This window comes from Micromonospora sp. NBC_00389, from assembly GCF_036059255.1.
Classification (GTDB): Bacteria; Actinomycetota; Actinomycetes; order Mycobacteriales; family Micromonosporaceae; genus Micromonospora.
Genome location: NZ_CP107947.1, coordinates 226,220 through 283,890 on the forward strand (window position 1 = coordinate 226,220; position 57,671 = coordinate 283,890).

General features: G+C 72.3%; 48 protein-coding genes, 1 tRNA gene and 1 pseudogene (2 of these 50 running past the window's edge). 20 read left to right on the forward strand and 30 right to left on the reverse strand.

Annotated elements, in window-relative coordinates:
• From OG470_RS01105 to prmC, 4 genes are all read right to left on the reverse strand, one after another.
• Positions 1-1,225, reverse strand: the 5' portion of a protein-coding gene (locus OG470_RS01105) for a transglycosylase domain-containing protein (protein WP_328419855.1). Its footprint begins 890 nt before the window's first position; the window shows 1,225 of its 2,115 coding nt (coding positions 1-1,225); it begins with the start codon at positions 1,223-1,225; its stop codon lies off the left edge, out of view.
• A 106-nt stretch (positions 1,226-1,331) separates the two neighbouring features.
• Positions 1,332-1,943, reverse strand: a complete 612-nt coding sequence (locus tag OG470_RS01110; protein ID WP_328419857.1) for an arsenate reductase/protein-tyrosine-phosphatase family protein — start codon at positions 1,941-1,943, stop codon at positions 1,332-1,334.
• A complete protein-coding gene (locus OG470_RS01115) occupies positions 1,944-2,591 on the reverse strand; it encodes an L-threonylcarbamoyladenylate synthase (protein ID WP_328426063.1) in 648 nt (215 codons plus the stop codon).
• Positions 2,591-3,538 (reverse strand): peptide chain release factor N(5)-glutamine methyltransferase, encoded by a 948-nt coding sequence (prmC, locus tag OG470_RS01120; RefSeq protein ID WP_328419859.1) that lies wholly within the window; start codon positions 3,536-3,538, stop codon positions 2,591-2,593. Before prmC ends, OG470_RS01115 begins: the two co-directional genes overlap by 1 nt.
• A gap of 72 nt (positions 3,539-3,610) precedes the next feature.
• Between prmC and OG470_RS01125 the strand changes: the two genes are divergently transcribed.
• The gene (locus OG470_RS01125) at positions 3,611-5,158 is read left to right on the forward strand and encodes a GGDEF domain-containing protein (RefSeq protein ID WP_328419861.1); all 1,548 of its coding nucleotides are present in this window, start codon (positions 3,611-3,613) and stop codon (positions 5,156-5,158) included.
• 45 nt (positions 5,159-5,203) lie between these two features.
• Here OG470_RS01125 and prfA read toward each other — a convergent pair whose 3' ends face one another.
• Complete coding sequence (gene prfA, locus OG470_RS01130) at positions 5,204-6,292, reverse strand: peptide chain release factor 1 (protein WP_328419863.1); 1,089 nt, start codon at positions 6,290-6,292, stop codon at positions 5,204-5,206.
• 132 nt (positions 6,293-6,424) lie between these two features.
• Positions 6,425-6,649 carry a 50S ribosomal protein L31 gene (gene rpmE / locus OG470_RS01135; protein ID WP_007464546.1) on the reverse strand — a complete coding sequence of 75 codons (225 nt, stop codon included), beginning with the start codon at positions 6,647-6,649 and terminating at the stop codon, positions 6,425-6,427.
• Positions 6,650-6,924: 275 nt separating this feature from the next.
• Between rpmE and OG470_RS01140 the strand changes: the two genes are divergently transcribed.
• Positions 6,925-7,821 carry a phosphatase domain-containing protein gene (locus tag OG470_RS01140; protein WP_328419866.1) on the forward strand — a complete coding sequence of 299 codons (897 nt, stop codon included), beginning with the start codon at positions 6,925-6,927 and terminating at the stop codon, positions 7,819-7,821.
• 51 nt (positions 7,822-7,872) lie between these two features.
• Here the strand turns inward: OG470_RS01140 and OG470_RS01145 are convergent, their stop codons facing one another.
• The 9 genes from OG470_RS01145 to argS all read right to left on the reverse strand — a co-directional run bounded on the left by OG470_RS01145 (position 7,873) and on the right by argS (position 25,290).
• Positions 7,873-11,289 (reverse strand): phosphodiester glycosidase family protein, encoded by a 3,417-nt coding sequence (locus tag OG470_RS01145; RefSeq protein ID WP_328419868.1) that lies wholly within the window; start codon positions 11,287-11,289, stop codon positions 7,873-7,875.
• 154 nt (positions 11,290-11,443) lie between these two features.
• Positions 11,444-13,573 (reverse strand): transcription termination factor Rho, encoded by a 2,130-nt coding sequence (gene rho, locus OG470_RS01150; RefSeq protein ID WP_328419870.1) that lies wholly within the window; start codon positions 13,571-13,573, stop codon positions 11,444-11,446.
• 298 nt (positions 13,574-13,871) lie between these two features.
• A complete protein-coding gene (gene thrB / locus OG470_RS01155; protein WP_328419872.1) occupies positions 13,872-14,816 on the reverse strand; it encodes a homoserine kinase in 945 nt (314 codons plus the stop codon).
• A gap of 64 nt (positions 14,817-14,880) precedes the next feature.
• Positions 14,881-16,122, reverse strand: a complete 1,242-nt coding sequence (locus OG470_RS01160; protein WP_328419874.1) for an MFS transporter — start codon at positions 16,120-16,122, stop codon at positions 14,881-14,883.
• A 151-nt stretch (positions 16,123-16,273) separates the two neighbouring features.
• Complete coding sequence (locus tag OG470_RS01165; RefSeq protein ID WP_328419876.1) at positions 16,274-19,561, reverse strand: efflux RND transporter permease subunit; 3,288 nt, start codon at positions 19,559-19,561, stop codon at positions 16,274-16,276.
• Positions 19,562-19,713: 152 nt separating this feature from the next.
• A complete protein-coding gene (gene thrC / locus OG470_RS01170; RefSeq protein WP_328419878.1) occupies positions 19,714-20,763 on the reverse strand; it encodes a threonine synthase in 1,050 nt (349 codons plus the stop codon).
• Between the two features lie 153 nt (positions 20,764-20,916).
• Positions 20,917-22,227 (reverse strand): homoserine dehydrogenase, encoded by a 1,311-nt coding sequence (locus tag OG470_RS01175; RefSeq protein WP_328426065.1) that lies wholly within the window; start codon positions 22,225-22,227, stop codon positions 20,917-20,919.
• Positions 22,228-22,235: 8 nt separating this feature from the next.
• Complete coding sequence (gene lysA / locus OG470_RS01180) at positions 22,236-23,621, reverse strand: diaminopimelate decarboxylase (protein WP_328419880.1); 1,386 nt, start codon at positions 23,619-23,621, stop codon at positions 22,236-22,238.
• A gap of 1 nt (position 23,622) precedes the next feature.
• Positions 23,623-25,290, reverse strand: a complete 1,668-nt coding sequence (gene argS, locus OG470_RS01185; protein WP_328419882.1) for an arginine--tRNA ligase — start codon at positions 25,288-25,290, stop codon at positions 23,623-23,625.
• Positions 25,291-25,388: 98 nt separating this feature from the next.
• On the opposite strand from argS, the gene OG470_RS01190 reads away from it, so the two are divergent.
• The 4 genes from OG470_RS01190 (at position 25,389) to OG470_RS01205 (ending at position 27,969) form a co-directional block, all read left to right on the forward strand.
• Positions 25,389-26,201, forward strand: a complete 813-nt coding sequence (locus tag OG470_RS01190) for a DUF3105 domain-containing protein (RefSeq protein WP_328419884.1) — start codon at positions 25,389-25,391, stop codon at positions 26,199-26,201.
• A gap of 8 nt (positions 26,202-26,209) precedes the next feature.
• The gene (locus tag OG470_RS01195) at positions 26,210-26,878 is read left to right on the forward strand and encodes a DUF305 domain-containing protein (RefSeq protein ID WP_328419886.1); all 669 of its coding nucleotides are present in this window, start codon (positions 26,210-26,212) and stop codon (positions 26,876-26,878) included.
• A 199-nt stretch (positions 26,879-27,077) separates the two neighbouring features.
• Positions 27,078-27,773, forward strand: coding sequence for a winged helix-turn-helix domain-containing protein (locus OG470_RS01200; RefSeq protein ID WP_328426067.1), 696 nt, complete (start codon positions 27,078-27,080; stop codon positions 27,771-27,773).
• A 121-nt stretch (positions 27,774-27,894) separates the two neighbouring features.
• Positions 27,895-27,969, forward strand: a tRNA-Arg gene (locus OG470_RS01205).
• Positions 27,970-28,020: 51 nt separating this feature from the next.
• On the opposite strand, the gene OG470_RS01210 is transcribed toward OG470_RS01205, so the two are convergent.
• Positions 28,021-28,950, reverse strand: coding sequence for an NADP-dependent oxidoreductase (locus OG470_RS01210; RefSeq protein WP_328419888.1), 930 nt, complete (start codon positions 28,948-28,950; stop codon positions 28,021-28,023).
• A gap of 122 nt (positions 28,951-29,072) precedes the next feature.
• On the opposite strand from OG470_RS01210, the gene OG470_RS01215 reads away from it, so the two are divergent.
• Positions 29,073-29,516 (forward strand): winged helix-turn-helix transcriptional regulator, encoded by a 444-nt coding sequence (locus OG470_RS01215; RefSeq protein WP_328419890.1) that lies wholly within the window; start codon positions 29,073-29,075, stop codon positions 29,514-29,516.
• A 60-nt stretch (positions 29,517-29,576) separates the two neighbouring features.
• Positions 29,577-30,416 (forward strand): aldo/keto reductase, encoded by an 840-nt coding sequence (locus OG470_RS01220; protein ID WP_328419892.1) that lies wholly within the window; start codon positions 29,577-29,579, stop codon positions 30,414-30,416.
• A gap of 45 nt (positions 30,417-30,461) precedes the next feature.
• Here the strand turns inward: OG470_RS01220 and OG470_RS01225 are convergent, their stop codons facing one another.
• Entirely contained in the window at positions 30,462-31,667 is a 1,206-nt protein-coding gene (locus OG470_RS01225; protein WP_328419894.1) for a DUF418 domain-containing protein, read from the reverse strand.
• Between the two features lie 298 nt (positions 31,668-31,965).
• Between OG470_RS01225 and OG470_RS01230 the strand changes: the two genes are divergently transcribed.
• Entirely contained in the window at positions 31,966-33,306 is a 1,341-nt protein-coding gene (locus tag OG470_RS01230) for a carbohydrate-binding protein (RefSeq protein WP_328419896.1), read from the forward strand.
• An 82-nt stretch (positions 33,307-33,388) separates the two neighbouring features.
• On the opposite strand, the gene OG470_RS01235 is transcribed toward OG470_RS01230, so the two are convergent.
• Both OG470_RS01235 and OG470_RS01240 read right to left on the reverse strand, forming a co-directional pair.
• Positions 33,389-34,348: a DNA polymerase domain-containing protein gene (locus tag OG470_RS01235; RefSeq protein WP_328419898.1), complete on the reverse strand. Its 960-nt coding sequence runs from the start codon at positions 34,346-34,348 to the stop codon at positions 33,389-33,391.
• A 31-nt stretch (positions 34,349-34,379) separates the two neighbouring features.
• Positions 34,380-35,831: an MFS transporter gene (locus OG470_RS01240; RefSeq protein ID WP_328419900.1), complete on the reverse strand. Its 1,452-nt coding sequence runs from the start codon at positions 35,829-35,831 to the stop codon at positions 34,380-34,382.
• 79 nt (positions 35,832-35,910) lie between these two features.
• On the opposite strand from OG470_RS01240, the gene OG470_RS01245 reads away from it, so the two are divergent.
• From OG470_RS01245 to OG470_RS01255, 3 genes are all read left to right on the forward strand, one after another.
• Positions 35,911-36,342, forward strand: a complete 432-nt coding sequence (locus OG470_RS01245; protein WP_328419902.1) for a winged helix-turn-helix transcriptional regulator — start codon at positions 35,911-35,913, stop codon at positions 36,340-36,342.
• 100 nt (positions 36,343-36,442) lie between these two features.
• A complete protein-coding gene (locus OG470_RS01250; protein WP_328419904.1) occupies positions 36,443-37,033 on the forward strand; it encodes a TetR/AcrR family transcriptional regulator in 591 nt (196 codons plus the stop codon).
• On the forward strand, positions 37,033-39,270 hold the full coding sequence (locus OG470_RS01255) for an MMPL family transporter (RefSeq protein WP_328419906.1): 2,238 nt from the start codon (positions 37,033-37,035) through the stop codon (positions 39,268-39,270). Before OG470_RS01250 ends, OG470_RS01255 begins: the two co-directional genes overlap by 1 nt.
• A 62-nt stretch (positions 39,271-39,332) precedes the next feature.
• Here the strand turns inward: OG470_RS01255 and OG470_RS01260 are convergent, their stop codons facing one another.
• A complete protein-coding gene (locus tag OG470_RS01260) occupies positions 39,333-40,589 on the reverse strand; it encodes an erythromycin esterase family protein (protein WP_328419908.1) in 1,257 nt (418 codons plus the stop codon).
• A 117-nt stretch (positions 40,590-40,706) separates the two neighbouring features.
• Here OG470_RS01260 and OG470_RS01265 point away from each other — a divergent pair, with 117 nt between their 5' ends.
• Positions 40,707-40,898: a DUF2795 domain-containing protein gene (locus OG470_RS01265; protein ID WP_328419910.1), complete on the forward strand. Its 192-nt coding sequence runs from the start codon at positions 40,707-40,709 to the stop codon at positions 40,896-40,898.
• Positions 40,899-40,912: 14 nt separating this feature from the next.
• Here the strand turns inward: OG470_RS01265 and erm are convergent, their stop codons facing one another.
• Together erm and OG470_RS01275 are read right to left on the reverse strand one after the other, a co-directional pair.
• Positions 40,913-41,683, reverse strand: a complete 771-nt coding sequence (erm, locus tag OG470_RS01270) for an ErmE/ErmH/ErmO/ErmR family 23S rRNA (adenine(2058)-N(6))-methyltransferase (RefSeq protein ID WP_442931170.1) — start codon at positions 41,681-41,683, stop codon at positions 40,913-40,915.
• Between the two features lie 499 nt (positions 41,684-42,182).
• A complete protein-coding gene (locus OG470_RS01275) occupies positions 42,183-43,085 on the reverse strand; it encodes a Gfo/Idh/MocA family protein (protein WP_328419914.1) in 903 nt (300 codons plus the stop codon).
• A gap of 327 nt (positions 43,086-43,412) precedes the next feature.
• Here OG470_RS01275 and OG470_RS01280 point away from each other — a divergent pair, with 327 nt between their 5' ends.
• Positions 43,413-43,805, forward strand: a complete 393-nt coding sequence (locus OG470_RS01280; protein ID WP_442931028.1) for a hypothetical protein — start codon at positions 43,413-43,415, stop codon at positions 43,803-43,805.
• Positions 43,798-44,214 (forward strand): hypothetical protein, encoded by a 417-nt coding sequence (locus OG470_RS01285; RefSeq protein WP_328419916.1) that lies wholly within the window; start codon positions 43,798-43,800, stop codon positions 44,212-44,214. Before OG470_RS01280 ends, OG470_RS01285 begins: the two co-directional genes overlap by 8 nt.
• Before the next feature lie 96 nt (positions 44,215-44,310).
• Here OG470_RS01285 and fabG read toward each other — a convergent pair whose 3' ends face one another.
• Positions 44,311-45,069, reverse strand: a complete 759-nt coding sequence (gene fabG / locus OG470_RS01290) for a 3-oxoacyl-ACP reductase FabG (protein ID WP_328419918.1) — start codon at positions 45,067-45,069, stop codon at positions 44,311-44,313.
• A gap of 43 nt (positions 45,070-45,112) precedes the next feature.
• Positions 45,113-46,765 (reverse strand): alpha-amylase family protein, encoded by a 1,653-nt coding sequence (locus OG470_RS01295; RefSeq protein WP_328419920.1) that lies wholly within the window; start codon positions 46,763-46,765, stop codon positions 45,113-45,115.
• Positions 46,766-46,859: 94 nt separating this feature from the next.
• On the opposite strand from OG470_RS01295, the gene OG470_RS01300 reads away from it, so the two are divergent.
• Together OG470_RS01300 and OG470_RS01305 are read left to right on the forward strand one after the other, a co-directional pair.
• Positions 46,860-47,474 carry a DUF1349 domain-containing protein gene (locus tag OG470_RS01300; RefSeq protein ID WP_328419922.1) on the forward strand — a complete coding sequence of 205 codons (615 nt, stop codon included), beginning with the start codon at positions 46,860-46,862 and terminating at the stop codon, positions 47,472-47,474.
• Positions 47,475-47,571: 97 nt separating this feature from the next.
• Positions 47,572-48,243, forward strand: coding sequence for a DedA family protein (locus OG470_RS01305; protein WP_328419924.1), 672 nt, complete (start codon positions 47,572-47,574; stop codon positions 48,241-48,243).
• A 43-nt stretch (positions 48,244-48,286) separates the two neighbouring features.
• On the opposite strand, the gene OG470_RS01310 is transcribed toward OG470_RS01305, so the two are convergent.
• From OG470_RS01310 to OG470_RS01325, 4 genes and pseudogenes are all read right to left on the reverse strand, one after another.
• Positions 48,287-49,675: a chitinase gene (locus tag OG470_RS01310; protein ID WP_328419926.1), complete on the reverse strand. Its 1,389-nt coding sequence runs from the start codon at positions 49,673-49,675 to the stop codon at positions 48,287-48,289.
• Positions 49,676-49,822: 147 nt separating this feature from the next.
• A complete protein-coding gene (locus OG470_RS01315; RefSeq protein ID WP_328426069.1) occupies positions 49,823-51,232 on the reverse strand; it encodes a carbohydrate-binding protein in 1,410 nt (469 codons plus the stop codon).
• 396 nt (positions 51,233-51,628) lie between these two features.
• Positions 51,629-52,063: pseudogene (locus OG470_RS01320) on the reverse strand (YidC/Oxa1 family membrane protein insertase); the annotation flags it as partial.
• Between the two features lie 100 nt (positions 52,064-52,163).
• Positions 52,164-52,457, reverse strand: a complete 294-nt coding sequence (locus OG470_RS01325) for a DUF6412 domain-containing protein (RefSeq protein ID WP_328419928.1) — start codon at positions 52,455-52,457, stop codon at positions 52,164-52,166.
• Positions 52,458-52,670: 213 nt separating this feature from the next.
• On the opposite strand from OG470_RS01325, the gene OG470_RS01330 reads away from it, so the two are divergent.
• The 3 genes from OG470_RS01330 (at position 52,671) to OG470_RS01340 (ending at position 56,263) form a co-directional block, all read left to right on the forward strand.
• The gene (locus OG470_RS01330; RefSeq protein ID WP_328419930.1) at positions 52,671-53,807 is read left to right on the forward strand and encodes a carboxylate-amine ligase; all 1,137 of its coding nucleotides are present in this window, start codon (positions 52,671-52,673) and stop codon (positions 53,805-53,807) included.
• Between the two features lie 23 nt (positions 53,808-53,830).
• Positions 53,831-55,210, forward strand: coding sequence for an FAD-dependent oxidoreductase (locus OG470_RS01335; RefSeq protein ID WP_328419932.1), 1,380 nt, complete (start codon positions 53,831-53,833; stop codon positions 55,208-55,210).
• A gap of 72 nt (positions 55,211-55,282) precedes the next feature.
• The gene (locus OG470_RS01340) at positions 55,283-56,263 is read left to right on the forward strand and encodes a LacI family DNA-binding transcriptional regulator (protein ID WP_328426071.1); all 981 of its coding nucleotides are present in this window, start codon (positions 55,283-55,285) and stop codon (positions 56,261-56,263) included.
• A 102-nt stretch (positions 56,264-56,365) separates the two neighbouring features.
• On the opposite strand, the gene OG470_RS01345 is transcribed toward OG470_RS01340, so the two are convergent.
• Positions 56,366-57,313 carry a carbohydrate kinase family protein gene (locus OG470_RS01345; RefSeq protein ID WP_328419934.1) on the reverse strand — a complete coding sequence of 316 codons (948 nt, stop codon included), beginning with the start codon at positions 57,311-57,313 and terminating at the stop codon, positions 56,366-56,368.
• Positions 57,310-57,671 carry the 3' end of an AGE family epimerase/isomerase gene (locus tag OG470_RS01350; RefSeq protein WP_328419936.1) on the reverse strand. 904 nt of this gene lie beyond the right edge of the window, so only the last 362 of its 1,266 coding nucleotides appear in the window; the start codon falls outside the window, past its right edge; the stop codon is at positions 57,310-57,312. The genes OG470_RS01345 and OG470_RS01350 overlap by 4 nt, the downstream gene beginning before the upstream one ends.

Below are 57,671 nucleotides of genomic sequence, written 5' to 3' on the forward strand. Positions count from 1 at the left end.
ACCCCTCGATCGCCCCGCCGCCGGCCACCAGCTGGTTCACCGTGTTCGGGTGGTTCTTCTGCCCGACCGGGTTGTCCGCCACGCCGTAGCTGCGATTCACCGACATCGCCAGCACCCGGCCCGTGCCGGGCTGCACCACGGCGGTCGGCATGGCCCGGGCATTGGTCGGCTTGTAGATTTTCAGCACCTGCTCGGTGGTGGCCCGCTGGATCCCCGGGTCCAGCGAGGAGACGATGGAGAATCCGCCCCGGCGCAGCGTGCGCTGCCGCTCGTCGGCGCTCGACCCGAACGCCGACTGACTGCTCCACCATTTGGTGAACCAGTCGCAGAAGAAGCCCCAGTCGTTGTGCCCGTTGGGCACCGCGGTGCAGTCGTTCGGGGTCTCGCTGGGCCGCAGCTCCAGCGCCTCGGCCCGGGCCGCCGCCGCCGCCTCCACCGACACCTGGCTCGACTCCACCAGTTGGTCCAGCACGTACCCCCGTCGCTGCAGCGCACTGTCGGCGTCGCCGTTGATCGGGTCGTCGCTGTCCGGCGACCGGACCAGACCGGCCAGCATCGCGGCCTGGGCCAGGGTCAGCTCGGCCGGGGACCGCGAGAAGTAGCGCTTGCTGGCTGCCGCGATGCCGTACGCCCCGGCGCCGAAGTAGGCGATGTTGAGGTAGCGGGCGAGGATCTCCTCCTTGTTCAGCTCGCGCTCCAGCGCCAGCGCGTACCGCATCTCCTGGACCTTGCGGGCGGTGGTGACCTCGGTGGCCGCGTCGCGCTGCCGCTCGGTCAGCCGCGGGTCGCTGCGGAGCACGTTGCGGACGTACTGCATGGTCAGCGTGGAGGCGCCCTGCCGGGTGTGGCCGTCACGCTTGTTCACCGTGAACGCGCGCACCACGCCTCGCAGGTCCACCCCGCTGTGCTGGTAGAACCGGACGTCCTCGGCGGCCACGATCGCCTGGCGCATCACCGGGGCGACCTCGTGCAGCGGCACGTCCACCCGGTCCTCCTGGTAGAAGGAGGTGATCAGGGTGGTGCCGTCGTTGGCGTAGAGGTTGGAGCGCTGGGCGGTGGGCGGAGTGCGCAGCGTGTTCGGCAGCTCCGAGTAGGGCGTGGAGAGGGCGCTGAAGCCGATCCCGAAGACCAGGGCCGCGGGCAGTGCGGCCGCTGCCAGCACCAGCCCGGCCAGCACACCGGCAATCAACACGGTCAGCAGTTTGTCGAGTCGGGCCCGGATCATCAGCTCTCCCCGCAGGAGCCGGTCACGCTAGGACCCGTTCAGAATGACCCGGAACGCCCCTTTCGCCCCGGGTTTTCCCCAAACCCGGAGGAAATTCGCACGACGCTCAGGGCAGCAGCGCGCCGGCCAGCGGGTGGACCGTCTCCTCGATCTCGTCGGCAACCCGGCTGAAGCACTGGTCGCCACGACCCCACGGGTCGTCCAGATCATCGGTGGGCAGCGACGAGGCGCCCAACCGGGCGCTGTGGGCCGCCGCTACCAGGGCCATGCCCCGGGCGTACACCGCCTCCGGGGTCGCCTCGGCCGGCGGCAACGCGGCGGCGTCCACCGCGGCCAGCAGCCGACCGAACTCACCCAGCACGAACGTGCGGGCCGCCGCGTCCGGACGCAGCGCCACCACGTACTCCTGCTGGTCGGCGGTCGCGGTCAGGACCAGGTCGGCGGCGTCGATGTGGTCCGAGCGCAGCTTGCGCGCGGCGAACCCCTCGACGTCCCCACCCCGGCCGGTCACCTGCCGCGCCGCCGGCGGGTTCATCTCCTCGCCGGCGTGCCAGCCGCCGGTGCCCGCGCTGTGGCTGTGCATTAGCTCCTCGGCCCGGGCCGGGTCCTGCTCGCGCCGGGCCAACCGCTCCCGCACCGCGAGGGCCAGCAACCGCTCCGCCATCGGCGAGCGGCAGATGTTGCCCATGCAGACGTGCAGAACGGTGAAGGGGGGCACTCAGACCCCCTGGCCGTCAATGAGGTCCGGCACCACGTCGCGCAGCTTCTCCAGCGGGATCGCACCGGCCCGCAGCAACTGCGGCACCTCGCCGGTCAGGTCCACGATCGTGCTCGGCACCGGGTCCGGGCAGGGCCCGGCCTCCAGGTACGCACGCACCGAGTAGCCGAGCTGGTCGCGGGCCTCCTCGGCGGTGACCGCGGCGGGCTGGCCTGTCTTGTTGGCCGAGGAGACCGCCATCGGGCCGGTCTCCCGCAGCACCTCCAGCGCCACCGGGTGCAGCGGCATCCGCACCGCCACCGTGCCCGACTTGTCGCCGAGGTCCCACTGCAGGCTCGGCGAGTGCTCGACCACGATCGTCAGCGCACCCGGCCAGAACGCCTCCACCAGGTCTCGCGCTGCGCTGGGCAGCGAGAAGACCAACCCGTCCAGGGTGTGCCGCGAGCCGATCAGGACCGGCGGCGGCATCTGCCGGCCCCGGCCCTTCGCGTCCAGCAGCGCCTTGACCGCGTACGGGGTGAACGCGTCCGCGCCGATGCCGTAGACAGTGTCCGTTGGCAGGACGACCAGCTCGCCGTTCTTGACCGCCTCGATGGCCGCAGCGATGCCGCGGTCCCGATCGGCGGGCGATCGGCAGTCGTAGAGCATCACGAGGAGTCAGTCTGCCACGCCGGGCCGGCCGTGGCGTGCTGGCCGTCCGCCCGTCGGGACGCGGTCGCGTACCGGGGGCGGCCGGTGAGGTCCAGATGCTCCGTGACGTCGGCGAACCGGCCGTCCGCGGCGAGCAGCCCGGGCACCGCCGCGCCGTGCGTGTCGTCGTGCTCGACCGCGAACCCGCCGCCGGGACGCAGCAGCGCCGCCGCCCTGGTGATGACCGGCCGGATCACCGCCAGACCGTCCGCGCCGCCGAAGACCGCCTCCGCCGGGTCATGCCCGGCCACCTCCGGAGGCACGACCACGTCGGCCGGTACGTACGGCGGGTTGCAGAGCAGCACGTCCACCCGGCCGACCAGGTCGGCCAGCAGGTCCGGTGCGGTGACGTCGGCCTCGACCACCTCGATCGGGCGGTCCCCCGCCGCGGCCCGCTCCGCCGCGTTGCGGCGCAGCCAGCTCAGCGCCGCCGGGGACCGCTCCACCGCGACCACCCGCGCCCCCGGCAGCTCCTGGGCTACCGCCAGTGCGATCGCGCCGGAGCCGCTGCACAGGTCCACCACCAGCGGGTCCGGCAGACCCCGGGCCTGCTCGACGCCCCAACCGGCCAGCAGCTCGGTCTCCGGCCGGGGCACGAAGACGCCCGGGCCGACCACCAGCTCCAGGTGCCGGAAGCCGGCGAGCCCGGTCAGATGCTGCAACGGCTCCCGGGTGGCGCGGCGGCGCACCAGCTCGTCGAGCCGGTCCGCCTGGTCGTCGGTTAGGTCGTCGGCGAGGGCCAGCCGGCCCCGGGGCACCCCCAGCACGTACGCCGCCAACAGTTCGGCCTCCGCGCGGGCCGGACCCACCCCGGCGGCGGCGAGCACCCGGGCCGCCCGGGCCACCGCGGCGGACGGACGGAGCCGGCCTGTCCCTTCGGGGGGGTGTTGCGGCAGAGTGGTCACGTCATAATCATGAAGCGTCGCGGGGGACGCCATGAACGGGTGCGACCATGCGCACACGACGGGAGGTTGCGAGTGGGCTGGCTCGACCGGGTCGATGACCAGGTTGACGCCCTCACGCGCGCTCGGGCGTTGCAGGAGGCCAGTCGCTCCGCGGAGGCGTACGCCCTGCTGGAGCGGGTGATCCGCAGCACCACGGACCCGGCGGCGCGAGCGGACGCCCTGGTGCAGCGCCTCTCCGCGTTGATCAATCTTGGTCGGACGGCGGAGTTCACCCGGGCCATCGAGGAGGCCTCGGCGGCCGTCCGCGACCTCGCCGAGCCCTACCTGCACGGCCACCTCAACGCGCTGGCCGCGCTCGCCGCACACCACCAGGGAGCACTGGACCGCTGCGTCACCCACCTGGTCAAGGCCGCCCGGGCGCTGGGCGCCGTGGAGGACCCGGACCGGGACACCGCCTGGGGCTGGCACGACCTCGCCATGGCCTACAGCTATCTCAGCTTCCACGGGTACGCCCTGGGTGCGATCGAACGTGCCCGGCAGCTCGGGCTGACCTCCGGGATCCCGGAGGAGACGTTCGCCGCGCCGGGGATCCGGCTGCGCAACGCCGTGGCGCTGGACCACAACGGCGACAGCGACGGCTGCCTGCGGGTGCTCCGGGACGTGGCCGCCGACCTGGCCCGGTTCGTCCGCACCGGGCGGGCCGGCCGGCTGCGCCCGAGCAGCCTCGCCGCGTACGGGTACGCGGCGGCCCGACAGGCCGCGCTCGGCGACCGGGTGGAGTCCGCCCCGGACACCGAGCCGTCCCGGCTGCTCGGCCACGGCGGGGACAGCGCCCGGGCCCGCGACATGCGGCAACTCGGGCTGGTCTGCCTGGCCGTGGCCGACGGACGGCCGATCGAGGCGGTCACCCGGCTGGACACCATCCGGGTGTCCACCGAGACGCTGGGCGCCGCCGAGCCGGCCCGGCTGCGCAGCATCGCGCTGACCCGTGCCGGGGACCACCTGGCGGCGCACCGGGCCGACCGGCTGGCGTTCCGGCTCGCCGCACAGCGCAACGACCGGCTGCGCGACGTCTACATCGACGGCATCGCCGCCCGGATCGACCACGAGGAGATGCGCCGGGAGGCGGCGCGGTTCGAGGGCGAAGCCCTGACCGACCCGCTCACCGGGCTGCCCAACCGGCGACGGTTGGAGCGGTACATCACCGCCGTGGTCACCCGCGGCGAGCGGGTGGTGATCGGCGTCTGCGACCTGGACGGCTTCAAGGCGGTCAACACCCGGCACGGGCACCACTCGGGCGACCTGGTGCTCCAACGCATTGCCGGGGTGATCAACAGGGTGATGCGCCGGGGTGACTTCGTGGCCCGCTACGGCGGTGACGAGTTCGTGGTGGTGCTGCCCGACACCGGCATGGCCGAGGCCTCCGAGGTGGCCCGCCGGATCGAAGCGGCGGTCAGCGCGGAGGACTGGGAGTCGCTGGTGCCCGGCACCCCGGTCGGGGTGAGCATCGGCTTCGCCGAGGTCTCCGGCGGCGGCGGGCTACGCGACGCGCTCAGCGTCGCCTTCGAACAGGCCGACCGGGAGATGCTGCGCGCGAAGTCCCGTCCGCGCGCGAGCTGACCGCCGGCCGGTCGGCCGTCGCCGGAGGCCGCCGGTGGCGATCCGTCAGCGGCGGGTCAGCTCGGTGTCGCCGGCCAGCCGGGCGGCGCGGTCGGCTTCGCTCAGGGCGTCCAGCACCCCGTCCAGATCCCCGGCGAGCGCCAGGTCCAGGTTGTACGCGGTGTAGCCGATCCGGTGATCGGTGATCCGGTTCTGCGGGAAGTTGTAGGTCCGGATCCGCTCCGAGCGGTCCACCGTGCGCACCTGCGCCTTGCGGGCGTCCGAGGCGGCGGCGTCGGCCTGCTCCTGGGCGGCGGCGAGCAGCCGGGCCCGCATGATCCGCATCGCCTGCTCCCGGTTCTGCAGCTGGGACTTCTCGTTCTGGCAGGAGACGACGATGCCGGTCGGCAGGTGGGTGATCCGCACCGCCGAGTCGGTGGTGTTGACCGACTGGCCACCCGGGCCAGACGAGCGGAACACGTCGATGCGCAGGTCGTTCTGGTCGATGGTGACGTCGACGTCCTCGGCCTCCGGCAGCACCAGCACCCCGGCGGCGGAGGTGTGGATCCGACCCTGCGACTCGGTGACCGGGACACGCTGCACGCGGTGCACGCCGCCCTCCCACTTGAGCCGCGACCAGACGCCGTTGCCGCCCTCCGGGACGCCCTTGGTCTTGATCGACAGCGAGACGTCCTTGACCCCGCCGAGGTCCGAGTCCTGTGCGTCGATCACCTCGGTGATCCAGCCGTGGCGCTCGGCGTACCGGGTGTACATCCGCAGCAGGTCACCGGCGAAGAGCGCGGACTCCTCACCGCCCTCACCGGCCTTGATCTCGACGATCACGTCCTTGGCGTCGTGCGGGTCACGCGGAATGAGCAGCTCGGCGAGGCGCTCCTCCAGGGCCGGCAGGGACGCCGCGATCGCCTCGGTCTCGGCGGCGAAGGAGGGGTCCTCGGCGGCCAGCTCGCGGGCTGCGGCCAGGTCGGCGCGCGCCTGCTCCAGCTCGCCGGCAGCCTTGCGCAACGGCACCAGCTCGGCGTACCGACGGCCGACCCGACGCGCGGTGGCCTGGTCGGCGTGGATGGCCGGATCGGCCAACCGCTTCTCCAGCTCCGCGTACTCGTCGAGGAGACCGGCCAGACGCTCGCTGCTCATGCTGCGGGTGCTCCTTCGAGGGTTGCGGCGCCGGCCGGGCCGGCCGGAGGGCCGGGCGCCAGGCGAAACAGGGCGGAATGCGGACGGCGCCCGCGTCCGGTGGAAAACCGGACGCGGGCGCCGAACGAGAAGTTACTTGGCCTTCTTGGCCTGAACCTTGGCGTACTTCTGCTGGAACTTCGCGACCCGGCCGGCGGTGTCGAGAACGCGCTGCTTACCGGTGTAGAACGGGTGGCAGGCGCTGCAGGTCTCGACGTGGATCGCCCCGCCCTTGGCGGTGCTGCGGGTCGTGAACGTGTTGCCACAGGAGCAGCTGACCTCGGTGGTCACGTACTCCGGGTGGATGTTTGCCTTCATCTTGCCTCGGTCCTCTCGTTGGTGGTCGCCGGGTCGCCGTCACCGCCCGTCGCGCCGTGCACGACGGGCTCGGGCGTGAACCGGAACCGGTGGCCGATTGACCAGTGTGCCATGGGCCTGAGCCGACCCGGCAATCGGGCCGCACACCTCGTCCGGCATCGTCAACACGTGCCTCCCCGTCCGCATTCCCGCCGCTCGGCCGGGCATTCACCCGCCCGGCGGGCCGCGGTCGAGTGCCCCGCCGGGGGTACGCCCGCCGAGCCGAAGAGGAGCCGATGAGCCGCCTGATCGCCACCCGGGGCCTACCCGCGTCCGGCAAGACGACCTTTGCCCGGACCCTTCAGCCGTCCGTGGTCCGGGTCAACCGCGACGACCTGCGCCGGATGCTGCACGGCGAGCGGCTCTTCACCCAGTGGGCGGAGGCGCAGGTGACCGTCGTCCAGCGAGCCCAGGTCGAGGCGCTGCTGCGGGCCCGGGCGGACGTCTGCGTGGACGACACCAACCTGCGCTCGCGGTCGCTGCGGGACTGGGCCGAGCTGGCCGCCCGGTACGGCGCGGAGTTCGAGGTGCACGACTTCACCGACGTGCCGTTGGCCGAGTGCCTGCGCCGGGACGCCGCCCGCCCGGAGGCCGACCGGGTCGGTGCGGACGTGATCTCCCGGCTGCACGAGCGGTACCTGGCGGGGCGGACGCTGCCGTTGCCGGTGCCGCAGGCCCGCCCCGGACGACCCGCCAGCGTCCACCCGCCGTCGACCGAACCGCCGGAGATCGTGCTCGTGGACATCGACGGCACCGTCGCGCTCGCCGTCTCCCGAAGCCCGTACGACATGACCCGGGTTGGCGAGGACCAGCCGAACCCGGCGGTGATCGCGGCGGTCCGGGCGATGCACGCCGCCGGGTACGGGGTGGTCTTCTGCTCCGGGCGGGACGCCTCGGCCCGGGCGGCCACCGAGGCGTGGCTGGCCCGGCACGTCCGGGTCCCCTACCTCGGCCTGCACCTGCGTGCCGTCGGCGACTCGCGCAAGGACGCGATCGTCAAACGGGAGATCTACGACCGGGAGATCCGGGACCGGTACCGGGTGGTCGGTGTCTTCGACGACCGCGTCCAGGTGGTGCAGATGTGGCGGGCCCTCGGTCTCACCGTCTTCCAGGTGGCCGACGGCGACTTCTGACCCGGCGCCGCCCCGCCCCGTGCGGCTCGACGGGGCGGGGCGGCGGCGGGGTCAGGCCGCGGGCGCGGCGGCCCGGGCGGTGAGGGTGATCGCGGTTTCGGCGCGGACGCCGTTGACGGTGACCGCCAGAACCACCGACCCGGGGCGCAGCGCCGTGAGGGTGCCGCTCGCCGGGTCGAAGCGGGCCCTGTGCCACGGGCGTACCCCGGCCGCCGAGCCGATGTGCACGCCCGGCGAGGCCGACCAGTCCGCACTGACCGGTGCGGCCACCGGAACGGTCCGGCCGCCGGGCTGGGTCAGCGTGGCGGTGACCGGTGCCGGGGTGCCGACCGCGACGCTGGCCGGTGCGGTCAGCGCGAGCTGGTCCACGTGCGCGTGGAACTCCACGTCCACCCAGCGGGGTCCCTCGGCGCGCGCGTCGCGCCGGGCCTGGTCCGCCTCGGCCGGGGTGACCGGGTCCACGCCGAACTCCGTCCAGCCGGTGAAGCCGCCCTGGTCCGCCGGCGTGGACGGCGTCTTGCCCGCGTTGCCGTTGATCACGTACGGCACCCCGTCCACCCGCTCGGCGTGGAAGGTGCCGACGTGGCCGCCGACGAAGAGCGCGCCCTTGCCGGTGCGGTGCTGGAAGTCGGCCAGCCACTGCTCCAGCAGCGCCGCCTCCTTGCGGTCGCCGAGCTGGCTGGCCTGCGCCGGGCTGGGGTCGCGCGGCGGGTGGTGGTGCAGCACGACGACCGAGCCGACACGCTTGTCGGTGGCCGCCGCATCCAGCGTCTCGCGCAGCATCCGGACCTGGTCGAAGCCACCGCCCCGCAGCGTCCCGGTGGACGAGTTCAGCGTGACGAACCGGGTGCCGGCGTGGTCGAAGACCCGCGAGGTGGCGCCGAACGCCGCCTGGAAGTTGCTGATCGGGGCGCCCATGATCTCGTGGTTGCCGGGCACGTAGTACCAGGGCAGCGCGTCACCCAACTCCTCGTCGAGGATGCGCTTGGCCAGCGTGAAGTCGGCCGGGTAGGCGGTGTCGACGAAGTCACCGTTGATCAGCAGGAAGTCCGGCCGGGCCGCCTTCACCTCGCGCAGCGTCCGCCGGGCCTGGGCGACCAGGTCGCTGTCCGGGTTCGCGGCGACGAACTGGGCGTCGGAGAGCACGGCGAACCGCCAGGGTGCGCCGTCCACGGTGCCGTCGCGGATCACCACCCGGTCGGTACGCGGCGCCTCCACCGGCACGTCCACCGAGGGCGGCACCTTCGCCACCAGGTCGTCGATGATCACCTCGCTGCGGTACTGCGCGGTGGCGATGGTCTCGGCCACGTAGAACCGGCGCACCCGGACCGGGTACTGCACGCCGGCAGGGACCGCGAACTCCACGTACCGCCAACCGGTCCAGGTGATCAGCGGGCCGCGCAGCACGTGCTGGGTGTCCTGGGCGTCGTGCAGGTGCAGGCTGGGCCACTCCCCGGTGCCGTTGCCGTGGATCCACATGCCGAACGCCTGCGGCTGGCCGGGCACCTCGATCCAGGCCGGCGGGTCGGCGTACGCGGCCCGGGTGCCGGTGGACTGGCTGAAGTCGTACGTCATCCGCAGACCGGTGCCGGTGTGGCCGGGCGCCGGCGCGACCGATCCGCTGGCCCGGGCCTGACTGAACCGCCAGGACGCGGCGTCGTCGAAGTCGGCAACCGGCACGTCGGTCAACCCGACGGTGACCGGCACGACGGTGCTGTTCCGTCCGACGTGGACAGTGATCAGGCCGGAGCCGGTGTCCCGCAGCGCGGTGACGGCGAGGTTGCCGTCCTCGGTGGGGGTGACCCGCAGCAGGTCCCGGTCGTAGTCGAGGGTCAGGTCGGCCGGCTCGATCGGCGCGGTGTTGCCCTCGGCGTCGTAGCCGACCACCCCGACCACGGCGTTGCCGTCCCGGCCGGTGAGCCCGACCCGCTCCACCGTGAGGCCGATCCGTTCCAGCGAGCCGAGCACGGTGAGGCCCAGTGAGCCGGTGGCCCGGCCGCGTGCGGCGGTGACCGTGCTGGTCCCCGACGCGCCAGCGTGGAACACACCGTGCTGGTCGACGCGGCCGCGCGCCGCCGGGGTGGCCCGCCAGGTCGGCGTGCCGGCCGCCGGGCCGTACGTCTCGTCGTAGCCGGCCGCGGTGAGGGTGCGGGTCAGACCGGGAAAGACCCGGTCCGGCCGGCCACCGCGCACCGGTGAGACGCCCGGGGCTGCGGTGGGGTCGCTGGCGGTCTCCACCCAGTAGCCGGTGAGCCGACCGCTGCCCTTCGGCGCGTAGATGGCCAGGCCGTTGGGCACGGGTCGCTCGCTGCCGTCGGAGGGGCTGTTCTCCACCTGCACGGCGGGCGCGCCCGGCTCTCGGGCCAGCAACGTGGACGATCCGCCGCCGTCCAGGTTGAGCGCGTGGTGGGCACCCAGCTCGGCCATCATCCGACCCATCTCGGTCTGAGTCACGCCACGGCTGTCGACCTGCCGACCATCCACCGTCAACATGATCATTTTGCGACCGTCGGCGGTGAAGCCGACCGCGGTGCGTGGGGCCAGCGCAGGGTCGGCGATGCTCTGCACGACGCCGTCGCGGACCAGGACGTTGCCGCCGCCGACCGCCGCGTGCAGGGAGCTGCCGTCGGACGACTTCGGCTGCCAGGCCACCGTCACCGGGTCACCGGGGCGGAGCCCGGCCAGCGCGTCCGCGCCGGCGTCGCGGCCGAGCAGCACGGTGCTGCCGGCGACGATCGGGCCGCTGCCGGCCGCGCCGGCCACCGCGGCCACCCGGCCGCCGGCCACGGTGACCTCGACGACCCGGGCCGCGCCCGCGACCGCCCGCTCCCGGGAGTACGTCCCCCAGAGCTCGGTGAACGCGCCGATGCCGTTGGCCTGCACGATGTTGTTGAACTGGGTCAGCGGCACCGGCCCGCTGGGCAGGGTGGCGGTGCCGTCGAAGTTCACCTCGATCACGCGGCCGAGCCCGTCGGCGGTGACCGCCACCGCGTTGCGGTGACCGCTGACCGCCGACTGGATCAGCTCGCCGTCGCGGATGCCGACGCCCTGGGCGGCCCCGGAGTTGTTGATGTCGAAGAAGTCGCCGTTGACCGCGGCGACCGCGCGCGAGCCGTCCACCGCAGTGCGCAGCGGCTCGGCCCGGCTGACCGCTCCGGAGTTGACGTAGTCGACAGTGGCGCCGCCGGTGAGATCGGTGGTGAGCGCGTCGGCACGCAGCCAGCCATCGGCGTCGTACCGGTCGAAGGAGGTGAGCTGCACGCCCGGCGCGACCGGCCGGGTGGCCTTCGTGGTCTCCAGACCGCCGGCCGGCTCCAGGCCGGCGGCGACGGTCGGGGCGGCGATCGGGGCGGAGACGGCGGTCGGGGCCGGCGGGGCGGCGGTCGCCGGCACCGGAACGGCCAGGGTGAGCAGCGGTGTCAGCAGCAGGACGCCGGTGCGACGGGCGGAACGTCTGCGGGTACGCATGGACGACAGTCAACCCGATAGTGAATAGAAGTTTCAAGATGTACCGACTGAACCGAAGGAAAACTCCACCCCTCGCCACCGGGCGGGGTGGACACGACGAAGGGGCACGGCCGGGTTGGCCGTGCCCCTTCGTCGTCTTGTCACCCGGGGATGGTTACTCCCCCGGCGTCGACTTCGCGATCTGCATCAGGAACTCGATGTTGGTGCGGGACTGCTTGAGCCGGTCCAGCAGCAGGTCCAGCGCCGCCTGCGAGTCCAGCGAGTGCAGCACCTTGCGGAGCTTGTGGATGATGGCCAGCTCCTCCGGCGCGAGCAGGACCTCTTCCTTACGCGTACCGGACGGGTTGATGTCGATGGCCGGGAAGGTTCGCTTGTCGGCGATCTTCCGGTCCAGCTTCAGCTCCGCGTTACCGGTGCCCTTGAACTCCTCGAAGATGACCGTGTCCGCCATGGACCCGGTCTCCACCAGCGCGGTGGCGAGGATGGTCAGCGACCCGCCGTTCTCGATGTTGCGGGCCGCGCCGAGGAAACGCTTCGGCGGGTAGAGCGCGGTGGAGTCGATACCACCCGACATGATCCGGCCGCTGGCCGGCGCCGCCAGGTTGTACGACCGACCGAGCCGGGTCACCGAGTCCAGCAGCACGACCACGTCGTGCCCCAGCTCGACCAGGCGCTTCGCCCGCTCGATCGCCAGCTCAGCGACCGTGGTGTGGTCCTGCGGCGGCCGGTCGAACGTGGCCGCGATGACCTCGCCCTTCACCGAACGCTGCATGTCGGTGACCTCTTCGGGCCGTTCGTCCACCAGCACCACCATCAGGTGGCACTCCGGGTTGTTGCGGGTGATCGCGTTCGCGATCGCCTGCAGCACCATCGTCTTACCCGCCTTCGGCGGCGACACGATGAGCGCCCGCTGGCCCTTGCCGATCGGCATGACCAGGTCGATGACCCGGGTGGTCAGGATGTGCGGCTCGGTCTCCAACCGCAGGCGCTCCTGCGGGTACAGCGGCGTGAGCTTGTAGAACTCCGGCCGGCGCCGCGCCTCCTCCGGCTCCATGCCGTTGATGGTGTCCAGCCGCATCAGCGGGTTGTACTTGTCCCGCCGCTGGTCGCCACTGTTGCCGCCCTCGCGGGCCGCACGCACCGCACCGGTGATCGCGTCACCGCGGCGCAGGCCGTACTTCTTGATCTGGGACATCGAGACGTACACGTCGTTCGGGCCGGCCAGGTAACCGGTCGTCCGCACGAAGGCGTAGTTGTCGAGCACGTCGATGATGCCGGCCACCGGGACGAGCACGTCGTCCTCGCCGACCTGCGGCTCGCGCCCACCGGTGTCGGCACCGGTCTCGGTGCGCTCGCCACGGCCGCGGCGACGGTCCCGGAAGCGGCTGCGCCGGCCACGCCGGCCGCCGCCCTCGCCGTCATCGTCGTCGTTGTCGCGCTCGGCGCGCTGACCACGGTCGTTGCGGTCGCCCCGGTCGTTGCGCTCGGGACGGTCACCACGCTCGTTGCGCTCGGCACGCTCGCCTCGCTCGGCACGGTCACCACGCTCGTTGCGCTCGCCCCGCTCGGCACGCTCGCCCCGGTCGTTGCGCTCGGCACGCTCGCCCCGCTCGGCACGCTCGCCCCGCTCGGGACGCTCTGCCCGGTCGGCACGCTCCACCCGGTCGTTGCGCTCGCCCCGCTCGGCACGCTCTGCCCGCTCGGCACGCTCCGGACGCTCGGCACGCTCTGCGCGCTCCGGACGCTCGGCACGCTCCGCGCGCTCCGGACGCTCGGCACGCTCTGCGCGCTCCGGACGCTCGGCCCGGTCCCGGCGGTTCTCACCCCGGTCGGTCCGCTCGCCGGCCTCCGCCTCGTCGGTGCGTGCCTCAGTGGGACGCGCCTCCGCCGCGGTGGTCCGGCTCCGCCGGGTACGACCCCGGCCCTCGGTCTCGGCGGCCGGCTCGGCCGGCGCCTGGTCGGTGCTGCGTCCCTCGGCCGCCGGACGGTCCACGGTCTCCCGCACCTCCTCACGAGCCGGAGCGGCCGCAGCCGCGACCTCAGCCCGCGGTCGAGGGGTCCCGGCGGCGTTGCCGCCCTGCCGCTCGGAGATCGCGGCGATCAGCTCGCCTTTGCGCATGCGAGCCGTGCCGGAGATGCCGAGCGACGCGGCCAGGCTCTGCAGCTCTGGCAGCAGCATCGCCGACAGACCGGTGCCGCTACGCCGCCGACGGGCGGGAGCGGCGGTGGTGGCATCGCCAGCGACGTTGGAAACATCCGACGTCACGTCGGTGGTGTCGCTCAATGGATTCCTTCCCTCGATAAAGGCCGGGACTGCCCGGAGTCAGAACTCAGGTGGCCGGGCGGCCTCGGTGCACCCGCCTCGCAAGGACGCGTCGCGGGAGTCTGTGACACAGCAGCCGGTCGGTATCCCGACTCACCAAAGGTCGGTGAGCAGGTCTCGCCGTCTGCGGCGACCTGTGGAAACTGCGGTGCGGCGTGAGCCTTGGGCAGGGGTGACGGGCTGACCGCCGAGAGCTTCGGGGGTGCGCCGCCCCGCAGGAGATCGCGTGCTTCGCGGCTGTGCTAGGTCTAGAGCGTAATCAACTCTTCCGACCTGCGGCAACAGGGTCCCGCTCGGCGTGTCCAAGTCTACCCCGGGCAACCCTTGCACCGCTGACGTCTATCGGTAACTGCCAGATCTGCCAATCTGTTCCCATCGGGAAGGCGGCCGGTGGGTCACTGAGCGCCAGGACAGTCGGCCCCGCACCACTGATCACAGCCGCCACACCGGCCGCTCGCAACTCGCTGACCAGGGCGGACGTCCCCGGCATCGCGGGTGCGCGGTAATCCTGGTGGAGCCGGTCGACGGTGGCCGGCAGCAGCAGTGTCGGGTCGGCGGTCAGCGCGTGCACCAGCAGCGCGGCCCGCCCGGCGGTCAACGCGGCGTCGCCGTGCGGCACGGTGGCCGGCAACGCCGCCCTCGCGGTCGCGGTCAGCCCGCGCTCCGCCGGAACGAAAACAGTGGGCCGGACCCCGTCAGCGACCGGCAGGGACACCGCGCGGGCGCCGGTCGACTCGGACCAGGCCAGCGTGAAGCCCCCGAGCAGGCACGGCGCGACATTGTCCGGATGGCCCTCGATCTCGGCGGCCAGCCGGAGAACGGCCGCGTCGTCCAGCCGGCGCTCCCCATCGGTGACCAGGGCGCGAGCCAGCAACACACCGGCGACGATCGCGGCGGACGAGGAGCCCAACCCACGCGCCTGCGGGATCCGGTTGACGCACTCCACGCTCAGCCCCTCGGGCTGGGCACCGAGCACGTCGAAGGCGGCCCGCATCGCCCGCACCACCAGGTGCCGGTCGTCGTCGGGCAGCTCACCGGCCCCCTGCCCGGTCACCGTCACCCGGACCCCACCCGAGGTGACCTCGGCGGCCAGGTCGTCGTAGAGGCCGAGGGCGAGACCGAGCGCGTCGAAGCCCGGGCCCAGGTTGGCACTGGTCGCGGGGACCCGGACCCGGACCGGCCCGGCGGTGAAGTTCGTCGGCACGGGCTCATGCTAGGGGTCGGCACCGACGTTCCGGTCCTGCGCCCGCAGCGTGGGACCGGCGCGCTCAGCCGGCCGGGTCGGGAACCGGCTCGGCAGCCGGGGTGGTGAGCGAGAGTCGGCGGGTGGCGATCCGCCAGCCGACCGCGTACACGAGGGTGACCAGCCCACAGCCGGCCAGCACCACCCGCTCGTCCACCACGTCCACCACCAGGGCCACGGCCAGTTGGCTCACCGAGATGGCCAGCGTCGCGAGCATCATGTCGGTGGCGAAGACTCGCCCCCGCAACCGATCCGGCACCTCGCCCTGCAGGGCGAAGTTCGACATCACCCAGTTGCTCCCGCCCGCGAAGTGCGCCACGAAGACCAGCAGCAGCACCAAGGGGAACCAGCGGACCACCGACGCGCCCAGGTAGGACAGGCCGTAGAGCGACATGGACAGCGCCAGCCCGGGCAGCAGCCAGGACCGGTTGGTCAGCACCCGACGCATCAGGATCGGCCCCACCAGAGCCCCCGCCCCGCGCACCGCGAAGAGCAGGCCAGCGCCCAGCGAGCCGACCCCGTACACGCCGGCGAGCAGCGGGAACACGGTCAGCACCCCGTTGCCCAGGCCGACCGCCGACTTCACCGTGACCAGCGCCAGCACCCGCGGCCGGTGCCCGATGTAGCCGAGTGCCTCGCGGACCGCCGGCCAGGTCCGCTGGGCCGGCCGGTCGGCGTCCCGGGGCGCCTGCAGGGGCCGGCGGATCCGTGTGGCGAGACCCGCGGCCAGCGCCAGGCCCACCGCCGCAACCCAGAAGCAGACGTACGGGCCGGCAGCCGAGCTGAGTACGCCGCCGAGCGAAGCGCCGACCACCGTCATGGTGCCCCAGGCTGAGCCGGCCACCGCGTTACCGGCCGCCAGCTCGCCCGGCTCCAGCACGTTGGGCAGCGCGGCCTGGGCGGCCGGCGAGTAGAACGCCTTGGCGACCGCCACCACCCCGATCGCCACCAGCGCCAGCCAGGCCGTTCCGTCCCGGACGCCGAGCAGCAGCAGCACGCCCACCAGCGCCGCCACGTTCGCGGCGATCATGATCTTCCGCCGGTCGAACCGGTCGGCCACCGTGCCGGTGTACGGCAGCAGCAGCGCCACGATGCCGGTGTCCACCGCCAGCACCAGCGCGCCCCAGACCCCGCTGCCGGTCAGCTGGGGCAGCAACACCAGCAGCGGCACCATGACGAACCAGTCGGCACCGAAGACCACCAGCTCGGCGAGGAACAGGTTACGGAAGCTCCGGTTGCCGGTGAGAACCGAGAGGGTGGACGCCACGGAGCAGGACCCTACCCGGATGACAGGGCTCTATTTCGGCGCGACCAGCCACGACCGGTCCCGGGATCCACCCGGAGCCGGCCGGCCTCGGAAGCCGGAACGCCCCCGGCGGGTCGGAACCCGCCGGGGGCGTTTCACCGTGCCGGTCCGACTACTCGGTCGGCTCCGACGGAGGCAGCGGCGAGGTACGGCTGCGCGGCAGCCGCAGCACCTCGAACTGGTCCGTGCCGTCCACCAGCGCACCCGACGGGGCGGGTCGCCCCGCCGCCGGCTGCGATCCCTCGGTCTGCGCCGCTGCCGGCGCACCGGACGGCACCGCGACCTGGTTCGGGCCGGCCGGCTCGTCGGTCTCCGGTCCGGTCGAGCCGGTCACCGCCGGCTGGCCGGAGCGCCGCTGGCGGCGCCGCTCCCGCAGCGACTCCTTGGTGCGCTCCACCATCGTGTACAGCGTCGGCACCAGGATCAGGGTGAGCAGCGTCGAGCTGAGCAGGCCACCGATCACCACGACCGCCAGCGGCTGGGAGATGAAGCCGCCCTCGCCGGTCAACCCGAGCGCCATCGGCAGCAGCGCGAAGATGGTCGCGACCGCGGTCATCAGGATCGGGCGCAGCCGGCGCCGGCCACCCTCGACCACCGCCTCCCCGACTCCCATGCCCCGGGCCCGGTACTGGTTGATCAGATCCAGCAGCACGATCGCGTTGGTCACCACGATGCCGACCAGCATCAGCACGCCGATCAGCGCCGGCACGCCGAGCGGCGTCCCGGTCACCAGCAGCAGGCCGATCGCGCCGGTCGCCGCGAACGGGATGGAGATCAGCAGGATCAGCGCCTGGGTGAGGCTCCGGAACGTCGCCACCATGATCAGGAACACGATCGCGATCGCGGCCAGCACAGCCAGGCCCAGGTCGCCGAACGCGTCCGCCTGGTCCGCGCTGACCCCACCGATGGTGAAGGTCGCCCCGGGCACGTCGATGCCGTCCAGCCGCTTCTGCAGCTCCTGGCTGGTCGCGCCCAGGTTCGAGCCGGTCGCCGTGCCGGTCACCGAGACGCTGCGCTCACCGTCGATCCGGCTGACCTGCTGCGGCCCCTCGACCCGGGTGACCTTCGCGATGTCGCCCAGCTTGACCGGACCGATCGGCAGGGCGTTCAACTGCTCCACCGACACCGGCGGCTGTACGCCCAACCGCAGCACCACGTTCTGCTGCTGGCCGTCGAGCGTGACCTGGCCCAGCGGCGCCCCACGGAACGCCTGCGACACGAACTGACCCACCGCGGCCTCGGTGAGCCCGACCCGACCGGCGGCGACCCGGTCGACGGTCACGTCGACCCGCGGTACCTGCGCGGCAAGGCTGGTGGTGACGTCCGCGACGTCCGGCACCCCGGCCATCGCCGTCCGGGCCGCCTCAGCGGCCCGGGTCAGCACCTCCGGGTCGCTGGCCTGGACGACCACCTCAAGCTGGCTGGTCGAGGCGTCCTGCCCGCCGCCGAAGGTGACCTCGCCCAGTCCGGTGCCGAGCGTGTCGAACTCCTTGCGCAGCACCTCGCGCATCTGCTTCGCGTCGGTGTCCCCGTTCAGCGCCACCGACCACGTCGCGATGTTGTTGCCGCCGCCCGCGAACGGGTTGTCCCCGCCGCCGGCGGTCACCTGGTAGGTCTCGACCCCGTCGGTACGCCCGAGCACCGTCTCGACCTGCTTGGCCGCCGCGTCGGTGGCGGCCAGGCCGCTACCCGCCGGCAACTCCTGCTGGAAGCTGAGCGTGTCCTGGCCGGAGTCGTCCAGGAAGTTGGTCTCCAGCTTCTGGGACAGACCGAAGGTGCCGAAGAGCACCAGCAGGCCGAGACCGACGGTGATCCAGCGGGTGGACCGCTTGCGGGTGGCGAACCCGATCACCGGCAGGTACGCCCGCTGCAAGGGGCTGCGCAGCTCCTTCTCCTCCGCGCCGCGCCGCACCGCCTCGTCGTCGACGGTGCCCCCGCGCGGCTTGAGGAACCAGTACGCCAGCACCGGGATCACGGTCAGCGACACCAGCAGCGAGGCGAGCAGCGCCACCGTCACGGTGATCGCGAACGGCGCGAAGAGCTGCCCGACGAACCCGCCGACCAGCGCGATCGGCGCGAACACCGCGACCGTGGTGAGGGTGGACGCGGTCACCGCGCCAGCCACCTCACGGACGCCGGTGATGATCGCGTGCTGCTTCTCCTCGCCGTACTCGAGATGCCGTTTGATGTTTTCCAGCACCACGATCGAGTCGTCCACCACCCGGCCCACCGCGATGGTCAGCGCGCCGAGGGTGAGCAGGTTGAGCGAGTAGTCGCCGATCCAGAGAGCGATCAGTGCCACCAGCACGGAGAGCGGGATGGAGACCGCGGTGACCACGGTCGAGCGCACCGACAGCAGGAAGACCAGGATGACGATGACCGCCATCAGCAGGCCCAGCAGGCCCTCGGTGGTCAGCGACTCGATCGACTTCTCGACGAACGGCGCCTGGTCGAAGACCACGGTCAGCTCGGCGCCGGAGGCGTCCTTCAGGTCGGCCAGCTTGTCCCGGATCTCGTGCGAGATCTCCACGGCGTTGCCGTCCGGCGCCGCGGTGACCGCGATGCCGAGACTGTCCTGGCCGTTGGTCCGGGTGATCGCGGTGGCCGGGGCGACCTGCTGCTCGACGGCCGCCACGTCACCGAGACGGACCGGGCGCGCGCCGGGGGCGACCACGATGCCGCGCAGGTCGTCCAGGGTGGCGACCGGCGTGCCAACCTGCACCGGGAGGGCCAGGCTGCCGTCGTTCACCGCGCCGGCCGGGATCGTCACGCCGTTGGTCTTCAGCGCGGCGCCGATCGCCGTGGGCTGGAGCTTCGCCGCGGCGAGCTTGGCCGGGTCCGGGGTGACCACCACGACGTCGTCGCGGGTCCCGGTCACATCGACCGTGCGGACCCCCTCGATCCCCTCCAGCTCCGGCACCACCGTGTCGCGCAGCTTCTCGGCGAGCGCCCGCTGGTCCGCCCCGCCGGCCGCAGCCAGCACCACCGCCGGCAGGTCGTCGGTGCTGCCCGCGATGACCTGCGGATCGACGCCCTCCGGCAGCTGGGCGTCGATGCGGCTCAGCGCGGTCTGCATCTTGTTGACCATGTCGTCCAGGTCGGTGCCGAACTCGTACTGCACCTGGACGGTGGCCGACCCCTCGCGGGAGGTGGAGGTGACCTTGTCCAGACCGGGGATGCTCTGGAGGGCGTTCTCGATCGGCTCGGTCACCTGCGACTCGACGATCTCGGGTCCGGCGCCGGGGTAGGGGGCCACGATGAACGCGGCCGGGAATTCGAGCGACGGCAGCAGTTGCTGCTTCAGCGACGGTACGGCGAACGCTCCGAACGCCGTGATCACCACCGCGATGAGGGCAACCAGCCCTCGGTTGGCGAGGCTGAATCTGGCGAGCAGCGACATCGGCCTGGCTCACTCCTGAAAGAGAATGCGGGTGGGGATACCCGAAAGTGTGCCGGACTCGATCACCCCGACCCTCGCCGGCCCCACGCCGGCCACGTTTCCGGAGCCGGCCGCCGCCGAGACCGGCGGCGATGCGGCGGCGCGCTGGCCGCTCAGGCCAGGTCGAGGGCGCGGGCCGCGGCCAGCGGGTCGTTCGCGATGGTCAGCGGAGCGGGCGCCGTGGAGATCGCCCACTCCGGGTCCTTCAGACCATGGCCGGTCACCGTGCAGACCACCGTCGAGCCCGGCGGCACCGCACCCGCCGCGGCCTGCTGGAGCAGGCCGGCCACGCTGGCCGCGCTGCCCAGCTCGACGAAGACCCCCACCTCGCGGGCGAGCAGCCGGTACGCGGACAGGATCTCCCGGTCCGTCACCGCCGCGATCAGGCCACCCGAGGCGTCGCGGGCGTCCAGCGCCTTGGTCCAGCTCGCCGGGTTGCCGATCCGGATCGCGGTGGCGATGGTCGACGGCTCCGGCACCACCTGGCCGGTCACGATCGGGGCCGCGCCGGCGGCCTGGAAGCCGTACATCTTCGGGGCCCGGGTGGTGGCGCCGGCGGCGTGCTCCTCCGCGTACCCCATCCAGTAGGCGGCGATGTTGCCGGCGTTGCCGACCGGCAGGCAGTGGATGTCGGGCGCGTCACCGAGCGCCTCGACGATCTCGAAGGCGGCGGTCTTCTGCCCGTGCAGCCGGTCGATGTTGACCGAGTTGACCAAGGCGACCGGGTAGTCCTGGGCGAGCTTGGCGGCCGTCGCGAGACAGTCGTCGAAGTTGCCGCTCACCTGGAGCAGCTTCGCGCCGTGCACCAGCGCCTGGGCCAGCTTGCCCAGCGCGATCTTGCCCTGCGGCACCAGCACCGCGCAGGTCAGCCCGGCCCGGGCCGCGTACGCCGCGGCAGAGGCGCTGGTGTTGCCGGTGGAGGCGCAGATGATGGCCTTGTTGCCGGCCTCGACCGCCTTGGAGACCGCGAGGGTCATCCCGCGGTCCTTGAACGAGCCGGTCGGGTTGGCGCCCTCCACCTTGAGGTGCACGTCGCAGCCGAGCCGGGCGGAGAGCACCGGCGCGGGCAGCAGTGGGGTGTTCCCCTCGTGCAGCGTGACGACGGGCGTGGCCGCGGTGACCGGCAGCCGATCCCGGTACGCCTCGATCAGACCCCGCCACATGTCGCTCTCCTCGCCTCTACCGCCGTGCCGACCTGAGCATTTCCAGGCCACCCTGGACCAGCCTGCCGGAGCGACCGGTGGCGCACCCCGGGTTACCCACCTGGCGGGACGCGAGGGCCGCGCACGGCCTGCCCCACCACCGGGGTCAACGACTCACGCGCCGCCCTCGACCCGCAGCACGCTGGTCACCGACCGGACGATGTCCAGACCACGAAGCTCGCCCACGGTGGCGGCGAGCGCGGCGTCCGGTGCCACGTGGGTGACGATGACCAACTCGGCGTCGCCGTCCCGGCCGGGCACCCCGCCCGCCGAGCCCTGCCGCACGGTCGCGATCGACACGTCGTGCCGGGCGAACACGCCAGCCACCGCGGCCAGCACACCCGGACGGTCGGCCACGTCCAGGCTGACGTGGTAGCGGGTCAGCGCCTCGCCCATCGGCCGCACCGCCAGGTCGGCGTACGCGCTCTCGCTGGCCGCGCGCACCCCGGCGAGCCGGTTTCGGGCCACCGCCACCACGTCGCCGAGGACGGCGCTGGCCGTCGGCGCGCCACCCGCGCCCCGGCCGTAGAACATCAGCTCCCCGGCCGCGTCCGCCTCCACGAAGACCGCGTTGAACGCGTCGCCGACGCTGGCCAGCGGGTGGCTGCGCGGGATCATCGCCGGGTGCACCCGGACGCTGACCGTGTCCCGGCCGGCCGGGTCGACGCCGCGGGCCGCGATGCAGAGCAGCTTGATCGTGCAGCCCATCGCCTGGGCGCTGGCCACGTCCGCGGCGGTGACCTCGGTGATGCCCTCCCGGTGCACGTCGGCGGCACCGACCCGGGTGTGGAACGCCAGCGAGGCGAGGATCGCCGCCTTGGCCGCCGCGTCGAAGCCCTCCACGTCGGCGGTCGGGTCGGCCTCCGCGTACCCCAGCTCGGTGGCCTCCTCCAATGCCTCGGCGAAGCCGGCGCCGGTGGCGTCCATGGCGGAGAGGATGAAGTTGGTGGTGCCGTTGACGATGCCGGTGACCCGGTTGATCCGGTCGCCGTGCAGCGACTCGCGCAGCGGGCGCAGCAGCGGGATGGCCCCGGCCACGGACGCCTCGTAGTAGAGGTCGCCGCCGCCCTCGGCCGCCGCGTCGTGCAGCGCCACGCCGTCCTCGGCGAGCAGCGCCTTGTTGGCGGTGACCACGCTCTTGCCGGCGCGCAGCGCCTCGACCAGCCAGGTCCGGGCCGGCTCGATGCCGCCGACCACCTCGATCACCACGTCCACGTCGTCGCGCTTGATCAGGCCGAGCGCGTCGGTCGTGAACAGGGTGGGGTCGACCGGCAGGTCACCGCGGTCACGGCCGAGTCGGCGGACGGCGATGCCGGCGATCTCCAGCGGAGCGCCGATCCGGGCGGCCAGGTCGGTCCCCTGCTCGTGCAGCAGCCGGACCACCTCCTGACCGACCGTGCCGCAGCCGAGCAGTGCCAAGCGCACAGGTGACGTCATCCCACATCCAAAGCCAGCAGATCCTCTTCGGTCTCCCGCCGGACGATCAGACGCGCCTGGCCGTCGCGCACCGCGACCACCGGTGGCCGGGGTACGTGGTTGTAGTTGCTGGCCATGCTGCGGCAGTAGGCACCGGTGCCGGGCACCGCGACAAGATCTCCGGCCTGCACGTCGGCGGGCAGGAATTCATCCTTCACCACGATGTCCCCGGACTCACAGTGCTTTCCCACCACGCGGGCGAGCATCGGCTCGGCGGTGGAGGCACGGGAGGCCAGCGTCGCCGAGTAGGACGCGTCATAGAGCGCCGTCCGGATGTTGTCGCTCATCCCGCCGTCGACGCTGACGTACGTGCGGATGCCGTCGAGGTCCTTGACCGTGCCGACCTCGTAGAGGGTGAACACGGACGGCCCGACAATGGCCCGCCCCGGCTCGATGGAGAGCCGCGGCACGGCCAGATTCTCCGCCGCGCACTCCGAGTCGACGATCTTGCGCAGCCGCTTGGCCAGGTCCTGCGGAGCGGCCGGGTCGTCCTGGGTGGTGTAGGCGATGCCGAAGCCGCCGCCCAGGTCCAGCTCGGGCAGTTCGACCCCGCGCGCGTCGCGGATCTGCGCCTGGAGGGCGAGCACCCGGCGGGCGGAGACCTCGAAGCCGCTGGCGTCGAAGATCTGCGAGCCGATGTGCGAGTGCAGCCCGCGCAACTCCAGTACGTCCTCGTCGAGGATCTTGAAGGCGGCCGACGCGGCCGCCCCGCCGGCCAGCGAGAAGCCGAACTTCTGGTCCTCGTGGGCGGTGGCGATGAACTCGTGGGTGTGCGCCTCGACGCCGACGGTGACCCGGACCAGCACCCGGGGGCGGACCCCCCGCTCGCGGGCCAGCGCGGTCAGCCGGTCGATCTCGGTGAACGAGTCGACGATGATCCGCCCCACCCTGGCGTCCAGTGCCCGGCTCAGCTCGGCCACCGACTTGTTGTTGCCGTGAAAGCCGATCCGCTCCGGCGGCATCCCGGCCGCCAGCGCGGTGGCCAGCTCGCCGCCGGTGCAGACGTCGAGGTGCAGCCCCTCCTCGGCGATCATCCGGACCACCGCCCGGCAGAGGAACGCCTTGCCGGCGTAGTAGACGTCCTCGGTCGGGAAGGCCGCCCGAAAGTCCCGGCAGCGTGACCGCAGGTCGTCCTCGTCGAGGACGTACACCGGGGTGCCGAACTCGGCCGCGATGTCGCGGACGCTCAGGCCCGCGACGGCGACCGCGCCGTCGGCGCCGCGCGTCACCGTGCGTGGCCACAGCGCCGGCACGAGGGCGTTGACGTCCTGTGGGGTACGCAGCCAGGCCGGCCCCTGGTTGCTGATGTCCGCGTGCAGCGCACCAGCCTCATGAGCCCTCATGTCACATCCTCTCGGGTGCGGAGACGCCGAGCAGGTGCAGACCGTTGGCGATCACCGTGCGGGTGGCGTTGTTGAGCCAGAGCCGGGCCCGGTGCAGGTCGGTGACCTCCTCGTCGCCCAACGGCAGCACCCGGCAGTTGTCGTAGAACCGGTGGAAGGAGGCGGCGACGCTCTCCTCCAGGTAGCGGGCCACCCGGTGCGGCTCGCGCAGCTCGGCGGCGGTGGCGACCACCGCCGGGAACTCGGCGAGCGCCTTGAGCAGCTCGTTCTCCTTCTCGTGCCCGAGCAGCTCGGGGCGGAAATCGTCGGCGCCGCCCTGGAGCAGCCCCACCTCGGCGGCGTTGCGGGCCACGCCCGCCGTCCGGGCGGCGACGTACTGCACGTAGTAGACCGGGTTGTCACGGGTGGCCCGGGTCCACAGCTCGATGTCGATGTCGATCGGGGAGTCGCTGGAGTAGCGGGCCAGCGCGTACCGGGAGGCGTCCACCCCGATCGCCTCGACCAGGTCCTCCAGGGTGATCACAGTGCCGGCCCGCTTGCTCATCCGCACCGGGGCGCCGTCGCGCAGCAGGTTGACCAGCTGCCCGATCAGGATCTCCAGGTTGCGCTCCGGGTCGTCGCCGAAGCAGGCGGCCATCGCCTTCATCCGGCCGATGTAGCCGTGGTGGTCGGCGCCCAGCATGATCACAACCCGCTCGAAGCCGCGCTCCCGCTTGTCCAGGTAGTAGGCGCAGTCCGCGGCGAAGTACGTCCACTCGCCGTTGGACTTGCGCAGCACCCGGTCCTTGTCGTCGCCGAAGTCGGTGGTCCGCAACCAGGTGGCGCCCTCGGACTCGTAGACCTGGCCCTGCTCACGCAGCCGGGCCAGGGCGAGGTCCAGCTCACCTCGGTCGTGCAGGTCCTTCTCGTTGAAGTAGGTGTCGAACTCCACCCCGAAGTCGCGCAGCGAGGAGCGGATCTCGTCGAACATCAGCGCGACGCCCTCGACCCGGAACACCTCCTGGGCGGCGGCGTCGTCCAGGGTCAGCACGTCCGGCCGACGGGCCTGCACCTCGGCGGCGATCTCCCCGATGTACGCCCCGCCGTAGCCGTCCTCGGGCGCGGACTGGCCGTTGGCGGCGGCGAGCAGCGAGCGGGCGAACCGGTCGATCTGCGACCCGGCGTCGTTGAAGTAGTACTCCGTGCCCACCTCGGCGCCGGTGGCCCGCAGCAGCCGGCTGAGCGCGTCACCGACGGCCGCCCAGCGGACCCCGCCGATGTGCACCGGGCCGGTCGGGTTGGCCGACACGAACTCCAGGTTGATCTTTTCGCCGGCAAGCCGGTCGCTGCGGCCGTACTCCGCGCCGGCCTCGACGATCACCCGGGCGAGCTGGCCGGCGGCGGCCGCGTCCAGCCGGATGTTCAGGAAGCCTGGGCCGGCGATTTCCACCGACTTGACCCCGGGTGCCCGGCCCAGCTCGTCGGCCAGCGCGGCGGCCAGCTCGCGCGGCGGAACGCCCACCTTCTTGCTCAACTGCAGGGCGAGCGTGGAGGCGTAGTCGCCGTGCTCGGGGTTGCGGGGTCGCTCCACCGCCGTACGCTCCGGCAGCGCGGCCTGGTCCAGGCCACGCTCGCTGAAGACGGCGCGGGCAGCGGTGAGGACGACCGAGGCGAGTTCTGCAGGAGTCACCCAGCCATGTTATCGGGGGTAGACTCGGGCACTCGGCGGCTACCCACCGCGTCATCCGGCCCGCCAACATCCCTGACCGACCGACTTGACGAGGCACGATGAGCATCAGCACCCCCGGTGGCCCTGAGCGCCGCCCGACCGTGGTCAGCACCGGCAAGAAGCCGGCCGCAGGCCGGCCGGCGTCCGGCGCCAAGGCCGGTTCCGGCAAGCCGGCGGGCAAGCCTGCGGGCACTCCGCGGGCAGGTGGCAAGGGCCCCCGCAAGCCGGTCACCCCGGTCAAGGTGAGCCAGGGCCGCGCGTGGGGCCCGATCGCGCTCTTCGTCGCCGTGGGCGTGCTCGCCGCCGGCATCATCGGGTACGGCGCCTGGGCGTCGTTCCAGGGTGCCAAGCCGTGGGACAAGCGGGCGAATGCCATCGACGGCATCGTCAACTACCGCAAGTCGGACCCGGAGAGCCTCAAGTACGAGGCACACAAGTCCGGCCCGCTGACCTACAAGTACTCGCCGCCGGTGGGCGGGGTGCACAACGCCACCTGGCAGAACTGCATGGGTGACGTGTACGACGCCCCGATCGCCAGCGAGCACGCGGTGCACAGCCTGGAGCACGGCGCCGTCTGGGTCACCTACCGGCCGGGCCTGCCGCAGGACCAGATCGACAAGCTCGCCGGCAAGGTCCGCGGCGTCGAGAAGATGATGATGAGCCCGTACGAGGGCCTGGACAAGCCGATCTCGCTTCAGGCGTGGGGCTTCCAGCTCAAGGTCGACAACGCCGACGACGCGCGGATCGACGAGTTCATCAAGGACCTGCGGGTGAACGCCTCCATCGAGGGCCCGACCGCGCTGTGCAACACCGGCGTCACCGCCACCGGCACCACGCCGCGTGACCTCGACTCCCAGATGCCCACCCAGTAAGGACGGCGATGACTGCTCCCGCCACCACTGACAGCGAGCACGACGAGGCTCCGGCCGCCCCGGACCAGGGCGGCCAGGCCCCGGCGCGGCGCTACGGCGTGCTGGCGCTGACCGCCATGCTCGTGGTGGGCCTGCTGCTCGGGTTCGGCGGCGGCCTGCTCACCCCGGGGCTCACCCGACCGGGTGACACCTCGGTGGAGGCGGGCTTCGCGCGGGACATGACCACGCACCACACCCAGGCGGTGGAGATGAGCCTGACCGCGTACCGGTCGGCGACGCTGCCCGGGGTGCGGCAGATGGCAGTCGACATCGCCAGCGGGCAGCAGGGCGAGATCGGCGCCATGCAGACCTGGCTGCGGCAGTGGGAGCTGAGCCCGACCGGGTCGCAGCCGCCAATGTCGTGGATGTCCGACGGGGCCACTGTCAAGGACGGGCTGATGCCGGGGATGGCCACCCCGCAGGAGATGGCCGCCCTGCGTGACGCCCAGGGCATCGAGGTCGACCGGCAGTTCCTGGACCTGATGATCAATCATCACCTGGGCGGCATCCACATGATCGACGCGGTGCTCGGCGAGACCGACAACGCCGAGGTGCTGCGGGTGGCGCGGACCATGAAGTCCACCCAGCAGAGCGAGCTGAACAACCTCCGGCAGCTCCAGGCGCAGGCCAAGGGCTGACCTACCGGACGGGCGCATCGGGCCCGCGTCACCGCCGTGGACCGGCGGGGCGCGGGCCCGCATCATGTGGTGGGAACGACCCCCTCTTGTCCCTGAAATCCTGTATGGGCGTTTTGAGCGGTGCAACCGATTACGTTGCTTAGAGAGTTTTCTCCGCACATATCGTGACCAGTTGCGATTCGGGCTCGTTGCGCAGGACGTGGGGGTTGCACTCAGAGACGCACGGCGTTCGGTCACCAGCTGGTGCCGGCGCCACACCATCGGCGGTGACGGGGCGGTGGCAGCCGTCCGTCGCGGACAGCGGCAGGGCGAGCCGGGAATGCTCAGCCGCGAACAGGAACTCGAACTGATCGACGCGCTCCGGGGCGTCCACCCCGACGAGTTCGGCCTGGACGAGGAGCTGTGGACGCGGCAGAGCCTCACCACGCTCATCCAGCGCCGGTTCGACCTGCCGCTGGACGCGGGGGCGGTCGGGGCGTACCTGCGGGCCTGGGGGTTGGGTCCGCGGGAGCCGCGCGAGCGGGCCTGCGGGCTCTGCGTCAGCGCGGTCGAGCGCTGGGTACGCAGCGAGTACCCGGCGATCACCCGGGCCGCCCAGGAGCACCTCGCCGAGGTCTACTGGCTCGGGCGGGTCCGGCTGCGCGGCACCATGCCGGCGGCCGACGTGATCTCCGCCGTCTCGTCCCGCGGTCGGGTGCGCTTCATGATCACCACGCCGACGGTGGACCCGCCGCTGCCCCGCGACTTCGTGCTGCGACTCAGTGGGGAGGAGCAGCGCACCGTGCACCTGATCGTGGACGGCTCCTGGCCGCGCAACGAGTGGCCCCGGCGACTCCCCCGGCGGATCGTGCTTCACCCGCTGCCCAGCTGCGGTCGGGTGATCGCCGCCGCCTGACCGCCCCGGGCGGTCGGGCGGCTGACCACCAGGGCGATCGGGCGGTTGGCGACACGATCGGGTCACCGGATACCGATTCGGCGTTCACGGAGGAGGTTTGCTAGTCTTCTCCAGTCGCTGAGCCCCCGTAGCTCAGGGGATAGAGCACCGCCCTCCGGAGGCGGGGGCGCAGGTTCGAATCCTGCCGGGGGCACCATCGTTAAATCGCACATAAGGCCCCTGACAGGGTAAACCCCGGTCAGGGGCCTTAGTCGTGTGCCCAGGGCTGGAGCACGTAGCGACCGCGCACCCCACCCTTCGCCATGGCCCGGTGGGCGTCGTCGACCTGGTCCAGCGGCATGACCGTGTGCACTCGGGCCGGCAGTTCGCCGGACGCGGTGCGGGCGAGCAGGTCACCCAATCGAGGGCCGTCGGGGTGCGCCACCACGGCGGCTACGGTGATCCCACGCTCCATGGCCGGCACGGCGTTCGGCCGGACGCCGACGAACGCCCCGCCGTCGCGGACCAGGGCGAGACCCTGCTCCTGCAGGGCAGCACCGTCGGCGACCGCGTCCCAGCCCGGCTCGGCTCGGGCGGTGAAGTCGGCGCCGAGGCTGCGGACGAACTCCTCGTCCTCGGCTCGGGCCAGGCCGGTCACGCGCCAGCCGCGGTCCTGCGCGAGCGAGGCGACGTACCCTCCGACCGCGCCGGCCGCCCCGGTCACCAGCAGCCGGTTACCGCCGGTGGGCGCGTCGCCGAGCAGGTCGACGATCTGCGCCGCAGCCAGCCCATTGAGCGGCACCGTCGACGCCGCGACCAGGTCCAGCCCGTCAGGCACGACGGCGAGGTCGGCGGCCGGCACGACGAGCTGTTCGGCGTAGGTGCCGAAGTCGCGGTCGAACCCAGCCACCAGACCGGCGACCCGGGTACCTACGGTCAGCTCCACGCCGCGGCCGGCGGCTACCACGATGCCGGCGAAGTCCCAACCCAGGCCGGTACGCTCCGCCTGATTGATCAGGCCCATGGCGTGGAAGAAGCCACCCGCGACCCCGAGGTCGACGGGGTTGACCGGCGCAGCGGCGATCTCGACCCGGACCTCGCCGGGCCGGGGCTCAGTTACGGGAACGTCAATGATCTCGATCGAGCCGGGTGCGCCCGGGGTGCGCACGACGGCGGTGCGGTAGGTGGACATGCTCATGGGTCCGCTCCTCATGGCTTGTGTTCGACGGTCTTCCCACATCACTATTGAGGGGTAACTCTCCACTAGGAAGTACGCACCTCAGAGTGCGTAGGGCACCGCCCGGTAGGAAGGAGCAGTCGATGCCAACACGGACGGCAGCCCAGAGGCGGGCACAGGCGCAGGCGGACTACGACGCGTTCCTCGCACGCTGCCCCAGCCGCCAGCTACTCGACCGGATCTCCGACAAGTGGGTGACGCTGATCCTGGCGGCACTCGGCAGCGACGGCCCGCATGCCCCCGGCAGCAACCGTGTCGGCGAGCCGCGAGCGATGCGCTACTCGGAGTTGGCCCGCCGGCTGGCCGGCGTCAGCCAGAAGATGCTCACCCAGACGCTGCGCTCCCTCGAACGCGACGGCCTGGTCACCCGCACCGTGACGGCAACCGTGCCGGTCACCGTCACGTACGAGCTGACCGACCTGGGTCTCTCGCTCCACCACCTGATGCGTGCCGTCAAGGATTGGGCCGAGGCGCACATGGACGAGGTGCTCGCCAATCGCGAGCAGCATGACATCCGCGTCGCCTGAACGCTGACCATCAGCGCGAGAGCGTGCTGTTAGCGTTGCCCCCTCAACAGGGGAGACAGAATGACATCGACAACGTTCCGCATCGGAGGAGATCTGGAGGTACGCCGGCTCGGGTTCGGTGCCATGCGCCTGCCGACCGAGGCGGGCGCTGCCCGCGAGGCATCTCTGGCGGTGATCCGGCGGGCCGTCGCGCTGGGCGTCACGCTGATCGATACCGCCCACCTGTATGGCGGAGGAGCAAACGAGGAGCTTCTCGCCGAGGCCCTCTACCCCTATCCGGACGGGCTGCTCATCACGACCAAGGTCGGCGTTGCGCGATCGGGCCCGCAAGGGGAGTGGAAACTGGACGGGCGGCCGGCTGTCCTGCGCGCGCAAGTCGAGCAGGCTCTGCGTCGGCTGCGCGTCGAGCGAATCGAGCTGCTCCAGCTGCACCGGATCGATCCAGAGACGCCGCTGGCCGAGCAACTCGGTACGTTGCGGGAGCTGAAGGCTGAAGGCAAGATCGGCCGAATCGGGCTGTCCGAGGTCACCGTTGCCGAGCTGGACCAGGCGCGTCAGATCGTTGATGTGGCGAGCGTGCAGAACCGGTACAACGTGCTCGACCGCGAGCATGAGCCCGTCCTCACGGCCTGTGAGCGGGCAGGCATCGCGTTTCTGCCGTGGCGGCCGGTCGCGGCAGGAACGTCGGGGGCGAAGGCGGGGATCGCCGCCGTAGCATCCGAGGTCGGCGCCACCCCAACCCAGATTGCGCTCGCCTGGCTCCTGAGTCGCTCGCCGGTGATGCTCCCGATCCCGGGCACCGCCCGGGTGGACCATTTGGAGGAGAATCTCGCTGCAGAGAGCCTTCACCTGACTCCAGCCCAACAAACCAGCCTGGACCGGCTGCAAGAGCCGGCATAGGCACTGCACGATCTCCCAGCCGGGCGGCGCCGGTACCGGGACCCGTCATGCCGGGTCCGGGGCCCGAAGCCGTGGCCACCGCTGCTCGGTCCAGGCCCGCAACAGCCACTCCATCGGTCCGTACCGGAACCGGGCCATCCATGCCGCGCTGGCGGCGAGCTGCACGCAGTAGATCGCGACCGCGATGAGTACGACGACCGGGGGTGCGACGGCACCGGCGAGGCCCAGCCCGACGCCGGTGAAGACCAGCACGCAGAGCAGCGACTGACCCAGGTAGTTCGACAGGGACATCCGGCCGGCCGGCGCGAGTACGGCGACGACCCGCCGCCCCCGGTCGGTCTGGAAGAACTCGAGCAGGGTGGCGGCGTACGCGGCCGCGAGCAGCGGCGCGGTGAGCACGCCCGCCGTCAGCCCGGTCAGGTTGGCGGTGCCCCCGCCCGATGCGAAGATCACCGCACCGGCCAGGCCGACCGGATAGCCCAGCTGCTGCACCCGGCGCAGGAGCTGCTGGTTCCCGACGACGTCGGTGAGTAGCCGGCGCCGCCCGGCCGCGTAACCGAAGAGGAAGGCCGAGAGGGCGAGCGGCCCCTGCACGAGGAGCGTGCCGAACATCGCCGGCAGCTGGCGTACGTGCTCGGTGATCACCGAGCCGATCCCGCCCTGTAGTGCCTCGGTGGACCGCTGCCCCGCCGCGAGTGCCGTCGCCGGATCGGTGACCAGCTGGGTCCCGCCCGTGGCGGCGAGCGCGAGGACGAAGCCGATCCCGCCGGTCAGCAGTACGGCGGCGCGCAGCGCGGTCCCGGCGCCGACTCGCCGCATGCCGAGCAGGACCAGACCGAGCAATGCGTACGTGGTCAGGATGTCGCCCTGGAACAGCAGCACCGCGTGCAGGATGCCGAGCACGAAGAGCCCGGCCAGCCGTCGCCGGAACCGTGGGGCGAAGTCGACGCCGCGCCGCGCGGCGGAATCGAGCTGGAGCGTGAAGCTGTAGCCGAACAGAAAGGAGAAGAGCAGGTACGCCTTCATCGTGAGGAGCAGCTCGACCAGCCACCGGACCGCCTGGTCGCCCCACGAGTCGTGCGCGGGATCCGGAACCAGCTGGAAGGAATAGCCGGAGGCGAAGAAGGCGATGTTGACGACCAGGATGAGGAGCAGCGCCACGGCGCGCAACGCGTCGACGTCGACGATCCGGGAGAGCGTCCCGGACGACGCTCGATTCTCGACGGGCGGGTCTCCGATGGAGAAATTCACGTGACCACCTCCGGAACGGACAGGAATCGTGTTCGATGACTTTCCTGCGACGCTACGAAGCGGTCTGTCCAGATGACAGCCGGTGAGCGGGAAGTTCGCCGGTGGGGCAGGCCCTACCCCCGCGAGGCGGGGGGTGCAACGCGAACATGGCCGGAGACATCTACCGGATCATGGGAATGTGGGGCCAATGTCCCCGTCCGAGGCGACGCCAGCCGAATCTGTTAACAACCCTTGATATTAAACATCACGGACGTCAATATGTGGAGGTCGCGGGTCGTCGAAGCCTGGGGAGTGAGCCATGAGAAGCCGTCGGATTTTCGCAGTGGTAGCCGGGGCGGCGATGACCGTCGCGGCCGCCGTCGCCTTCGTCCCCAGCAGCATCGCCGCCGTGTCCTCGGCGGACGCCGCCCTGCTGGTCGCCTGCACCGCACCGGCCTGGGCCGAGGGCAACACCTACCCGGCGGGCGCCCAGGTCACCTACGGCGGCCGGCTCTACCAGGCTCTGGTCACCCACACCGCACACCCCGGCGCCGGCTGGAACCCGGCCGCGACCCCGTCGCTGTGGCGTGACCTGGGCGCGTGCTCGGGAGGCACCCCGCCACCGACCACGCCGCCGCCCACCACACCGCCCCCGACCACACCGCCGCCCACCACGCCGCCACCGACCACGCCGCCGCCGACCGGTGGGACCTGCGGGGTGAAGTCGCGGCCCGCCGGCAAGGTGCTGCAGGGCTACTGGGAGAACTGGGATGGCGCCTCCAACGGCGTACACCCCGGCCTCGGCTGGATCCCGATCACCGACAGCCGGCTCAGCCAGCACGGCTACAACGTGATCAACGCGGCTTTCCCGGTGATCCGCTCAGACGGCACGGTGCTCTGGGAGAACGGCATGGACGCTGGCGTCAAGGTGGCCACCCCAGCCGAGATGTGCCAGGCCAAAGCGGCCGGCGCAACGATCCTGATGTCGATCGGCGGGGCCGCGGCGGGCATCGACCTGAGCTCCAGCGTGGTCGCCGACCGGTTCATCGCGACGATCGTGCCGATCCTCACGGCCTACCACTTCGACGGCATCGACATCGACATCGAGACCGGCCTGACCGGTAGCGGGAACATCAACACCCTCTCCACGTCACAGGCCAACCTGATCCGGATCATCGACGGAGTCCTGGCCCGGATGCCGTCGAACTTCGGCCTGACCATGGCACCGGAGACGGCCTACGTCACCGGCGGCAGCGTGGTCTACGGCTCGATCTGGGGCTCGTACCTGCCGATCATCAAGAAGTACGTGGACAACGGCCGGCTCTGGTGGCTGAACATGCAGTACTACAACGGCAGCATGTACGGCTGCGCCGGCGACTCGTACCCCGCTGGCACCGTGCAGGGCTTCACGGTGCAGACGCAGTGCCTGAACAACGGCCTGACCATCCAGGGCACCACCATCCGCGTGCCGTACGACAAGCAGGTTCCGGGCCTGCCCGCGCAGAACGGCGCCGGTGGCGGCTACATGTCGACATCGCTGGTCACGCAGGCGTGGAACGCCATACCCGGCCTTAAGGGCCTGATGACCTGGTCGGCGAACTGGGACGGGTCAAAGGGCTGGACGTTCGGCGACAACGTGAAGCGCTTGCAGGGACGCTGAAGGGTCGTCGCGGCTCCCCCGGACTGGGAGGGGGAGCCGCGCCGCGAGAGCGAGCGCCCGGACCGGACCCCAGCGCGTGCCGTCAGCCGGTCTGTCGGCGGGCGCGGGCCCGGCGCTTGCCCTCGTGCATGGCCTGCACGCGGGCCACCGGGATGGCTCGCCCCTCGGCCACCAGGTCGGCGGGGAGCGGCTGCGGCGCCGGCATCAGCGCCACCCACGGGTCGGCCCCGGCCACCAGCGACGGCACGGTCCGGATGGTGAAGTCGGCCGGGGTCACCTGGGGCAGGTCGGCCCAGTCGACCGGGAAGGAGACCGGCAGCCCAGGGCGCAGCCGCGGGCTGTACGTGGCCGCCACGGTCGCCCCACCGGCCCGGGTGGCGTCCACGAAGACCCGGCCGCCCCGGTCCTCCTTGATGTAGGCCGTGGTGGCCAGCGCCGGGTCGAGCCGCTCGGCGCGGACGGCGAGCGCCCGGGTGGCCGCGGCCAACTCCTCCGCCGTGGGCTCGTCGGCCACCGGGACGAAGACGTGCACGCCCTTGGCGCCGCTGGTCTTGACCGCCCCGGCCAGGCCGACGTCGGCGAGCGCCTGGCGGACCAGCAGCGCCGTGGCGACCGCTGCGCCGAACCCGTCCCCCTCCGGCGGGTCGAGGTCGAGCACCAGGTGGGTCGGGCGGTGCAGGTCCGCCGCGGTGGCCAGCGTCGGGTGGAACTCCACGGCCCGCTGGTTGGCGAACCAGAGCAGGGTGCGCCGGTCGTCGCAGAGGGCGTACGAGATCTCCCGGTGCGACGCCTCCGCCCAGACCGGCACCCGGCGGACCCAGTCCGGGGTGTACCGGGGCAGGTTCTTCTGCATGAACGGCGGTTGGCCGGGGCGGACCCGGATCACCGACAGCGGCCGGTCTCGCAACTGCGGCAGGATCCGGTCCCGGACCGCGTCGAGGTAGTCGACCAGGTCGCGCTTGGTCGCGTCGTCGCGGTCGGACAGCGGCTGGTCCAGGTTGGTCAGGGCCACCCCGTCCCGGGTTTCCTCAGCCTCGCTCACCCGCTCACCCTCCCGGCACCGGTGCCGTCGGTCAACTGGACGCGGCGCTTCGCTGCCGATCGGTTTCGACGCGCGGCGCAGCGGGCCGGTCTCCGGACAGCGTGGTCAACGCGACCAGCAGCGCGGCGATCACCAGGGCGGCGGCGACGGCGAACGCCATCCGGTAGCCGCCGGCCAGCGCGGCCGTCTCGGCCCAGCCGGCGGCCCGCAGGCCGTCGGCGCGCGTGGCGGCCAGGGTGGCCAGCGCGGCCAGTCCGACCGCACCGCCAACTTGCTGGGTGGTGTTGGCCAGCCCGGAGGCGAGCCCGGCGTCCGCGTCGGTCGCGCCGGCCATGGCCAGCGTGGTGACCGCCGGCAGGGTCAGGCCGCCGGCCATCCCGAAGACCACCATCGAGGGGAGTACGTCGGCGAGATAGCCGCCGTCGGCGGGCAGCCGGGCGAGCAGCAGGAAGCCGACGGTCGCCAGACCGAGCCCGGCGAGCAGCACGGTCCGGGCACCCCACCGGGCGATCAGCCGACCGGCCAGGCCGAGCGACACCACCGCGATCACCACCGGGGTGGGCAGGAAGGCCCAGCCGGTGGCGGCCGCATCCAGCCCGAGCACCAGTTGCAACTCCACGGCGAGCAGGAACTGGAAGCCGAAGTACGCGGAGACCATGAGGAACTGCACGGCGTTCGCCGCGACCAGGCCCGGAACGCGCAGCACCCGGGCCGGCAGCAGCGGAGTGGCCGCCACCCGTTGGCGCATGGCGAACCCGCCGAGCAGCAGCGCCGCGAGCGCCGCCGCACCGAGGGTCCGTGGGCTCGTCCAGCCATGCTCGCCGGTCCCCACGATGCTCAGCACGGCGGCCATCAGGCCGGCGGTGGCGAGCAGCGCGCCGGGCAGGTCCAAGCCCGCCCGCAGGCCGATCCCCCGCTCGGCGGGGAGCCGGCGGACGGCGGCGAGCAGGATCACCGCCCCGATCGGGAGGTTGATCAGGAAGATCGACCGCCAGCCGGCCAGGTCGGTGAGCACTCCACCGGCCACCGTGCCGACCGACGCTCCGGCCGCCCCGGTGAAGCTGAACACGGCGATCGCGCGGGCCCGCTCGGCCGGCTCGGGGTAGAGCCGGACGATCATGCCGAGACTGACCGCCATGGCCAGCGCGCCGCCGACGCCCTGACCGAAGCGCGCGGCGACCAGCAGGGCCGGCCCGGAGGCGACCGCGCAGGCCAGCGAGGCCAGGGTGAACAGCGCGACGCCGGCCAGGAAGACCCGCCGGCGGCCGAGCAGGTCGCCGAGGCGGCCGGCGAGCAGCAGCAGCCCGCCGAACGCGACCAGGTAGGCGTTGACCACCCACGCCAGGCCGGCGGCGGTGAATCCCAGGTCGCGTTGCACGGCGGGCAGTGCCACGGCGACCACGCTGCCGTCCAGGATGATCATCAGGCTGCCGGCGCAGAGCACGAGCAGCGCTGGCCAGCGGGACGGGACGACACGGTCCATGGGGACCCCTCCTTGGTGCACGGTTTGTTACCGACGCCATCGTCTGTGACCATGAGCCTGAGCGGAAGGAGGCACTGTTATGTCCCAGAGGAACAGCGATGTGTCCGCGCTGGTCCAGGCCGAGCTGACCTGCGCGGCCGGGAACGTGCCGTTCACCCCCGGGCAGGCCCGGGCGTGCACCGTCCGCGAGGTGCTCGACCGGGTCGGCGGCAAGTGGAGCATCGGCATCCTGGTGGCGGCCTCGAACGGGCCGGTGCGCTTCACCGAACTGGAGCGGCACATCGAGGGGATCAGTCGACGGATGCTCACGCTGACCCTGCGCAACCTGGAACGGGACGGCCTGCTGCACCGGACGGTCTATCCGACCGTCCCACCCAAGGTCGAGTACACGGCCACCCCGATGGCGCTGGAGCTCTACGAGTCGCTGGTGGCGCTGACCAGCTGGGCCGAGCGGCACCGCCGGGCCATCGCCGAGGCCCGGACGAGGTACGACACCGAGCACGCCGGTTAAACCGGGCGGAGGTGTGGGGAACGCCACCACGGCAATCTGACCGATCGGTCAGGGTCTGACCGATCGGTCAGGCATGCTGGTCTGCGGAGGTGGACCAGTGATGGCCAAGGCGGTTTTCGACACGCACGGCGAGATCCTCGCCGCCGCGGCGCGGCGGTTCGCGGTGACCGGCTACCGGGGCACTTCGCTCCAGGACATCGCCCGCGAAGTCGGCTGTTCCAAGGCCACCGTGCTGTACCACTTCGCCAACAAGGAAGCCCTGCTCGCCGAGCTGATGTCCCCGGCGATCGCCGTCCTGCGGGACCTCGACGACCAGCTCACCGGGCTGACCGGCGCGGCCGCCCAGCAGGCCGCCGGCGTGGGCTTCGTCGACCTCGCGGTCCGGTTCCGGGGGGAGATCGCGCTGCTCCGCGGTGAGTTCTCGGAGCTGCTCTGCCAGCCGGCCTTCGCCCACATCCAGCAGATCTCCGAACGGCTGCGAGACGCGTTGGCCGGGCACTCCGACCGGCCGGTAGCCCGAATCACGGCGCTGGTGCTGCTGGCCGGCATCCCCGAGGCGTGCGCCGAGTTCGTCGACATTCCCGACGACGAACTGCGCGTCGCCCTGCTCTCCCTCGTCCGGCGGGCCCTCGAACCCGTCGACCACACACGCCTGCCCCAACCACCCACGTCCGAGGACAAGGAATCCTGATGGCCACCCTGCTCTACCGGCTCGGCCGGGGCGCGCTGCGCCGGCGACGGCTCGTCGTCGCGCTCTGGCTCGTCGTACTCGTCGTCGCCGGCCTTGCCGCAGCGACCCTGCGCGGCCCGACGGCGAGCAACTTCACCATGCCCGGCACCGAGAGCCAGCGCGCGCTCGACCTGCTCGCCGAGCAGTTCCCCGCGGCCAGCGGCGCCACCGGCACCATCGCGGTCAAGGCGCCGGGGGACGGCCAACTGGCCAGCCCCGACGGCCAGGCCGTGGTGCAGGAGCTGGTCCAGCAGGCCTCCACGCTGCCCGGCGTGGTCGGTGCGGTCGACCCGTTCCAGGTCGGCGCGGTCTCGCCCGACGGCCGGTACGCACTGGTCCAGGTGCAGTTCGCGACCGGCGCCGACGGGGTGAGCGATGAGCAGCGCACCGCGTACGAGGAGGTCGGTGCCGCCGCCGAGGCGAAGGGTTGGCAGATCGCCCCGGGTGGCGAGGTGCTGGGTGGTGAGCCGGAGATCGGCTCCACCGAGGCGCTCGGCGTACTGGTCGCCGCGATCGTTCTGATCATCACCTTCGGCTCACTGGTGGCCGCCGGGATGACCATGCTCAACGCCCTGATCGGCGTGGGCGTCGGCATGGCCGGCCTGTTCGCGCTGAGCGGCGTCATCGAGTTGACCAGCACCGCGCCGATCCTGGCACTGATGCTCGGCCTCGCGGTCGGCATCGACTACTCGCTGTTCATCACCTCTCGGCATCGGCAGAACCTGCTCGACGGCCTGTCCCCGGAGGAGGCGGTCGGCCGGGCCGTGGGCACCGCCGGCTCCGCCGTGGTCTTCGCGGGCGCCACCGTGGTCATCGCCCTGGCCGGGCTGGCCGTGGTGAACATCCCGTTCCTCACCGTGATGGGTTTCGCCGCCGCCGGCACTGTCACCGTCGCGGTGCTCGTCGCGATCACCCTCCAGCCCGCGCTGCTCGGCTTCGCCGGCCTCCGGGTGCTCCCCCGCCGGCTGCGATCGGTCGCCGCCGACTCCGCGAGTGCCGGTGACGTCGCACCGGTCGACGGTCCAGACGTCGACGACCGGCCGTCCGTCGAGAACGCGCCGAACGAGGACCGGTCCTCGTTCGGCTTCCGCTGGGCGCGGCTGGTCACCCGGTTCCGGGTACCGGTCATCCTGCTCAGCCTGCTCGGCCTGGGGCTGCTCGCGCTGCCCACACCGGACATGCGGCTGGCTCTGCCGGACCCCTCGACGGCGGCCGTCGGCTCGCCCGCCCGGGTGGCGAGTGACCTGACCACCGAGGGCTTCGGACCGGGCTTCACCGGCCGGCTCGCGGTGGTGGTCGCCGGCGACACGCCGCAGGCCACCTCGGCCGCCGTGCCGCAGGTCACCGCCCTGCTCCAGCGCACCGATAACGTGCTCGCGGTGGCGCCGGCGCAGGTCAGCCCGGACGGCCGGACCGCGCTGCTCGGGGTGGTGCCGAAGACCGGCCCGACCGATGAGGCCACCGAGACGATGGTGCACGAGATCCGTGGCTCGGTGGGCGGGATCCGCGACGCGGACGTACTGCTCACGGGGGCCACCGCAGTCGGCATCGACGTCTCCGAGAAGCTCTCCGACGCGCTGCCGACCTACCTGCTGCTGGTGGTCGGGCTCTCCGTACTGCTGCTGATGCTGGTCTTCCGCTCGCTGCTGGTGCCGATCAAGGCCGCGCTGGGCTTCCTGCTCACCGTCGCCGCCACGTTCGGCATCACGGTGGCGGTCTTCCAACAGGGGCACCTCGCCGACCTGGTCGGCCTGGACACCCCGGCCCCGCTGATCAGCTTCCTGCCGATCCTGCTCATCGGCATCCTGTTCGGGCTCGCGATGGACTACGAGGTGTTCCTGGTGTCCCGGATGCGGGAGGACTTCGTGCACGGCGAGTCCGCCCGGCAGGCCACCATCAGCGGCATGGGGCACGGTGCCCGGGTGGTCACCGCCGCCGCGTTGATCATGATTTCGGTCTTCGGAGGCTTCGTCTTCCTGGAGGACCCGGTGATCAAGTCGATGGGCTTCGCGCTCGCCGTGGGTGTGGCCATCGACGCCTTCGTGGTCCGGATGACCATCGTTCCCGCGGTGATGTCGCTGCTCGGCGACCGGGCCTGGTGGCTGCCCCGTTGGCTGTCCCGCGTCCTGCCGAACGTCGACATCGAGGGCGAGGGCCTGCGGAACCACCTCACCGAGCGCACGCCGACCCGGGTCTGACCCGCGCGACCGCGGAGGCGTGGTGGCATTTCGGACACCACGCCTCCGCGGTGCGGGCCTGGTCAGACGCCAGCTGGGTAGGTCTCCATCTCACCGGGGGCGGCCGGGACGGGCAGCGGGTGCAGGGCGGTGGTCTCGTCACACCAGATGAAGGCGTCGTAGCGTTCGCCGAGCCGGGTCGGCACGTAGTTGCCCCAGGACTCGAAGGACGGGTCGTAGACGACGCCGATCGCCCGGTGGTCCACGGTGTCGGTGACCCAGCCGGGCTGGTCCTCCCCGCCGAAGACCAGGACCGCCCGATCCGGCATCAACTCGTGCATCCGCCGCTCGACCGATCCCTCCCGGGCCGGCGGCACCACCATCGGCTCGGGCGTCGAGCCCCACCGGGGGGCGGCGATCACCGTCCCGCGATAGCTGCCGAAGCCGATCAGCGTCACCGCGTCGTCGCCGTGCCGCTCCCGGGCCAGCTGACCAATGTTGATCATCCCGTCCGCGGCCATGTCGGTGGCCCGAGCGTCCCCGACGTGCGTGTTGTGCGCCCAGACGATCCCTCGGGCGTCCGGGCCGTACCGGTCCAGCAGCCGGTCCAGGGTGTCCTGCATGTGGGTGTCGCGGATGTTCCACGAATCCGGCCCACCGGCCACCATCGCCCGGTAGTAGCGCTCCGCGCCGGCCACCACCTCCGCGTTCTGCCAGGCCGAGAAGCGGTCCGGACCGTCGGAGAGGGCATGTTCCCGGGTCCGGGCCAACAGCCGGACCACCTCCTCCTCGCAGCGGGCGGAGACGAACCGGCTGGCCGCGCCGTACTCCTCGACCCGCTTGCCGTACGGCTCGAAGCACCGGTACGCGTCCTGCGCCGCCTCCAGCGAGGTCGGATCCTCCTCCCCCAGGTAGTCGAAGATGGCCTGCATCGACTCCCAGAGGCTGTACACGTCGAGCCCGTGGAATCCGGCCCGTTGCTCCTCCGGCCGTTCCACGTTCCACGCCCGCAGCCACCGGCAGAACCGGGCCACCTCGGCGTTCGCCCACATCCAGGTCGGCCACCGCTCGAACCGATCGAGCGCGATCTGTGGATCGAGCGCCCCGCCCGGCGCGGCGGTGACCGAGCGGTGCACCCGGTCGCAGTCCGGCCAGTCGCCCTCCACGGCCACGAACGAGAAGCCGCACTCCGCGATCAGCCGGCGGGTGAGCTGCTCGCGCAGCCGGTAGTAGTCGTAGCTGCCGTGGGTGGATTCGCCGATCATCACCACCCGGGCGTCCCGGACGCGCTCCAGCAACGGGTCGAAGTCGCTCGGCGCGCCGAGCCGCTGAACCAGCATGTCAGCGGCTACCCGGCGGCCGCTGCGACAAACCGTCGGCGCGCCGCGGGCGACACGCCGTACACCGGCCGTCCGGCCGAACGGTGTACGGGTGGAGTGAGCGGGTAGCCGGCCGACATGACCGTCACCGGGGTTCAGTTGCAGGAGTACCTGGCCGGGCTCGACTACCCGGTCTCGCGGGAGGATCTGGTCCGCTGGGGGCAGGAGAACGGGGCCAGCACGGCGATGTTGCAGATGTTCCAGGCGTTGCCGGTGGAGCAGTTCGAGTCGCCGGACGAGTTGAGCGCCGCGCTGACCACCCGCACCTGACCGGGGCGGTGGGGTCATCGGGCGTGCAGCAGCCGGAACAGCACCAGCCACTGTTCGGGCCAGACGTAGCCGACCGGGGTGTCCGATGCGATCCGGGTGGCCCGCAGCGCCGCCGCCACCCGGGACGGCGGGTGATGCCGGCGCAGGCTCGCGGCGAAGGAGCCGCCGACTCCCTCGAAGCCCACCGCCACCAGCCGCTGGTACGCCGGCAGGGCCGCCCGGGGTAGCAGCGGCTCCGCCCGACGCTCGATGCGCAGGATCCCGGCGTCCACCGCCGGCACCGGCCGGAACGCGGTACGCGGTACCCGTCCGGCCAGCCGCCAGCCGAACTCCGGCCAGGTCGAGACGGTGAGCCGGGTCCACCGGCCGTAGTCGCCGCTGCGCCGGCGGGCGTACTCCAGTTGGGTGAGCAGGGTGGCGGAGCGCAACCGGGGCGCGGCCAGGCACCACCGCACCACGGCCGAGGTCAGCGACCAGGGGATGTTGCCGACCACCGCGAACGGCTCCGGTGGTGGCTCGGCGGCCAGGAAGTCGGCCTGTCGGTGCTCGACGGTGGGCAGGGTCGCGCAGACGGCGGCCAACTCCCGGCCGGCGGCCGGATCCACCTCGTACGCCGTCAGTCGCGCGCAGCGGGCGGCGAGCGGCCGGGTCAGCTGGCCACGACCGGCGCCGACCTCCAGTAGGAGCCCGTCCGGATCGGGGTCGGCGGCGCGGACCAGCCGTGCCACGGCGGTCGGGTCGGCGAGAAAGTTCTGGCTGAGTACGGCCAGGCCGTCGCGGGCCAACTCACGGGCCGCCGTGGCGGCCGCCCGACGGGACCGGTCGCGTTCGGTAGGTCGGGATTTGCGGGGCGCCACGGGTCTTCGTCCTGTCTGTCGCCGTTCGGCGACGGGCTGGACAGGCAGCCGGGATTCCGGGCCTGTCCGAGTGGATCGGGACTCGGACGGCCCTGGACGATGGCGCGGGAACGCGGTGGTGCGGCAGCGACGGGGCGACAGCCCCGGGTGCGGCGGCAGGAATGAGCCGATCAGCGGCGGCGGGGCTCAGCCCCGGCTCGCCGCGAAGGTGAACCGATCAGCGGCGGGTCGCGTCCCGGCCGGCCAGGGCCGGACGCCGGACTCGCGGGCGGGACACCAACAAGAGGCCCCGAGCGGCCGGCGTACCGACCCCCTCGATCAGGGCATGCGTGAACATGCCCGCCACCCTAACCAACCCCAACCCCGCCCCTCCACCCATTTCCCCCACCCCCGACCCATCCCCCGGTGGGTGGGGGTGGGGGTGGGGTTACGGGAGGGGGACTGTGCGGGATTCGGTGCGGGCGATTTCGGCGGCGGCGAGGATGCCGACGACCTCCCGGCCGAAGCGGACGTCGCAGCGGTGGTCCCGGGTACCCGCCTGAACCTGCTCGATGAGCTGGTCGATCGCAACGCCGAACGCCGTCGCGGGGTCGTTCTCCCCGAGCGGGACGGTCTCGATGCCGTTCTCGCCGTAGAACACGAACTCCCGGGCCATCGCCTCCCGCGGTGCGTCCAGGGAGAGCGAGGCGCTGCTGGTGGCCCCACCATCGTGGGTGAGCAGCAGGTGCACCATCCCGCTCGGGCCGTTCATCGCGGCCACCTGAGTCGCCCGGCCCAGCACCGGCAGGATGATCGAGAGCGCGTGCGGGCCGATGTCCCAGAGCGCGCCGTGCTCGCGCCGCCACAGCGAACCGCCGTACGGGCTGCCCTCCTGGAAGATCGACGCGAACGCGGTGGTCCGACCGTGCTGCCAGCCCCCGGCGGCCGCGGTCGCGGCGAGGAAAGCGGTCACGTTCGGCTGGAACCGCTGGGTGAAGAAGATGACCGACGCGACCCCGGACGCCTCGGCGGCGGCGACCACCCGGTCGGCGTCGGCGACGGTGAGCGCCAGCGGCTTGTCCAGCAGCAGGTGCCGGCCGGCGGTGGCCGCCCGGACCGCGATGTCGGCCTGGATGTCCGGCGGCAGCGCGACGGCGACCGCGTCGCACACCTCGAGCAGCGCGTCGACGTCGGCGAACGCCGGCACCCCGTACACCTCGGCCAGCGCGGCGGCCCGCTCCGGGTTACGCCCCCACACCCCGGCCAGTTCCGCGTCCGGGTGTGCGTGCAGCGCCTTCCCGTGCGTCTCAATCGCCCAGTGACCGGTGCCGAACAAGCCGAACCGCAGCACGTGTACCTCCGCCGTTTCCCCTCACCGCGGCGACGCCACGGGCGAGATCCACGCTAGTCGCCCCACCAGGCGTGCCGGCGGCGGGTCGACCAACCGGAGCCCGGAGGTTCCGGCGCGGGCCGGCAGAGCCGATGCCTGATTGGCGCCTGTCGAGCTGCCCCAGATATGGGCCATCGACGCTCAGACCAAAAGTGCCCGCCCCTGCCGCTGCCCCATTTGTGGGGCAGCTCGACAGCGAGCGGCGATAGACAGCCAGGCGGCATCACCCGTTTACTACGACGGTTAGTAGGCTGTGCCGGTGACCGAGGCAACGACCGGGTGGGTCCGGTGACCAGCGTGGGCGCCGACTCACCGGTGGACGGGGTCCTCGCGACGGTTTCCATCGTGCTGTCGCTGCTCGTCGCGGTGTGGGCACTGGTGGCGGCGCTACGCCAGCGGCCGCCGGACCGGGTGCAGTTCATCGGCCTGGGCGTACTCGAAGTGGCGCTGCTCGCGTTGAGCGTGCTGGCGCTGATCGCCGTCGGCGGCGGGGACCGGCCCGACGAGCCCGGTGCCTTCTTCGGCTACCTGGTCACGCTCGTCTGCCTGCCGCCGCTGGCCTGGGTGCTGGCCCGGATGGAGCCGACCCGCTGGGGTTCGGCGATCGTCTGCGCGGTCTGCCTGGTAGCCCCGGTGGTGGTGGTCCGGTTGCAGCAGACCTGGGAGGTGCTCGGTGGTTGAGACACGACCGGCGCGGCGCGCCACGAACACCGGTCCGGGCCGGCTGCTGATCGCGGTGTACCTGCTCTTCGCCATCGCGGCGACCAGCCGGGCGGGCCTGCAGATCGCCACGAAGTTCGACGAGGCACCGGTGGCCTACCTGCTCTCCGCGCTGGCCGCGCTCATCTACATCGTGGCCGCGGTGGGGCTGGCCCGCGCCGGGCACACCGGCCGGCGGGTCGCACTGGCCTGCTGCACGGTGGAACTGGTCGGGGTGCTCGCGGTCGGCGTCCTGAGCGTGGTCGACAAAGAACTCTTCCCGGACGAGACGGTCTGGTCGCAGTTCGGCAGCGGGTACGGGTACATCCCGCTGGTGCTGCCGGTGCTCGGCCTGCTCTGGCTCTGGCGCACCCGCCGCGACGCCGACTGACCGGCAGCACCGCCTGACCCGGCCTTGGCGCGCGTCGAGGGCGCTCCATGCAAACGGAGCGCCCTCGTCGGGAGTGCGGAGGCGCGGGGGTACGGGTCAGTCCCGCGGGCCACCGGCGACGTAGATGACCTGGCCGGAGACGAACCCCGCTCCCTCGCTGGCCAGGAACGAGATGGTGTGCGCGACGTCCTCCGGCCGGCCCGGGCGGCGTACCGGGATCTCGGCGGCGGCGTGCTTCTGGAAGTCGTCGAAGTCGACCTTCATGCGGGCGGCGGTGGCCGCGGTCATGTCGGTGACGATGAAGCCGGGCGCGACCGCGTTGACGGTCACCCCGAACGGACCCAGCTCGATGGCGAGCGTCTTGGTGAAGCCCTGGAGGCCGGCCTTGGCGGCGGCGTAGTTCGCCTGGCCCCGGTTACCCAACGCGGAGGTGCTGGACAGGTTGACGATCCGCCCCCACTTGCGGTCCACCATGTGCTTCTGGGCCGCCTGGCTGAACAGGAACGCGCCGCGCAGGTGCACGCCCATGACCGTGTCCCAGTCGGCGCTGGTCATCTTGAACAGCAGGTTGTCGCGGAGCACGCCGGCGTTGTTCACCAGCACGGTGGGCGCGCCCAGCTCGGCGGCCACCCGTTCCACGGCCGCCTCGACCTGTGCCCGGTCGGACACGTCGGCGCCCACACCGAGCGCCCGGCCGCCGGCACCGGCGATGGCGTCCACCGTCTCCTTGGTCGCCGCCTCCTCGATGTCGACCACGGCGACAGCCATCCCGTCGGCGGCCAACCGCCGGGCGGTGGCCGCGCCGATACCGCGCGCGGCTCCGGTGACGATGGCGACGCGGGGCTCCTCCGACATGATTACCTCCCGGTAACGTGGGGTCGATCGAAGGAGCTTAGCGTCAGCAGGCCGGGCCCCGGCAGAGGCGGATCCAGCGGTAGCCGTGGCCGGAGAGCTTGACCGCACCGAGCTTGCCCAACTCGCCGTAGCCACGGTCGGTGAGCACGTCGATCGGCAGGTCGGCCTCCGCCTCCAGGCTGCTCAGGTCCACCTCGACGTCGTCGGTGCCCAGGTTGTGCAGGAAGACCATGGTCCCGGTCCGCCCGTCCGCCCGGTGCGCCAGCACTCCGGCCGGCATCGGCACGTCGATGTGGGTGGTCGAGCCGGAGCCGATCTCCGGCGCCTCGCGCAGCGTCCCGATCATGCGCTCGAACCAGGCGAGCAGCGACTTCGAGTCGCCCCGCTGGGCCGTGACGTTGACCTTCTGGTAGCCGAACTCACCCTTGTCGATCACGGGACGGACCAGCTTCTCCGGGTCCGCCGTGGAGAAGCCGGCGTTCGGCTGGTACGACCACTGCATCGGGGTACGGATCGCCTCCCGACCGGGCAGCGACAGGTCCTCGCCCATCCCGATCTCCTCGCCGTAGCGCAGCACCGGAGTGCCGCGCAGCGAGAACTGCAGGGCGTACGCCAGCTCGATGCGACGCCGGTCGTTGCCGAGCATCGGGGCGAGCCGGCGGCGGATGCCCCGGTCGTAGATGCGCATGTTCTCGTCCGGGCCGAACTCCGCGTACACCTGGTTGCGCTGTTCGGTGGTGAGCCGGGACAGGTCGATCTCGTCGTGGTTGCGCAGGAAGGTCGCCCACTGGCCGCCGACGGGCAGCTTCGGAGTGTCCCGCAGCGCTTCGATCAGCGCCTCCGGGTCCTGCCGGGCCAGGGCCAGGATGAGACGGCCGTTGAGCATGAAGTCGAAGAGCATGTGGATCCGGTTGCCGGAGCCGCCGGCGTCGCCGAAGAACGTGGGCAACTGGTCCGGCTCGACGTTCGCCTCGGCCAGCAGGACGGCGTCGGGGCGCCGCCACTGCACGTGCTGGCGCAGCTCGGTGAGGAACTCGAAGTCCTTCGGCGAGTTCGGGTTGCCCGGCTCGGTCAGCTCGATGATGAACGGCACCGCGTCCATCCGGAAGCCGGAGACACCGAGCTGGAGCCAGAACGACATGATCTTCTTGATCTCCGCCCGGACCTCCGGATTGGCGAAGTTCAGGTCCGGCTGGAACTTGTAGAACCGGTGGTAGAACCACGCCTTGGCGGTGCGGTCGTAGCTCCAGGTCTCGTTCTGCTCGCCGGGGAAGACCATGCCCTGGTGCCGGTCGTCCGGCTCGGTGTCGGACCAGACGAACCAGTCGCGGTACGGCGAGTCCGGCGAGGAGCGGGCGGACTGGAACCACGGGTGCTCGTCGGAGGTGTGGTTGACCACCAGGTCGATGATCACGCGGATGCCCCGGTTCTGCGCCTGGTGCAGCAGCTCGGCGAAGTCGCCGAGGGTGCCGAAGCGCGGGTCCACGTTGTAGAAGTCGGTGGCGTCGTAGCCGTCGTCGCGGTTGGGCGACGGGTGGATCGGGTGCAGCCACAGGCACGTCACCCCCAGCCGGGCCAGGTAGTCCAGCCGGCCGATCAGCCCGCGGATGTCACCGACCCCGTCGCCGTCGGAGTCGGCGTACGTGTCGATGTCGAGGCAGTAGACGACGGCTTCGGAGTACCAACGGTCACCCATGCCGGAAGAACTTCTCCGGTTGATCATCGGCGCAAACCCGCCCCGGCCGGCGGCGGACCGCGGTCGGCTCTTTCCGGCCGGTACGGTGCCGGTCATGGAGATCGACCTCGTACCGCCGAGCCAACCGTTGGACTGGGCCCGGGGCGGTTGGCTGCACCAGCCGGTCCGCGCCGAGGAAGGCCCGGCGGGTGAGCTGGTCGTCGAACCGGCGGCGGAGAGCGACTTCTGGCGGCGGACCAGCTACGGGTTCGTGCACGACAACGGCCCCGCCCTGCTGGCCCCGCTGCCGGTCGGCAGCGCCATGGAGGTGAGCTTCCGGCTCGACCTCAGCGGGCAGTTCGACCAGGCCGGCGCGCTGGTCCGGGTGGACGAACGCACCTGGGTCAAGGCCGGCGTCGAGCTGAGCGACGGCGAGCTCCAGCTCGGTGCGGTGGTGACCCGGGAGTTCTCCGACTGGTCGGTTGCGCCGGTGCCGGAGTGGGCGGGCCGGGAGGTGACCGTCCGGGTCAGCCGCGCCGGCAACGCACTGACCGTCCGGGCCCGGGCCGACGGCGAGCCGTGGCGACTGGTCCGGCTCGCCCCGCTGGACCCGGCGGTCGAGGCCATGGCCGGCCCGTTCTGCTGCTCTCCGGTCCGCGCCGGCCTGACTGTGGTGTTCACCGGCTGGCGGCAGGGACCGGCCGACACCGCGCTGCACCCGGAGCACTGACCGCCAGGACATGGTGGCCCGGCTCACCGGCAGGTGTGCCTCTCGGCCGACGGGGTATGACCATCCGATCCCCGGCAGCCGACACGGAAGGACGATCATGGCGCTCGCCCAGAATGTCGACCCGTCCAAGTTCACTGGGTTGACCGGCTGGGTGGCCAGCGTCATCGAGAGCATGGGGCCGGTCGGTGTGGCGCTGCTGGTGGCGCTGGAGAGCATCATCCCGCCCATCCCCAGCGAAATCGTGCTGGCGCTGGCCGGCTACCTGGCCAGCGAGGGCCGGTTCAACGTGGTGCTCGTGGTGCTGGCGGCGACGGTCGGCTCGCTGGTCGGCGCGCTGGTGCTCTACTGGCTCGGCGCGGCGCTGGGCGAGGAGCGGCTCAAGCGCTGGCTGGACCGTATCCCGCTGGTGGATCGTGACGACCTGGAGAAGGCCGACCGCTGGTTCGAGCGGCACGGCCGCTGGGCGGTGCTGATCGGCCGGGTGGTGCCGGTGGTCCGCAGCCTCGTCTCCGTGCCGGCCGGGGCGAACCGGATGCCGCTGGGCGAGTTCATCCTGCTCACCACGATCGGCAGCGGGGTGTGGAACTCCCTCATCGTCGGAGCCGGCTACGCGCTCGGCAGCCGTTGGCAGGACGTCGAGCGGTACAGCGACTGGTTCAACTACGGGATCGTCGCGATCTTCGTCGTCATGGTGGTTTGGTGGGTGATCCGCAAGATGCGCCGACGCCGGACGCGCGACGACCGGCGGTCGGTGACCGCCGGTCGCTGATCCCGCGTCGCCGCTCAGCCCAACCCGGATGGACGCCGACCGGTCAGGGCAGGGTGTCCAGGTGCGGTGCCACCGCGCGGGCGAAGCCGTTGCCGTTGCTGACGTCCCAGTTCACCGACCAGGTCATCGCGCCACGGATGCCGGGGTAGGTGCGCGGCGGCCGGAAGCTGCCGCAGTTGGTGCCCCGGGCCAAACAGTCCAGCGCGGCGTTGACCACGCTGGGCGCGACGATGCCGCCACCGGCCGCGCCCGGTCCGGCGGGCAGGCCGAGGCCGACCTGGTCGGGGCGGAGCCCGGCCTCCAGTTGGATGCAGGCCAGCGCGACGATGAAATTCACCGTGCCCTGGGCGTACGCGGCGTTCTGGTCGCAGCCGAGCATCGCCCCCGAGTTGTAGTACTGGGTGTTGACCACGGTGAGGATGTCCTTGATGTCCAGGGCCAGCTTGAAGTAGCCGCCGGCCGGGGACTGCATGTCGATGGTCTGCGGCGCCATCGCGATGATCAGGCCCGCGCCGACCTTGGCCCGCAGTGCGCGCAGCGCCTGTGCCATGTACGTCGGGTTGAGCCCGTTCTCCAGGTCGATGTCGATCCCTTCGAAGCCGTAGCGGGCGATCAGCGCGGCGGCCGTGTCGGCGAACACGGTGGCCGAGGCGGCGTCGTTGACCGTGACCCGGCCGGCCTCGCCACCGACCGAGAGGATCACCCGCTTGCCCCGGTCGTGCAGGGTGCGCACGTCCGCGGTGAAGTCGGCGTCGGTGTAGCCGCCGAGCGCGGCGGACAGCCCGGGGTCGATGCCGAAGGTGAGTGCGCCCGGTGTTGCGGTGGCCTCGGCGAAGGCGACCGCAACCAGGTCGTAGTCAGCGGGGACGTCGCGCAGCCGCAGCTCCACGGCGGGGTTGTCGAAGTTGTGCCAGTAGCCGGTGAGCAGGTGCTTCGGCAGCCCACCGGTGGGCGGTGGGTTCGTCGGGGGCGGCGTGGTCGGTGGCGGGGTGGTCGGCGGTGGCGTGGTCGGTGGCGGGGTGGTGGGCGGGGTGCCTCCACCGCAGGGTGCGCCGTTGAGCTGGCAGCCGCTCGGCGAGCCGGAGCCGCTGGCCAGGAAGCCGAAGGAGACCGAGGCACCAGGGGCGATGCTGCCGTTCCAGGACCGGTTGGTGAAGGTGTGCCGCTGGCCGGCGGAGCTGAGCAGCGCGTCCCAGTAGCTGCCGAGGGTGGTGCCGGCAGGCAGGTCGAAGGCGAGGCTCCAACCGTTGATGGTCGAGCCGCCGCCGTTGGTGATGGTGTACTTCCCCTCCCAGCCGGAGCCCCAGTCGGCCGTTTTGACGAAGCTGGCGGTGGCCCCGGCGGCGAACGCGGGCAGCGCGACCCAGGCCGCGCCGAGCGTCGCGACGAGCGCGGTGACCAGGGACAGGACAAGGGATCTGGCAGGTTTCATGCGACCCTCCACGCCCGGGCGGGCATCCATGGACGTCAACGTTGGCGCTAATTATTAAGACAGTTAACTGTTTCTGTCCAGGGGTTGACGCGGATGATCGGGCCTCCCGCCGTGCGGCGACACGACGGAAGACCCGAAAGGCCCGCCTCAGCGGCGGAAGGTGAACCAGTTGACGTTGACGAAGTCGTTCGGTTGGCCGCTGGTGAAGGTGAGGTAGACGGCGTGCCGGCCGGTCACCGCGCCGACGTTTCCGGGCACCGAGCGCCAGCTCTGCCAGCCGCCGGTGTTGCCGATCGCGAAGCTGCCGATGGGCGCCGCCGTCGGGCTGTCCAGCCGCACCTCGACCAGGCCACTGACCCCGCCACCCGCGCCGGATGCCACCCGCGCCACGAAGTCCCGCGCCGGCGTGGAGCCGAACTCGACGTTGTCGTAGCGCACCCAGTCGCCGTTACGCAGCGCGCCGATGTTCTGCCCGCCCTCGGCGCACGCCTCGACGAACACTCCGTTCTGCCCGTTGAACGACTCGGCCTCGATCTGCCCGTACGCGTCCCTCGTGCCACCGGGCGGTGGAGTGGTGGGCGGCGGGGTGGTCCCGCCGCCACGGCGGTACACCGCCACGTAGTCGACCAGCATCGGCCGACCCGGGACGGTCGCCGCGGTGGGCGTGCCGCTGCCGGCCACCCCGTTCGGGAACGCCCCGCCCATCGCCACGTTGAGCAGCAGGAAATAGCCCGCGTGCGAGGTCATCTGCGACCAGGCCGGTTCACCGACCCGACTCTGGGTGACGGTGTGGTAGAGCTGCCCGTCGACGTACCAGCGCAGTTGCTGAGGGCTGATCGAGGCGTCCCACTCGAACCGGTAGGTGTGGAACGCAGACTGGCAGCTGGCGCCCGGGCAGGCCCGGGACGCGCCGATGCCGTTGAACTCGTCGCACGGCCCGCCGGGGGCGACGCCGCAGTGCAGCACGCCCCAGACCGAATTGATGCCGTTGACGTTCTCCATCACGTCGAACTCGCCGATGCCCGGCCAGTTCTGGTAGTTGCCCCGGTAGGGCGCGCCGAGCGCCCAGAACGCGGGCCAGTAGCCGGCCGCCGCGGCACCGGTGACGTTCGGCATCTGGATCCGGCCCTCGATGGCCAGCACGCCGCCGGCCGGGGCCTTGAAGTCGCTGCGCACGGTCTCGATCCGGGCGGAGGTCCAGCCGCCCCCACCGTCGCGCAGCGGCGTGATCCGCAGGTTGCCGCCGCCGTCGTGGCTGACGTTGGCGGTGCTGGCGGTGTAGTTCTGGATCTCGCCGGTGCCCCAGTTGGCCGGGCCGCCGGGGTAGTTGTGCCCGGTGTCGATGATCCAGTTGGCGGCCGACGGCAGGGTGCCGGCCGCGCCGGTGAAGTCGTCGCTCCAGACCGTGCTCCAGCCGGCGGCGGGGGGCGGAACGGCGGCCTGCGCGGTCACGGTGATGCCGGCCAGGACGGTGGTGGTGGCGACGAGCAGGACGGACGCCAGCCGCAGGCGGCGTCGGACGGGCGGGGCGGCGGTGGCCGCCGGAGGAGGTGGCATGGACGTGCCTCTCTGCGGGGACGGGTCGAGAGAGCGCTCTCTCAGAGCTGTACGTCCCACCGTGACAGTTGTCAACGTCGATCTATGTCGACGCTCGCCGGAGCCGCCTGCGGGCGCCGGAGCACCGCCTGCTCCAGTGCCGACCAGGCGGTCGTGGTCACCAGGTAGATCACCGCCGCGAGCGGCAGCACCAGCGCCACCAGCACTGTCGTGAACGGCAGCAGGGGCAGCAGCCGGGCGAGCGTGGCGGCACCCGGCCCCTCGGGGGGCGTACCGGCCACCGTGCCGACCGCCCGCCGCCGACGCCCGGCGGGCCCGCCGGGACGACCACCAGGCCAACAGCAGCAGCACGGCCAACAGGATGGCGAAGAGCGGACCGGCCGCGCCGGCCAGTCCGTCGCCGAGATGATGGCCCAGCGGCACCCCGGCCAACCGCTCCTCCAGCAGCCCGGTGCCGCCCTCGGTGCTGCTGAACAACCGGTACAGGACCAGCAGGAACGGTGCCTGGAGCAGCAATGGCAGGCAGCCGGCGATCGGGTTGGCGCCGGCCGAGCGGTACAGGGCGAACACCTCGGCCTGTAGCTTCGCCGGGTCGTCGGCGTACCGCCGCTGCAGGTCGCGCACCTGCGGGGCGAGCGCCGCGCGGCGCCGCTCGCCGCGGACCTGCGCGACGGTGAGCGGCGAGATGAGCAACCGGACGGCGATGGTGAACAGCACGATGGCGGCGGCGGTCGCCATGCCGCCGGCCAGCGGTTCGAGCAGAGCGGTGAGCCAGGAAAGCGCGGTGCCGGCGGCGCCGACCGCGCCGTGCAGTGGTGCGAAGGCGAGCATGGGAAACCCCTCGGGTCCGATTCCGGTGGGGTCCTTTCCCGGCGGCGTTAGCCTGCGGGAGGACCGGTGACGGCGGGATCGGCCGCGCGGCGGCGTGGCGCTACGCGGCCGAGGGGTGACCGGGTGCGCGGGGGCGGGGCCGACCGGCGGCGTCGGGGTCGACCTGTCGGGGCACCTGGCGACCACGGGAGCGGGCGCGCAGCCCGACCCAGCGTCGCCCGGTGCCCGGCGGGCTCATGCGGCCCAGCACCCGCGCCGCGAGCAGCACGGCCAGCAGTACCAGGGTGGTCAACGCGGCACCGGCGAGCAGGTCAGTCGGACGGTCCGCAAGCAGGGTGACCTGGGCGAACGCGGACATCCACGCGACCCAGACGAACCCCAGCGGCACCGGCACGGGATCAGCCTAGGACCCGGTGTCACGTCGGCGGGCCGGATCGCGGGCCCGGTGTGCGGCCGAGGCGCGTACCCGAATCCAGCGGCCGGCCGACACGCCAGGTGCGACGTGCGACGCGCCGCCACCACGTTTCCCGGCATCGCCACTGTGGGTAACCAAACGACCGACCGACGCGGACGGACCGCGACCCGGCAGGAACGGACGGTGGTGTCGATGACCGGCCAGTTGGCGGAGATGCCGCACGAGACGACCGCGGGGACCGAACTGCTGACCGTGGGTGTCGAGGAGGAGTTCCTGCTCGTCGACCCGCACACCGGGGCCGCGGTGCCCGCCGTCGACCTCGTCCTGGAGCAGGTGCCGGCGGAGCTGCGCGGGCAGGTGGAGCGGGAGTTCCAGACCAGCCAGATCGAGATCGGCAGCCCGCCCGGCCTGGAACTCTCGTCGATCCGGCACTCCCTCGGCGTGCTGCGCCGGGCGCTCGCCGACGCCGCCGAGCGGGCCGGCGTACGGCTGCTGGCCATCGGCACCGGCCCGGTGGACGGCCCGGTGCCGCCGGTGGTGGACAAGCCCCGCTTCGACCGCATGATCGAACGGTTCCGGTTGCTCGTCCCCGGCCCCGGCAACAACGGCATGCACGTACACGTCGGCATCCCCGACCCGGAGACCGGCGTGCAGGTGCTCAACCACGTCCGCCCCTGGCTGCCGATGCTGCACGCGGTTACCACCAACTCCCCGTTCGCCCGGGGCGAGGACACCGGCTACGCCAGCTGGCGCTCGGTGGAGTGGGAGCGCTGGCCGTCGGTGGCGCCGACGCCGTGGCTGGAGTCGCACGAGCACTACCAGCGGCTGATCCGCCAGTTGATCTCCAGCGGGTTGATGCTCGACGAGGGGATGCTCTACTGGTACGCCCGACTGTCGGCGAAGTACCCGACCGTCGAGCTGCGGATCGGCGACGTCTGCCCGTCCGTCGACGACGCGGTGCTGGTCGCCGCGCTGGTCCGGGCCCTGGTGGCCACCGCCATAGCGGACGTCGAGGCCGACCGGCCGGCGCTGCAGACCGACCACCACCTGCTGGTCGGCGCGCACTGGCGGGCCGCCCACGACGGCCTGGAGGGCGAGGGCGTCGACGTCACCACCGGCGAGCTGCGCCCCGCCTGGGAGCTGCTGGACCAGTTCGTGGAACGGATGCGACCCGCGCTGGAGCAGCACGACGACTGGGCCGAGGTGACCGACCTGCTGGGCGGGCTGCGCCGGCACGGCACCGGCGCGGCGCGGCAGCGCGCGGTGTTCGCCCGCGCCGGACGGCTCACCGACGTGGTGCAGGACGTGGCGCGACAGACCCGCGGCTGATCACCGCGTGACAGGATGGTTCCGTGGCGCAAAGACTGATCGTCATCGGTGGGGACGCCGCCGGAATGTCGGCGGCGTCCCAGGCCCGACGCCGCCGTGGCCGTGAACACCTGGAGATCGTGGTCTTCGAACGGGGGCACTTCACCTCCTACTCGGCATGCGGCATTCCGTACTGGATCAGTGGCCTGGTGCCCGACCCTGAGCAGCTGATCGCCCGGGACCCGCAGACGTTCCGCACCGAGTTCGCCATCGACGTGCGGATACGCCACGAGGTGGTCGCCATCGACCTGGAGCGCCGCGAGGTGGTCGCCCGGGACCTGGAGCAGGGCGACGAGGTCCGCGAGCGCTTCGACGAACTGCTGTACGCCGCCGGCGCGGTGCCAGTGAAGCCGCCATGGGCGGAGACGGACGTGGCCGGCGTGTTCGGCATGCAGACCCTCGACGACGGAGCGGAGCTGCGCGACTGGCTGGACGGCGAGCCGCAGCCGCACCGGGCGGTGGTGATCGGCGGCGGGTACATCGGCGTCGAGATGGCCGAGGCGCTGATCCAGCGCGGCCTCTCCGTCACCCTGGTCGAGCGGGGCGACCAGCCCATGTCGACGGTGGACGGCGACATGGCCGAGCTGGTCGCCGACGCGATGCGCGGCCTGGGCGTCACGATCCGCACCGGCCTGTCCGTGAACGGGCTGGAGCAGCGGGACGGCCGGGTGTCCGCGGTGGTTACCGCCGAGGGGTCGATCCCGACCGACGTCGTGGTCCTGGGTCTGGGCGTACGCCCCAACACCGCGCTCGCCGAGGCGGCCGGGCTGCCGATGGGGCCGACCGGCGGGATCCGGGTGGATCGCAGGATGCGGGTGGTCGGGCTGCCCGGGGTCTGGGCGGCCGGCGACTGCGTGGAGACACTGCACCGGGTCAGCGGGATGCAGGTGCACGTGCCGCTGGGCACGCACGCCAACAAGCAGGGCCGGGTGGCCGGGATCAACATCGGCGGCGGGTACGCCACCTTCATGGGCGTGATCGGCACGGCGGTCACCAAGGTCTGCGATCTGGAGGTGGGCCGGACGGGGCTGCGCGAGCGGGACGCCACCGAGGCCGGCTTCGACTTCGTCTCGGTCATCGCCGAGTCGACCAACCGGGCCGGCTACTACCCCGGTGCCCGACCGATGACCGTCAAGCTGATCGCCGAGCGACCCAGCGGGCGGCTGCTCGGCGCGCAGATCGTCGGCTGGTCCGAGGCGGCAAAACGGATCGACACGCTGGCCGTGGCGCTGTGGAACGGCATGACGGTGGACGATATGACGGCGCTCGACCTGGGCTACGCTCCGCCGTACGCGCCGGTATGGGACCCGGTGCTGATCGCCGCCCGAAAAGCGGTCGACGTGCTGGCCGCCGCCAGCCGCTGACCCGCGTCCGCCGTGGAGGACCATCCCGTGACCCAGACCCCGATCCGACCGGCCGCGCGCCGCCGCCCGACGATGGTCGACGTGGCCCGACGCGCCGGGGTCAGCCTGAAGACGGTCTCTCGCGTGGTCAACGATGAGCCGGTGGGTCAGGAGTTGGTCGCCCGGGTGCTGGCCGCCATCGCCGAGCTGGGTTTCCGGCGCAACGACATCGCCCGCAACCTGCGCTCCCGGCAGCTCAACGCCACCGTCGGTCTGCTCATCGAGGAGATCGCGAACCCGTTCTACGCCACCATCGCCAGCGTCGCCGCCGACATCGCGGCCGAGCACGGCACCATGCTGATCACCGCCTCCTCCGAGGAGGATCCGGAGCGGGAACGCGCCCTGCTCCAGGACTTCACCCAGCGCCGCGTCGACGGGCTGCTGGTGGTGCCGGCCGGCCTGGACCACTCGTTCCTGCGCCGCGAGGTCGAGCTGGGCATGCCGGTGGTCTTCCTGGACCGGCCGCCGCAGGGGCTGCTCGCGGACGCCGTACTGCTGGACAACCAGGGCGGCAGCCGGGCCGGGGTCGGCGCGCTGCTGGACGAGGGGCACCGCCGGGTGGGTGTCCTGCTCGGTGCGCCTACCGTGCCCACCATTCGCGAGCGGCTGGCCGGCGCACGGGCGGCGCTGGCCGCCGCCGGGATCGAGCCCGACGAGTCCTTGGTCCGCGACCGGCTCATCGCGCCGGAGGAGGCCGGGCGGGCCGTCGCCGAGTTGCTCGACCTGCCGGACCCGCCCACCGCCTTCTTCTGCGGCAACAACCGCCTCACCGTCGGTGCACTGCAGGAGTTGCACCGGCGAGGCAGCGACGCCGCACTGGCCGGTTTCGACGACTTCGAGCTGGCCCACCTGATGCCCCGGCCGCTGACCGTCGTCGGGTACGACACCCGGGAGCTGGCCCGGGTCGCCACCGAGCGGCTGTTCCAGCGAATCGCCGGCGACAACTCGCCACCGTCAACCACGGTGCTCCCCACCCGGCTGCTGCGCCGCGGCCTGCCCCCACCGACCGCCTGAGGCGCAGCCCCTTCTCCAGCGTCGATCATGGAGTTGTGGTGCCGCGCGTATGCCGCGAAGTGCGGTCTAACGCCCACCACAACTCCATGATCGACCCCACAGTCAGGCGCGGAGCAGGGAGTCGAGCTCGGCGCGGCGGGGTGGGTCCGCACCTCGGCGGCCGCAGGTGAGCGCGGCTACCGTTGCGGCTTGGCGGAGCACTGCGGCCCACTGCTCCGCGGTTACCGCGGCGAGCCGTTCGGCCGGCCGGTCACCGAGCGCGTCGAGGTCGGCCAGCGCGGCCAGCAGGCCGCCGGTGAACGCGTCGCCGGCGCCGACGGTGTCGACCACCGTGGTGGGCACCGCCGGCTCCTCGTGCATCGACCCGTCCGGGGCGAGCAGCCAGGCACCGTCCCCGCCCCGGGTCACCACCGCGCAGCACACCCCGGCCGCACGCCACCCGGCCATCACGTCGGACACCGTCCGGTCCGGGTAGAGCCAGGCCAGGTCCTCGTCGCTGGCCTTGACCAGGTGCGCGAGGCTCACCTGCCGTTCCACCCTCGCCTGCTCCGCCGCCCGGTCGGTGACGATGCCCGGACGCAGGTTGAGGTCGATCGAGACGGTGAGCCCGTCCCGGCGGCGTTCGCGGGCGAGCAGGTCCTCCAGCACCTGCGCGCCGGGCACCAGTGCGAGCGCGAGCGACCCGGTGTGCAGGGCGGTCGCCGACGTCCCGGCCAGTTCGGGCAGCTCCTGCGGCGTCCACTGCCAGTCCGCCGTGCCGATCAACCGGAACTCGTAGCTGGCCTGCCCGGTGGCGTCCAGGGTGGCCAGCGCCACCGAGGTGGGCTGCTCGGCGCGGACCGCCCACCCCAGGTCCACCCGGTTGGTGGTCAGGTGTTCGGTGAGCTGCTTGCCGTACCCGTCGGCGCCGAGCCGGGCCAGCAGCCGCACCGGCTGGTCGAGTCGGGCCAGAGTGACCGCCACGTTCGCCGGCGAGCCGCCCGGCACCGCCCGCTCGCCCTCGGCGGAGACCACCAGGTCGATCAGGGCCTCGCCGGCCACCACGATCACGCGGGCACCTCGCCCGGGGCGAGCGGGCCGGGGCCGCCGAGCCCGTCGGCCGAGCGGGACAGCAGCACCGCCTGGTAGGCGTGGTAGACGTCCGGCCGGCCGTGCCAGACCGTGCTGGCGGGCCGGTTCTGCGGATCCAGCTCGTGCCGCCACCCGCTGTCGTCGATCAGGTAGCGGCGCGCGTATCCCCAGAACACCCGGTACCAGTCGGCGTAGACCGCGTCCCCGGTGCGCCGGTGCAGGGTGATCGCCGCCCCGATCGCCTCGGCCACCACCCAGTGCATCCGGGAGCGGACCACCGGCCGGTCGTCCCAGTCGATCGTGTAGACGAAGCCGTCGGCGCCGTCGACCGCCCAAC

Excerpts from the sequence above, each read along its gene's own strand:
- OG470_RS01115 (WP_328426063.1), bottom strand. The coding sequence starts at position 2,591 with ATGCTCTACGACTGCCGATCGCCCGCCGATCGGGACCGCGGCATCGCT.
- prfA (WP_328419863.1), bottom strand. The coding sequence starts at position 6,292 with ATGAGCAGCGAGCGTCTGGCCGGTCTCCTCGACGAGTACGCGGAGCTG.
- rpmE (WP_007464546.1), bottom strand. The coding sequence starts at position 6,649 with ATGAAGGCAAACATCCACCCGGAGTACGTGACCACCGAGGTCAGCTGC.
- OG470_RS01140 (WP_328419866.1), top strand. The coding sequence starts at position 6,925 with ATGAGCCGCCTGATCGCCACCCGGGGCCTACCCGCGTCCGGCAAGACG.
- OG470_RS01145 (WP_328419868.1), bottom strand. The coding sequence starts at position 11,289 with ATGCGTACCCGCAGACGTTCCGCCCGTCGCACCGGCGTCCTGCTGCTG.
- OG470_RS01165 (WP_328419876.1), bottom strand. The coding sequence starts at position 19,561 with ATGTCGCTGCTCGCCAGATTCAGCCTCGCCAACCGAGGGCTGGTTGCC.
- thrC (WP_328419878.1), bottom strand. The coding sequence starts at position 20,763 with ATGTGGCGGGGTCTGATCGAGGCGTACCGGGATCGGCTGCCGGTCACC.
- lysA (WP_328419880.1), bottom strand. The coding sequence starts at position 23,621 with ATGAGGGCTCATGAGGCTGGTGCGCTGCACGCGGACATCAGCAACCAG.
- OG470_RS01190 (WP_328419884.1), top strand. The coding sequence starts at position 25,389 with ATGAGCATCAGCACCCCCGGTGGCCCTGAGCGCCGCCCGACCGTGGTC.
- OG470_RS01195 (WP_328419886.1), top strand. The coding sequence starts at position 26,210 with ATGACTGCTCCCGCCACCACTGACAGCGAGCACGACGAGGCTCCGGCC.
- OG470_RS01210 (WP_328419888.1), bottom strand. The coding sequence starts at position 28,950 with ATGAGCATGTCCACCTACCGCACCGCCGTCGTGCGCACCCCGGGCGCA.
- OG470_RS01215 (WP_328419890.1), top strand. The coding sequence starts at position 29,073 with ATGCCAACACGGACGGCAGCCCAGAGGCGGGCACAGGCGCAGGCGGAC.
- OG470_RS01220 (WP_328419892.1), top strand. The coding sequence starts at position 29,577 with ATGACATCGACAACGTTCCGCATCGGAGGAGATCTGGAGGTACGCCGG.
- OG470_RS01230 (WP_328419896.1), top strand. The coding sequence starts at position 31,966 with ATGAGAAGCCGTCGGATTTTCGCAGTGGTAGCCGGGGCGGCGATGACC.
- OG470_RS01240 (WP_328419900.1), bottom strand. The coding sequence starts at position 35,831 with ATGGACCGTGTCGTCCCGTCCCGCTGGCCAGCGCTGCTCGTGCTCTGC.
- OG470_RS01245 (WP_328419902.1), top strand. The coding sequence starts at position 35,911 with ATGTCCCAGAGGAACAGCGATGTGTCCGCGCTGGTCCAGGCCGAGCTG.
- OG470_RS01250 (WP_328419904.1), top strand. The coding sequence starts at position 36,443 with ATGGCCAAGGCGGTTTTCGACACGCACGGCGAGATCCTCGCCGCCGCG.
- OG470_RS01255 (WP_328419906.1), top strand. The coding sequence starts at position 37,033 with ATGGCCACCCTGCTCTACCGGCTCGGCCGGGGCGCGCTGCGCCGGCGA.
- OG470_RS01260 (WP_328419908.1), bottom strand. The coding sequence starts at position 40,589 with ATGCTGGTTCAGCGGCTCGGCGCGCCGAGCGACTTCGACCCGTTGCTG.
- OG470_RS01265 (WP_328419910.1), top strand. The coding sequence starts at position 40,707 with ATGACCGTCACCGGGGTTCAGTTGCAGGAGTACCTGGCCGGGCTCGAC.
- fabG (WP_328419918.1), bottom strand. The coding sequence starts at position 45,069 with ATGTCGGAGGAGCCCCGCGTCGCCATCGTCACCGGAGCCGCGCGCGGT.
- OG470_RS01295 (WP_328419920.1), bottom strand. The coding sequence starts at position 46,765 with ATGGGTGACCGTTGGTACTCCGAAGCCGTCGTCTACTGCCTCGACATC.
- OG470_RS01300 (WP_328419922.1), top strand. The coding sequence starts at position 46,860 with ATGGAGATCGACCTCGTACCGCCGAGCCAACCGTTGGACTGGGCCCGG.
- OG470_RS01305 (WP_328419924.1), top strand. The coding sequence starts at position 47,572 with ATGGCGCTCGCCCAGAATGTCGACCCGTCCAAGTTCACTGGGTTGACC.
- OG470_RS01310 (WP_328419926.1), bottom strand. The coding sequence starts at position 49,675 with ATGAAACCTGCCAGATCCCTTGTCCTGTCCCTGGTCACCGCGCTCGTC.
- OG470_RS01315 (WP_328426069.1), bottom strand. The coding sequence starts at position 51,232 with ATGCCACCTCCTCCGGCGGCCACCGCCGCCCCGCCCGTCCGACGCCGC.
- OG470_RS01330 (WP_328419930.1), top strand. The coding sequence starts at position 52,671 with ATGACCGGCCAGTTGGCGGAGATGCCGCACGAGACGACCGCGGGGACC.
- OG470_RS01340 (WP_328426071.1), top strand. The coding sequence starts at position 55,283 with ATGGTCGACGTGGCCCGACGCGCCGGGGTCAGCCTGAAGACGGTCTCT.